Raw genomic sequence first — 54,675 nt, forward strand, 5'->3', positions numbered from 1 at the left:
AGCAGCAGCAGTTGCGTGTTGCGCGCCACGCGCCGCGCGAACGGATCGGGTAGTCCGAGCGCCAGCGTGTGCGGCAGCACCGTGATCGCGTTGGCGCCGGCAAGCCCCGCCGCGAACGTCGCCATGGTGGCGCGCAGCATGTTCACATAGGGGTCGCGCTGCGTCAGCATGCGCCAGGCCGTATCGGCGGCGATGAACAACGGCTTCGGCGTCAGTCCGCATGCCGTCTCGATGCGCGCCCACAAGAGCCGCAGCGCGCGGAATTTTGCCATGGTCAGGAACTGGTCGGCGTCCGCGGCGAGCCGCGCATAGACCATGCCCTGCGCGGCTTCCAGCGGAACGCCGGCGCCTTCGATCGCGCGAAGATAGGCGACGCCACAGGCGAGCACGAAGGCGAGCTCCTGCACTTCCGAGCCGCCGGCATCGTGGATCACGCGTCCGTCGGCGGACGCAAACGGCCCCTTGAAGCCGAGCGCGGCGAGGCCCTTGATGCCGCCGGTGACGGCAGGAGCGATCTCCTCCCAGGTGTAAGGGCTGTGGCCCCACACCGCGCAGGCGGCGAGCGGATCGAGACCGAAGCGGATGTCGCAGGCCGCGGGATCGAGGCCTTTGCTCTTTACATATTCCGCGATATGGATCGCGGCCATCCGCGATTGCGGACCGATTTGAAGCTCGATGCCGATGCCGGCATCGAGATGAATGTCCTTCAAGACCTTTGCGACCGCGTCGGCTGTCGGTTCCAGGCCGAAACCGTGGGCGCCATTGCCTCCGGCGAACACCAGCGCGAGCCCCGTCGCGCCATTCTCCAGATCCTGCAAGGCCTGCGCGTTCGCGGCCGCCGCGTCGGGATGGTCGATCCGCTGCATGATCTGCCACGGCGCGGCCGCAGCCCGTCCGACCACGGGCGCAACGCCCCTGGCGCGCGGATAGAGCGGATCGATCTTCAGGCCGTCATAGGTCTTGCCGACCAGCTTCTCGAACGGCGCGCCCTTGAGCACGCCATCGACCAGCTTGCGCCAGTCTTCGACCGTTGCCTTGGGAAAATCCGCCGCCAGCGGCAGGTCGTCAGTCACGGAGGTCATGCGGCGAAGGGCTCCCGAAAATCTTGTTGTTCGCAGGCGAAATTGCCACGGCGGACCGTCCCTGCAAACGGTTGTTTTTGGTTAACCGGTATCCGGAAGCCGCTCAATGCCTTGCGTCGAGACGCTGGAAAGCCCGTCGCGCACGCGAATGCCTGAGATCACGCGGTCGGGCGCGATCTCGGCCAGCGGCACCAGCACGAAGGCGCGCTCGAACAGACGCGGATGCGGCAAGGTCAGGTCGGGCTTCTGCAGCCTGACATCGTCATAGGCGATCATGTCGAGATCGAGCGTGCGCGGCCCCCAGGGCCGCTCCTTGGTCCGCGTGCGGCCGAATTTCTGCTCGACCTTCTGCAGCACGAACAGCAGCGCGTGCGGATCGAGGCCGGTTTCGATCTCGATGCAGGCATTGATGAAGGGATCCTGCTCCTCATCGCCCCAGGGCGGCGTTGCATAGTCCGAGGAGCGCGCGGTCAGCGCGGCCTGCGCCATGCCGCAGATGTGCGCGATCGCCTTGCCGAACGTCGCGCGGACATCGCCGACATTGCCGCCCAGTGCGATCAGCACGCTCGCCATATCAAGGGTGCCGCGAGCGCGTCAGCATGATGCCGACATCGTCGAAGATCGCAGCGATCGGCGCATGCGGCTTGTGCACGGTGATCTTCACGGCGCGGATGCGCGGGAAGTGCGACAGGATGGCGTCGGCCACCGCGCCGGCGGCGCGTTCCAAGAGCTTGTAATTGGTGTTCTTGAACGCCGCCGTCGTGGTCGCCACGACTTCGGCGTAGGACACCGTATCGGCGAGCCGGTCGGTGCGCGAAGGCTCCGACAGGTCGGTATAGAGCTCGAGATCAATCACGAAACGCTGGCCGACTTCGGTTTCGTGATCCATGACGCCGTGGCGAGCGTGGATCGACAGGCCGGTCACGAAGATCGTATCGGTCATTGCTTGCTCTCGATTGCGTTCGCGACCCGCAGGGCCTGCAAGGTCTCGGCGACGTCATGGGTCCGGATGATCCTGGCGCCGCGCTGCGCGGCGATGAGATGCGCCGCGATCGAGCCGGCGAGCCGCTCTTTCGGTTCCGACGGCGACACCGAGGCGATGAAGCGCTTGCGCGAGGCGCCGACCAGGATCGGCAGGCCGAACATGTCGAATTCGCGCAGCCGCGCCAGCGCGGTCATGCTCTGCTCGGCGGTCTTGCCGAAGCCGATGCCGGGATCGAGCACGATCTTGTCGCGTGCGATGCCGGCCTTGGCGGCGATATCCAGCGAGCGCAGGAAGAACGCCTTCATGTCCGCGATGATGTCGATGGCGGAATCCACGCTCTCGCGGTTGTGCATGACGATGACGGGGACGCCTCTGGCGGCTACCAGCGGCGCCATGCCGGCATCGCGTTGCAGGCCCCAGACGTCGTTGGCGATCGCCGCGCCCTGGTCGAGCGCGAAGGCCACCACCTCCGCCTTCATGCTGTCGATCGAGACCGGCACGCCGAGCGCAACCACGCCCGATAGCACCGGCCTCAGCCGGGCAAGCTCGTCCTCGGCCGTGACGGCCTTGGCGCCCTTGTAGGGCCGGGTGGACTCCGCGCCGATGTCGATGATGTCGACGCCATCGGCGATCATCGCCCGGGCCCGTTCGAGCGCCAGGTCGGGCGCGATGAAATCGCCGCCGTCTGAGAAGGAATCCGGGGTGACGTTGAGCACGCCCATCACCGCCGGGAGTGGCCGTTCCAGCAGTGTCCGCAGCACGTCACGCCCGGCCGAGCCGGCCGGCGGGACGGAAGGGGATGGCAAGGCATTCATGCGCGTGGATGTGCGCGGTCGGGGAGGGGGAGTCAAGACGGGATTGGGGGCGATCCGGTCGCGCCGATCCGTTCCGGGGCCAGTGAGGGAACGATGCTCTTGCCCACGCTCCGTCATTGCGAGCGCAGCGAAGCAATCCAGAATCTTTCCGCGGCGGCAGTCTGGATTGCTTCGCTGCGCTCGCAATGACGTTGTTGAGACAGCCGTCCACTCTTACCCCCGGTGTCGTCCCGGCGAAGGTGTGGCTTCAGCGCTCGTATGCAGTGAGCAGCAGGCCTAATACGTGATCTTCGGCGGCAGCTTCTTGGCCTTGGCGATGATGTCGCCGACCGATTTCTCCGAGGGCAGGATGCGGAGGAGCTTCTTCTTCTCGTTGGCTTCGCGCATGCTCTGGGCGAGTCTTGCCGGATTCCGATAGGCGAGCTCGCGCACGGTGGTGACGCCGGCGGCACGGACCAGGCCGACCTTGGCACGGCCCATCCCGGGAATGCGCATGTAGTCGGAGACGTTGGCCCATTCCAGAAGCTGCTGCTCGCTGATGCCGGTCTTGGCGGACAGCGCCTTGCGGCCCTTCACGGTTGAGGCCGCCTCGAGCAGCGCGTCCGTCGTGCGGATTCCTTGCGCCTTCAACTTGTTGGCGGCAAAGGCCGGCAGGCCCTCAATCTCGGAAATCGGATATGTCATGATGCTCGATATGAAAAGCGTAGCTCAGGCAAATTGGCTGAGGCCCGGCGTCCCTGCGATGATCTTGCCCATCTGATCCGCTCCGATTTTGTCTCGGCCGAAGCGAAAAAGTTCACGGGCAATGGTCTGAATCTCGGACATGCCAAGTCCCAAGCCCATCAGGCGCGTGCCAACCGCCATCAGGCCGCCGCCCATCAGCCGCGACAGTCCGCCACCGCTTTTGGACGCCTCGATCGCCGCTTCCGCGCCGGGAATATGATTGATCAGGGCTTCGACGTTCTCGGAAGGGCCTTCGTTGCGAAGGAAGCCCAGGATAATGCCGACCGTCTTTTCAGCGACAGCACTATCTATGCTGGCGTTCGTCGCCAGCCGCCCGATCAGCTCGTCCATATGGCCTGCCCCTCAGCCGGTTCACATGCCGGAGTATTGTTTTCAAAATGATCTTGAGCCGGTGTGGTGTGAAATACAAGCTATGAACGGAGGCGAACATGCGATTCAGCTTAGAACGCGCGAAAAGTGTTGCAGCGATGCAAGAGCGGAGATGAAATCAGCAGTAAATTACCGCGGTGCGAACGCGCAGTTCCTACTTTCGGCGGATGTCGTGCACTTGTTTTCCGACAATGTCGCATGATCAGGTCGCGTTGAACGGTTTCAATCGGCGCGCGACATGCGTTAAACTACGGAACTGGCATTTGAGTTTCAATACGCGAAATACGGCAGACGGATCAGAGAGAATAATGACCGCACAGGACAGCAAGCTCGGCGACACCGACGACAAGATCTTCGTCGGCAAGGGAGACGAGCAGGCATGGCTGACGCTGGCGCTCGCCAATCGCCACGGCCTCGTCACCGGTGCAACCGGAACCGGCAAGACGGTATCGCTGCAAGTCATGGCAGAGGGATTTGCGCGCGCCGGTGTTCCGGTCTTCGCGGCCGACATCAAGGGCGACCTCTCCGGCATCTCCGAGGTCGGCGTGCCCGCGGACTTCATCGTCAAGCGCGCCACCGAGATGGGGCTGACGTTCCAGCCCGACCAGTTCTCGACGGTGTTCTGGGATGTGTTCGGTGAGCAGGGCCACCCGGTGCGGGCGACCGTCACCGAGATGGGGCCGCTTCTGCTCGCGCGCATGCTCGACCTCAACGACGTGCAGGAGGGCGTGCTCAACGTCGCCTTCCGTGTCGCCGACGACAACGGCCTTGTCCTGATCGACATGAAGGATCTGCGGGCGTTGCTCGATGCCATCGTGCCCGACAGCAGCAAGAAGGGGCCGGACGCCGCCGACGATCCGCTTGCCGACATCCGCAAGGCCGCCCAGGGATTTGGCAACGTCACCAAGGCCACCGTCGGCACCATCCAGCGCCAGCTCCTGGTGCTGGAGAACCAGGGCGCCACCAAGTTCTTCGGCGAGCCGGCGCTGACGCTGAAGGACTTCATGAGGACCGACCGCGACGGCCGCGGCATGGTCAACATCCTCGTCGCCGACAAGCTGCTCCAGAGCCCGCGGCTTTACGCGACATTCCTGTTGTGGATGCTGTCGGAGCTGTTCGAGGAGCTGCCCGAGGCCGGCGACCTGCCGAAGCCGAAGCTGGTGTTCTTCTTCGACGAGGCGCATCTGCTGTTCAACGACGCGCCCAAGGCGCTGATGGACAAGATCGAGCAGGTGGTCCGCCTGATCCGCTCCAAGGGCGTCGGCGTCTACTTCGTGACGCAGAACCCGATCGACGTGCCCGACCGCGTGCTCGGTCAGCTCGGTAACCGGGTGCAGCACGCGCTGCGCGCTTTCACCCCGCGCGACCAGAAGGCGGTCGCTGCCGCGGCCCAGACCTTCCGGCCCAACCCGAAGCTCGACACCGCCAAGGTGATCATGGAGCTCGGCAAGGGCGAAGCGCTGGTGTCCTTCCTCGAAGGCAACGGCACGCCGGCGATGGTTGAGCGGGTGATGATCCGGCCGCCGTCGGCCCGGATCGGATCGATCACGCCGGAAGAGCGCAAGGCGATCATGGATGCGAGCCCGGTGAAGGGCAAATACGACACCGCCGTTGATGAAGAGTCCGCCTACGAGATGATCCAGAAGCGCATCGCCGGCACCGCGGCGACGGCGGATGCTCCGGCGGGCGGAGGCGGCGGCATCCTCGGCCAGATCGGCTCGATCGTCGGCACCATCTTCGGCACCAATGTCAAGCGCGGCCGCCTGTCGGCCGGCCAGGTCATTGCGCGCGACGTGACGCGATCGGTGACCAACCAGGTGATCGGAGGGATGGCCGCCAATCTCGGCAAGTCGGTCGGCGGCCAGCTCGGCGGCTCGATCGGCCGCACCTTGGTCCGCGGCGCGCTCGGCGGCTTGCTGCGTCGGTAGGCAGAAAGCCCGATTGGAGGCAATCCGCGCGCTGGCGCGGCCGCCTCGCCACGGGTACAATTTCAGGTGAGGTGCTCTCCAACCGTTCGTCGGTCTGCTACGTGCTATGTCGACGCTGGACTGGACCCTATTGTGACCTCAACCGACCCGCTAGCCAAACCTGATGCGCCGAGACGCCTGTCGCTGCGCGCGCCGCTGGACCTGCTCTTCCTCTTTTGCTGCTTCATCCTGACCGCGGACGTCCTCGGTCCGGAGATTTTCGGCCACGGCAAGACCAAGGACTATGCGCTTTGGTATTGGGCCGGGCAGCAGGTGCTGCATGGTGGCTCGCTCTATCCGGGCGACTTCCGTTATCCGTTCGAATTCATCTATCCACCCCTGCCGGCGATCCTGCTGGCGATCCCGAGCTGGTTCGGCAAGATCCCGCTCTACATCGTGCTGTCGGTCCTGAATGCGCTGGCGTGGTGGTACACCGGGACACTCTCCAATGTCATGACCGGCTCGGGCCGCAAGCCCGGCCCCTGGTTGGAGGCACTGCCCGCCTTCGTCACCGTGACCTTCGTGTTCGACATGTTCGATCTCGGCCAGCCGAACCTCGTCCTGCTGGCGATGATGCTCTACGGTTTTTGGTGCTTGCAGCATCAGCGCGTCTGGCTCGCGGGCTTGATGTTCGCGCTCGCCACCGCCATCAAGGTGTTTCCGATTGCGGTGCTGCCCTATCTGGTCTGGCGGCGGAAGTGGGCGGCTGCCGTCGCTACGGTCGTCTTCACCGGCATCCTTCTCTATGTTGTGCCGGCGCCCATTCGCGGCTTCGAGCGCAACGCGGCCGAGCTTGCGATCTGGTATCAGGGCATGGTCGGGGCGAGCTCGGAAAAGGGCTTTGGCCAGCGCGACGAGCAGAACTGGTCGTGGGTCAACCAATCCATCATTGCCGTCACGCACCGCCTGGTTCGTCCGATCAACTACAATCAGGAGGATCCCAGCAAGCCGCCGCGCATGATGAATATCATCGACGTCGATTACAGGACGGCGAACTGGATCGTGCTCGCGCTGTCGGCGTTGCTCGGGCTCGGCTTCGTCGCGGTCATGCCGCCGCAACGGCTTCGAACGGCGCGCTCGGATGCCGAGGAGCTCGGCATTCTGTTCTGCCTGATGACGGTGGCATCGCCCCTGGCGCGGCAATACTACTTCATGTGGCTGTTCTTCCCGATGACGGTGCTGATGCATCGCGCCGCCTTCGACGAGCGGGCGAATGTGCGGCTGGGAACCTGGCTTGCCCTCGGCGCGGCCGGATGTCTCATGCTGCTGGCACTGCCGTGGTTTCCCAATGCCTTCCAGGCCTGGGGCAACAACCTCCTCGCCACAGCCATCCTCGCGGGGAGCCTTGCATGGCACATCCGGCATCCGCCGGTTGCGGCTGGCTCCGGCGCCGCGGCAGCGCTAAAACCCAAGATCTCTTGAAACCCAAGACCTCTTGAGAACCCATCTTGAGACTCGAAAGTCAGGAATCCGACCATGGCCAATGCCCAGCTTCAATCCGTGCTCGACCACATCGACAAGGATTTCGACAACAGCCTTGAGCGCCTGTTCTCGCTGTTGCGGATCAAGTCGATCTCGGCGGATCCGGCCTTTGCCAACGACTGCAAGGCCGCGGCCGAGCATCTCGCCAAGGATATCGCGAGCCTGGGTGTCGCCACCGAAGTGAGGCCGACCGCCGGCCATCCCGCCATCGTCGGCAAGACCGGAGCGGGCGGGCGGCCGCATGTGATCTTCTATGGCCATTACGACGTGCAGCCGGTCGATCCGCTGGACCTCTGGCACCGTCCGCCGTTCGAGCCTGCCGTCACCGATCATGCCGATGGCCGCAAGATCATCGTCGCCCGCGGCGCCGAGGACGACAAGGGCCAGGTAATGACCTTCGTCGAGGCCTGCCGCGCCTGGAAGAAGGTGACGGGCTCGCTGCCGATCGACGTCACCTTCCTGATCGAAGGCGAGGAGGAGGTCGGCTCGAAGAATTTCGTGCCTTTCATCGAGGCCAACAAGGACGAGTTCAAAGCCGATTACGTGCTGGTCTGCGACACCGGCATGTGGGACCGCAACACGCCGGCGATCACGACGTCGCTGCGCGGCCTGCTCTATGAAGAGCTGAAGATCACCGCCGCCAATCGCGATTTGCATTCCGGCGTGTTCGGCGGCAGCGCGATGAACCCGATCCGGGTGCTCACGAAAATTCTCGGTGGGCTGTTCGACGACGATAACCGCATCACCATCCCCGGCTTTTATGACGGGGTGAAGGACCTGCCGCCCGATATCCTGGAGCAGTGGAAGAAGCTCAACCTGACGCCGGAGATGTTCCTGAAGCCGATCGGCCTGTCGATCCCGGCCGGCGAGAAGGGCCGGCTCCTGATCGAGCAGGCCTCCTCGCGTCCGACCTGCGACGTCAACGGCATCTGGGGCGGCTATATCGGCGAAGGCTCCAAGACGGTGATCCCGTCGCATGCGTCCGCCAAGGTCTCGTTCCGTCTGGTCGAGGGACAGGACCCCGCAAAGATCCGTAAGGCCTTCCGCGACTACGTGACGGCACGGCTTCCCGGCGACTGCAAGGTCGAGTTCGGCGACCATTCCGCCGCGCCCGCGGTCGCGCTCGACTGGAACATGAAGCCGCTCGCCGCCGCCAGCAAGGCGCTGACCGAGGAATGGGGCAAGGAGACCGTGCTGATGGGCTCGGGCGCCTCGATCCCGATCGTCGCCGACTTCAAGCGCACGCTGGGACTGGACTCGCTGCTGGTCGGCTTCGGCTTGGATGACGACAACATCCACTCGCCGAACGAGAAGTACGACCTCCGCAGCTTCCAGAAGGGCATCCGCTCCTGGGCCCGCATCCTCGCGGCGCTGGCCGAGGTGAAGTAGCACACGGTGCCGTAGGGTGGGCAAAGGCGCGCTCTTCGCGCGCCGTGCCCACCATCTCTCCGCGATTGCGATCGAAGGGGTGGGCACGCTTCGCTTTGCCCACCCTACGAAATCTCTATCTTCGTCATTGCGAACCGAAGCAATCCAGAATCCCGCCGCGGAATCAGTCTGGATTGCTTCGTCGCAAGAGCTCCTCGCAATGACAGCGGGGCCAAATAAAAACGCCGCCCGGAATTGGGCGACGTTTCATTCCAGAACGTGCAGAGGTCGTTGAGAGCTACCTTACACGAAATCCCGAAAATCTCAAGACCGATAGCCCGGCAGCTCGCGGTCGAGCTTGCGCAGCAGGGGCGGCCAGACGAGGTTGGTCGCACGCAGCTCGGCGCGGTCGCGGTTGGCGAGCAGCTCGGTGTTCTTCTCGATCGCAATCTCCTCGACCGGATAGACCGGCGTGCCGAGCGCGCGCGTGCGCACCTGCATCGAGCAGGCGCGCTCGAGGTGATACATGCGCTCGAAGGCCGAGGCGACCGAGCGGCCGACCGTCAGCGTACCGTGGTTGCGCAGGAGCATGTGGTTGTGGTCGCCTAGGTCCTTCTGCAGCCGCGGCCGCTCGTCGTGGTCGAGCGCGATGCCTTCATAGTCGTGATAGGCAAGGTCGTGGGTGACGAGCTGGGCGGTCTGGTTCAGCGGCAGCAGCCCTTCGGCGCTGCTCGACACCGCGGTGCCGTCGAGGGTGTGGAGATGCAGCACGCAGATCGCGTCCTCGCGCACCTCGTGGATCGCCGAATGGATGGTGAAACCGGCCGGGTTGATGCTGTACTCGCTCTCGGAGAGCTGGTTGCCGTGCAGGTCGACCTTGACGAGGCTCGAGGCCGTGATCTCGTCGAACATCAGCCCGTAGGGGTTGATGAGGAAGTGATGCTCGGGGCCGGGCACGCGGGCGGAGATGTGGGTGTCGACCAGATCGTCCCAGCCGTACAGCGAGACGAGGCGATAGCAGGCGGCGAGGTTGACCCGTTGCTGCCACTCGGCCTCCGTCATGTTCGACGGCACTTCCTTCAGGCGCGCTTCTGCTGGTGACATGGCAAATCTCTCCGAACCTCGTTGTTGCGGAGCGAGAGCCTAGTCTCGGGTGAGGTCGGCGGCAAGGCGCTCAAAGCGCGGCAGTTCAGCGTCGCCCGCATGGAGTGCGCGTTTGAGGTTCCGGATTTCAGAACCGTCCGACGCGACGTTTCGTCTACGCGGCCGTCCGATCGGACAATGATCTTACGGTGCCGGGATCGAGAGCAGGCTGGAAATGCTGCTGCCGCGGATGTCGTAGACGCGGGCGAACACCACGTCGTCGCGCTTGATCTCGACCATGACAGGCGCGGTCAGGCCCTTGCAGTAGAACTCGCCGAGCGTCATGGCGAAATCGGCGGCATTGGAGTCCCAGCCGATGGTGAAGTCGGGCCCGAGCGCGACCTGCGCCGGACGCTGCGGACCGCATACCGCGACCTTCCATTTGCGGTTGCGCGGCGGCACTTCCTGGCGCTCGACCAGCTGCTCGCGCAGCTCGTCGGAGGCCTGCTTCAGCGCGAGGCCCCAATAGTCCAGCATGAAGCGGTCGTCGGCGGCGCGCACCGTGCCGGCGATGTGGTTGAAGTGGGTGTATTGATAGGGATGCAGCCGGATCATCTCGGCGAGCGGGAGCGCGAGGCCAAAGCAGAAGGTGGCGAGCACGACCGGCTGCCAGGTGCGGTGGTTGGCGCGCAGGCGCTCCATGGTCCAGGCGAAGGCGACGCCGCCGAGCACTGCCATCGGCGGGATCACGAAGACGAAATGGCGGATGCCGTTGTACAGCGCGGGCCGCTTCACCATCGCGATCGCGAGCGGCAGGGTCGCGGCGAGCGTCAGCATCAGCAGGATGGTCTTGCGGCGGGCCGGAACCTCGCCGCGCGGCAGCAGCGCGAAGGTGCTGACCACGGCGCCGGTCATCAGCACCAGCATCACCTCGGGCAACTGAAGCGCGAACAGCGTCGGCAGATAGGACCAGGGCATGTCGGGGACCGACACGATCGCGCCGTCGAACATCTCCTTCCAGGGCTTCTCGAAGAAGTGCGAGAAGTAGGTCAGCGCCTCGAAGGGATTGCCGGGCTCCATGATCGACCACGGCCAGATCAGGCCCATCACGAGATAGCCGAACACCAGGCCGGGCAGCAGCAGGTAGACGACATGGGCGAAGCGGCGGGCCGCCTCGCGAACGCCTTCGGTGCGCAGTTCCTCCAGGAACAGCGGGATGAAGCCGATCAGGGCGTAGACCAGCGCAAGCCCGCCGAGGATGCGGCAGCCGATCGACAGGCCGGCACCTAAGCCGACGATCAGGATCGTGCGCGGCGAAGGCTGCGGATATTCCTCCGCGAGCCGGACGAGGCCCAGCATCAGGATGATCATGGCGACCGCGAAGGGCGCGTCCTTCGGGTTCATGAACATGTGGCCGTAGAAGATCGGGCAGAGCGCGAGCAGAAGCAGCGCAGCGAGGCCCGCGAGCGGCCCGCCGATGCGGCGGCCGAGCCGCCACGTCACGGCAAGCCCGATCACGCCGACGATCGCGCCGACCAGGCGGCGCGTCTCGAACAGCTCGAGCGGAATGACCTTGTGCAGGAGGGCCGCGACCATGTCGAAGCCGCCGCCATACATATAGAGGTTGGCGAAGGAGAGCGCCGCGGTGTCCTTGAAGCCGGAACCGAACATGCGCAGCAACAGATCGGCATATTCAGCGTGGGTGTAGTCGTCCCAGCCGAGCCCGTAATCGCGGAAGGTCAAGCCTGCAATGACGGCGACCGCGGCCAGCACCAGCATGGCGAGATCGTCGCAAGTCCGTTCGACCGAGCGCCGCAGGGGCGTGTCGATCGCCGAAGTCGTGATGGATGTCATGGCTATTGGTGACCCGGAATCCCCTCTCGGCCCTGCTGGTGCGCGCGGGCCTGCTCCCCGGACTCCGTATAGCGCAGTTCCATTACCAAGTAATTGGGCATTATGGCTAAATTCCTGATGCGACGCAGCAAATCCAGAAACTCAAGAGCACTCTAGCAGTAGCGATCCGTAGCTGAAGGGAATGTGAATAAGTCCCTGATTTCCTTCCCTTTAGGAACGCTGATCGCAATTCGTCGTTGGCGAGCAACACAGGAAGACGGTATCGTGGCGTGTGTCGCGTATGGATGCGCGGCCGGGGGTGAGTTCGATGACGTTGGCATTATTGATCGCGGGGATTGTCGCCGTCCTGGCGGGCCTCCTTGCGATCCTGTTTGGCTTCACCGTCAGGGAGTTCAGCCTCGGCAGTACCCTCATAATCTCGGGCACGATCGGCGTCTGCTCCGGAATGTTACTGGCGGGCCTCCATTTGGTGGTGCTGGAACTGAAGGGCATTGCCCGCCGGCTGGCCGGTGCCGCTGCACCGTCCGAAGTGCGCGTCAGGCCCGTGCTGCCGGGTCTCGCGCTGCCCGGCGCGCCTGCGCCCGAGCCTGCTCCGGCGATGCGCGCCGAGCCGACGGCCCCGCCATCGCCGGCCGCGCCGCCGCCATGGCAAGGCGAGGCACCGACGCGCGAGCGGCCGCGCGTCGAGCCGCCACCGGAGCCGGAACCTCCGGCGCCGCCCGCAGCTCCGGAAGCGCCGCGCCGGCGCAACCTGCTGTTCGCCTCGACCTCGCGAAAGGAACGCGAGCGTGCGGAGGCCAAGGCCACCGAGGGCCCGCCGCCGCATGCCGAGCCCGCGGCGCCTGCCGGCCCGGACACGCCTCCTGCAAGCTTCGACGACGCCTGGCCGAAGCCGGATCGTATGCGCCCGCCGGAACCGCCGGCCGCCTCGCGCCGCCCGCCGCCGCGCTCGCCCTCGACCTTTGTCGAGGCTACCCCGCCGCCTGCACCCGAGCCGGAGTCGGAGCCGGCGGTCGAGCAGGCGCCCGTGACCGTGCTCAAATCCGGTGTCGTCGACGGCATGGCCTATTCGCTCTATTCGGACGGCTCGATCGAAGCGCAGATGCCGGAAGGCATGATGCGCTTTGCCTCGATCGACGAGTTGCGCGCGCATCTTGACCAGCGCTCCTGAGGACTGCCGGGGCCAAGTAAAGCGCCAGCTTTCTTGTCACTTCGCCAGTCATCAGCCCATAGTCGTCAGTCCTGTATTTTGGCCGAACGTATTGTTGACACGGAATACTTCGAAGTCGTCTCTCCCGTGAGACGCAAGGTGGAGAAAGGTCGGGCCCATGTCGGATGCCGGGGCTAAGAATTTCATTGAGCTGACGGCGAGCATCGTCTCGGCCTATCTCGGCAACAACCCGACGCCGGCCGCGGAGATCCCGAACCTGATCAGCCAGGTGCACGGCGCGCTGGTGCGGGTCTCGTCGGGCCGCGTCGAGGCGGCGCCGCTCGAGCCGGCCAAGCCGGCGGTGTCGCTGAAGAAGTCGATCGCGCCGGACTATCTGGTCTGCCTGGAAGACGGCAAGCGCTTCAAGTCGCTGAAGCGCCATCTGCGCACCCAGTACAACATGACGCCCGAGCAGTACCGCGAGAAATGGGGCCTGCCGGCCGACTATCCCATGGTCGCGCCGAACTACGCGGTGGCGCGCTCGCAACTGGCAAAGCAGATGGGTTTGGGACAGCAGCAGCGGAAGCGGAAGTAGAGCCGGCCTCGAATCTCGTAGGGTGGGCAAAGCGAAGCGTGCCCACCATCCGGCTCACAATTGTTGATAGATGGTGGGCACGGCGCAAGTGCGCCTTTGCCCACCCTACGCAGCGCTTCCCACCATGAGGATCTTCAGGTGGCTTCCGCCAGCGCCTCTTTCGCGTCGGTCTTGATGCGCTCGACCATCGAGCGCAGGCCGTTGGAGCGCTGCGGCGTCAGGTGATCGCGAAAGCCGAACTCGTCGAACACCGCGATCGCGTCGGTCGCGAGGATCTGCTGCGGCGTGCGGCCCGAATAGAGCGCGAGCACGATCGCGACCAGGCCGCGCACGATATGAGCGTCACTGTCGCCGCGATATTTCAGGATCGGCGCGCCGCCATCGCGCTCGACCAGCTTCTGGAGCCAGACCTGGCTGACGCAGCCATTCACCTTGTTGGCGGCCGAATGCTCGGCCTCGGGCATCGGTTCCAGGGTGCGGCCAAGCTCGATGACGTACCGGTAGCGGTCGTCCCACTCGTCCAGAATCTCGAAATTGTCCCTGATTTCGTCGATCGTCGTCATGCTGGCCTATCGTTCCCGTTCAGCCCAATATAAGGACGCGAAGCCGTGAAATCGATAGGGTTTGGGGGCTAATTCGCGAGCCCCGGTCCGCGCCATTCCAGCGCGAGGTCGTCCTGGGTCAGGGTGTCGCGCGGCGCCTCGCTCGCAGCGGTGTCGCCTTCGCCGGCCAGTGCTATCGAGCCGGTGTGGTCGGGCGCCTTCTTGTCGCTCTTCTCGTTCTTCTCGTTGGTGATCTGCTCTTTCTTGTCGTTGATGATCTGATAGATCTTCTTCGCGCCGTCCTGGGCGCGCTGGCCGATGATCGACGCGGCCTGTCCGCCGACCTCGCACGCCGCCGGCTGGCGCTTGCAGAACTGGGTCATGTCGGAGACGGCCGCGGTCGCAGCCTGCACCGCGTCGGCGGCGCCGATCTGCGGCAGCTTCTCCGATTCGGGCGTCTTGTCTCGCGGCAGGAGCACCAGCACCAGCCCGAGCCAGAATGTGATGCGGAGCAGAAAGCGCATCTTATCGACCTGTATGTTAGATCCCGCCGCGGCGATTTCCGCAGAGCGCGTCGGACCTAGCAACTCTCGATAAATCGCAAGTGATTGCCTTGAGCTTAATTCGCGGAAATTTTACGCAAAAAACTTCGAAAATGACGGCCTCGTAAATTTTCCATTGATGCCGTGCCCCCCATGATCTTGCGGTCTTCCGTATCTACCAATTCGAAACCATGCCGGCCGGGGTGAAACCCTGTGTTCACCATCCTCGCCGAAGACGTCGTCAAATCGTCTAAAAAGCTCCGCGATGACACGCTGTCCGGCGCCGGGCCGTGCCGCCTTAGCACTCGTTTAAGGTCGCTCTGACACGGTGGCTCAACGACAAGGAGGCGTTCCGGCGCGTCTCTCCGACGAATGAGCCGAAGCGCGAGACCCGTGACAGTTTTGAGTATCATCCGCGATTGTCTCGATGCGCTGCTGCATCCCTCCGCGCGTTACGACGCGCTGACGCGAGCGCGCCATCGTGCCTTCATGGCGCCGCGCCTACTCGGCAGCCTGGCAGCGTTTGCCGCATTCCCGATCTATCTCGCCATGCGTGGCGCGCCGAGCGCGGTCGAGGTCGCGGCCTTTGCCTGGCTGATCGCGCCGATCATGTTGTCCTGGTTCCTGTCGCGCACCGGCCGCTACGAAGGCGCGCATGTGCTGTCGTCGCTGGCGCTCGCCGGCCTGATCATGGCGGTCGCAATCACGACCGGCGGCATCGAATCATTCGCCGCGGTGTGGCTGATCGTCGTTCCCCTCGAGGCTGCGCTGTCGGCCTCGCGCCGCGTCGCCGCCTTTGCCTCGCTGCTCGCGCTCTCCTGCGCGGGGATACTAATTTTCGTCGGCCAGCTCGGCTGGCTGCCGCTGGACGCGCCGGGTGCCGCGGAGCGTAGCCTGCTGATGGCGTTTGGCGTCGCCTCGGCCACCCTCTATGCTGCAGGCCTCGCTTTCGGCGCGGAGTCGCTCGCACGCACCGGCGTTGCGCTGCTGTCGCGTGAGGAGGAGCGTTATCGCCTGCTTGCGCGCAACATGAGCGACGTCATCTCGCGGCATCGGCGCAACGGCGCGGTGCAGTTCATCTCGCCGGCCGCCGAGGCCATGCTCGGAATGCCCGTCGCGCAGCTGCACGGCCACGGCCTGTTCGATCGCGTCCATGTCGCCGACCGGCCGGCCTATCTCACCGCTTTGTCCGATGCCGCGCGCGGTAATGTGCGCAGCGTCGAGTTCCGGCTGCGGCGGGAGCCGACCGGCTCGGAGCGCGGCCAGGTTGACTTCATCTGGGTCGAGATGCGCTGCCGGCCGCTCGACCAGGATCTCGGCCGCCAGGATATTGACCGTGATGTCGCACGCGAGACGGAAGTCGTCGCCGTGATGCGCGACATCACCGATCGCAAGCTCTCCGAGCAGGCGCTCGATCAGGCCCGCAGCGCCGCCGAAGCGGCCGACGCCGCCAAGACGCGCTTCCTCGCCACCATGAGCCACGAGCTGCGCACGCCGCTCAACGCCATCATCGGCTTCTCCGACATGATCGCGCAGGAGCAGGCCCTGATGCTGGGTGCGGCCCAGCGCAAGGAATATGCCCAACTGATCAACGATTCCGGCCAGCATTTGCTGTCGGTCGTCAACGGCATCCTCGACATGTCCAAGATGGAATCGGGCAATTTCGAGATTGCGTCGGAGCCGTTCGCGCCGCGCGCCTCGCTGATGCATTGCTGCAATCTGCTGGCGCTGAAGGCGCGGGAGAACGGCATCGACCTCATCACCGACGCGCCGCAGGACCTGCCTGTCATGACCGGCGATCCCAGAGCCTTCAAGCAGATCGTGCTCAACCTCGTCGCCAACGCCATCAAGTTCACCGAGCGCGGCGGCCAGGTCTCCGTATCAGCCGCGGTGTCGGGGGCGCACCTCACGCTGCGTATCAGCGATACCGGCGTCGGCATCGCGCCCGACGACCTCAAGCGTATCGGTGCGCCGTTCTTCCAGGCCGGCAAGACCTATCAGCGCCGTCACGAAGGCACCGGACTCGGACTTTCGATCGTGAAGAGTCTTGTGGCGTTGCATCTCGGCGATTTGACGGTACAAAGCAGGCTCGGCGAGGGCACCGCCGTCACCGTCAAGCTGCCGCTGGTCTACACGTCGCCGCAAGCCAAACCTGCCGATAGAATGCCGGCCGAGAGCAAGATCGCGACTTTGACGCCGGTGCCGCGCCAGGAACATCACGACCAACATCACGACCAACTTCAGGACCAACCTGCTCTGGTGAAGAAAAGTGCCTAAGAAGTCTGCAAAGGGCGAAGCTGCACCGCGCCGTCGTGGCGCCAAGGCTGCGGCTGTCGACATCGAGACCGAGCGCAACCTCGTGATGCGCGTGCTGCTGCACAGTCCCAAGGATACGCTGGCCGGCCTCGTCGCCGTTACCGCCATCAGCGCGATCGTTGCCAATGCGCTGTTCCTCCAGACCGGAAGGCATCCGGCACCGATGTTCGGCACCGTGATCAATCTTCCCGCGCCGTCGTCCGTGCCGCTGTCGAACCCCTTGCCGCGTCCGCGCCCCGTCGGCGCCGATACCTCGCCGCTCGAGCCGAGAGCGACGGAGTTCCGCGCCGAGCCCAAGTCTGTAGAGCCCAAGTCTGTAGAGCCCCGGCCTGTCGAGCCCAAGCCTGTCGAGAGAGTTGCCGAGAAGGCGCCGGAGAAGCCGGTCGAGGCGACCGCATCGACGCCGCGCTCGGCCGATCCTTTGACCAACCTGGTCAAGCAAACGACGTCGACGCCTTCCTCCATTGCTGTCGCGCGTCCGCCGGCCCCGATCCCGGCGCAGCAGAGCCCGGCCGTACGGCGTATCGCCGGCGTGCAGCGCGCGCTGTCCGAATACGGCTACGGCAATTTGAAGGTCACGGGCGCGATGAGCGGCGAGACCCAGTCCGCGATCCAGAAATTCGAGCGCGAGCACAAGATGCAGGTCACCGGCCAAGTGTCCGATCGCCTGCTGCGCGAGCTCGCCGCCGCGATCGGCCATCCCGTCGAATAGCGACATTTGTCGTCGTCATTGACGCGGATCAATTGGCCGCGCGTGATCCGCAAGGGGATGCCAGCCCTGCGCCGGCGTGATTTGTCCGGGATCAATGACTGTCGGCGGCGTCAGGGAAGATGATCGCTCATCCTCATCAAGGAAGAGAGGTCATCATGTTCAAGGTCTCGATTCTCGTCTGGATCATGCTGGGTACCGTGCTGGCGGGCGTCAGCCTGATCGTGGTGCTGATGGTGCCGAGCCTTGCCGCGGAGGCGATCAAGAACATCCCCTATGCCGCGGCCATCGGGTTTGCGCTTGCGATGCCGCTGTCATATCTCGTCGCACGCCAGATCGGCGGCGGACAGGGGTGCAGGCAAGGCGTAGCGCGCGCGCCGAGACTGGCGGGACGCGTCGTACTGGCCTATCGTCCGACTCATGCGTTTGAAATCCAACATATGGGTCGCGGCTTATTTGCGCCGGTGCCAGAGCGAGGGCGTGTTCGGGGCGGTGCGCCGTCGCGGCGCCGAGGAGGCGGGCGCGGTGTTCGTGAAGGTGTCGCTGCTCGACGGCAATGCGATGCTCTACGTGCCGGCGCCGCAGACCGTCTATGACGACGGCCGGCCCGTCGACCGCTTCTTCGTGCCGGTTGCATCGCAGCCGCTGCCGGAGCCCGCGGTCGAGGAACGGCTGACCAAGGAAATCCGCTTCGATTCGGATGCCTGGATCGTCGAGACCGAAGACCGCGCCGGGCGGCACTTCCTGGAATTGGCGAAGACCTGACTAGTGATCCGACGACCCGCCGGTGCCGGTCCGCACCGTTGGGCTGGAGCCGGGCTGCACGCCGGGCCGCGTCTGGCTTGCGCCCGCACGCGCACGCTGGCGTTCCCCATCGTGCAGCGACGACTGATACTTTGCCCGCGTCACCGCGAGCGCGGAGCCGCGCCAGGCGGCCAGCATCACCAGCGCGGAGCGCTCGCCGAGGCGATCGTAGAGCCGCGACAGCCGGTACACGTTGTTCACGGAGTTGCCGATCTCCGGCTTGAAGAATAAGAGGATGCGCTGGAAGTTCGGGCTCGGCATGTCGAGCGCGCGCGCGGCGACCGCGAGCGCTTCGCCGCCGGGATCGTCGACGATCTCTGCCGCGACGCGCGAGGGCAGGATCAGGCTGTCGCCGAGCTCGTAGGTGAAATTCTCGACGTCGCCCGCGATCGCCGCCATCTCCAGGATCTGGATCGCGCGCTTGGCGCGCACGGTCGGAATCCGCGGCGCGGCCTTCAGCGGCGTCTGCTCCAGATTGTGCAGGATCAGCGCGCGCTGGGACGCATCGGCGTGAAAGAACATGTCGTGGATTTCGGCGGCGTCCGTCGGCTGCATCGCCATGTTCCAGGCCATACGCTGCTCGGCCTCGGTCGGCGCGCGGACCGGGGAGGGCGCGGGCGGGGGCGCCGCGATTTCGCGCGCGAGCGGAACCCTGCGGCCTTCCTGGGCGGCGACCAGCCCGAGCTTCTGCAGGATAGGGACGGGCGTCTGCGGATAGACCGCAAGCCGCGCCTTGACGGCGGCGCGCGTCGCATCGTCGACCTGGTCGATCAGTCGCGTGGCGAGTTCGACGAATTGCCGCTGTTCGTCCTCGCTGTGGACGCGCGTCTGGACATAGAGGTCGGTCAGCACGCGCAGCAGCGTCGGGCGAACATCGACGCCTTCGCGACGGGAGAGGGTCATCAGCCCGTCGAATCCGGGAAACAGCGACTTGGTCATGGAGGCGTACGCAACTCGGAAAAGAGACTTGCGAGTGAGCCTAGCGCAGGTTCTTTTAAAGCCTCGTTAAGGAAAACGAGGCGTGAAGCCGCCCCCGCAATTCAAGGCATTGTCGTGCCGCAACGGGACGGCGCGGCGGGTTCCGTGCGGTTACGGTCCAGAGCACATCTTTACACCCCGTTAACCATGAGCTGATCTTAATGATCCGCATGTTGCAGGGGCGCATTCGGTCGCGCGGCAATTGAAGAGAGCTGACATGGGGACCATCATCGAATTTCCGGCCGGTCGCCGGGTAGGCTCGTCGGGGGACGTCGCACCGCGCGCGGACATGGGGACGATTCTGATCCTTCCCGTGATCCGCATCGAGCGCGAGGCGGACGAAACCAGCGGCGATCGTGGGCCGGAAGCGGGCACAGCGCCGGGGCGCCGTCGTCGTCGCCGCTAGATCCGGCTTTTGCAATGCCGGACACCATCCACAAGATCCGGCCCTTCGTATCGGCCGTCCTGCTCGCGCTGCTCGGCGCCACGCTCGGGGCCTGTAGCGGCGGCGATTTCGGCCGCACCCGCGCCGATATGCGCAGCGACGACATGCATCGCTGGCTCGGCACCGAGGCCACCGGCAGCGTCGGGTTGAGACCGTCGCAATTCCAGCTCACCGACGAGGAGCGCCAGCTTCGCGACCTCGCCTATCCCCTGATCGAGCCGCCGCTGTCGCGCCCCGCATGGAAGAGCGTGTTCGGCGACTACAAGGCCTTGCCGTCACCGTGGCGGCAGAAGGTCGTGTTCGACCGCACCATGTACGGGCGCACGCTGATCGACGAGCCGCACCGCTCGCACTCCTCGCGCTATGCGCAGCTGATCGAGGACGTGCGCAACGACACCACCCGCTTCGAGCCGTTCTTCGCCTCCGCGATCAAGGTCATCGACCTCGACAGGAAGCGCGATGCCAGCATGGCGCGCGTCTCCGGCCTCTCTCCGAGGGAGAGAGACGACGCGGTCGCGCGCATGCAGGAGAACTCGCTGATCATCCAGTGGGTGCAGCAGTGCCTGGAGCAGCGCGTCTCCTCCTATCGCTGGGCGTTGGAGCGCCTGGTGATCCAGGCGCCCGACGGCATGGCCGCCGACGCCGACCGCCTGATCGGCGAGCTCGCGGCCCAGACCGCCAACCCGCCGGTCCAAGCGCAGCCGCCCTACGGCCGCGCGGTCATCTCGAAGGGCTGAGCGTTTTGCGCGCACTGCGCTGGCGCGCAGTCCGATCGGGCTTGCGCTGCTGCTTCTGAAGCTTCCCGACAAGATCCCTCAGCGCATCCGCCAGCGGCACTGATGCGCGGTAGGCGAGGCCGACTTCGCGCTTGACCTTGACCTCGATCTCGCGCACCGCGACGTCTGGATTGCAGCGCGCCACGCCCTCGGGAACGATGGCGATGCCGACGCCGGCGGCGACCAGCGCCATGGCCCAGTCTTCCGATTGCGCGATCGCCGCGGTCTGGCGCCGCTGCGCGGCGCGGCCGAAGAACTGGCTCTGCTCGCAATGGCAGCGGTCGATCATGGCAGCGCCGGCGAGATCGGCGGCACGGAGCTTCTCCTTCAGCGTCAGCGGATGCGACGGCGGCAGCGCGGCGACATAACGCTCGCTCCACAGCGCGACGAAATGCTCGTCAGCGCGCAGCATGGACTTCGAGATGATCCGCGCATCGGCGCGCTCGTCGCTGCCGACGAGGCGCAGCGCGATGTCGCTGCGCGCCGTCAGCGGCTTCAGCAGCGCGATCGTTCGGGGCACGTCGAGCGTGCGCATCAGGCCGAGCGTGACCGTCGTCCTGGTCGCCGGCTTCCTGAACAGGCCGCGCGCGGCGTCCGCCTCGTCGATGATGCGGCGGGCCAGTGCGTGAAACTGCTCGGCCGAGGCGGTGGGCGCGACGCCCTTCTTGTGCCGGATGAAAAGCGTGGTGCCGAGCTCGGCTTCCAGATTGGTGATCGCGGTCGAGATCGATGGCTGCGACACGAAGCAGGCCCGCGCCGCGGCGGTCAGGTTGCGCGCGCGATAGACGGCGGCGAAGTAGCGGAGCTCGCGGATGTCCATAGGATGAGCCTAGAGATATGATCAATATTCAATATTTTACCTATGGATCGGACGATGACAAGAACGCCCTGTTCACAACGGGCGAGGTCCTCCATGAAAATCCATCATCTCAACACCGGGACGATGTGCCCGATGGGCCGCCGCCTGGTAAACGGCACCGGCGGCCTGTTCCAGCGCGCCCGCATGGTCTGCCACTGCCTGCTGGTCGAAACGGGTGACGGGCTTTCCCTGGTCGATACCGGCATCGGGCTTGGCGATATCGCAGCCCCTGACCGGCTCGGACGGCGATGGCTGCGCCAGACCGCGCCAAGGCTCGATCCGTCCGAGACGGCGCTCGAGCAGGTGAAGGCGCTCGGCTATTCGCCCAAAGACGTGCGCCACGTGCTGCTGACGCATCTCGATCGCGATCACGCCGGCGGCGTGCCCGACTTTCCCCATGCCGCGATCCACGTCCATCGCGCCGAATACGACATGGCGGTGCAGAGCAGGCCGGCGCCGCCGCAAGGGCGCTATGTCACCGGGCAGTGGAGCCATGGACCGAGCTGGACGTTCTATGGCGAAGCCGGCGAAGACTGGTTCGGCTTCAAGGGCGTGCGCGCGCTCGGCGACAAGGAGGCGGACATCCTGATGATCCCGCTCGCCGGCCATACGCTCGGCCATTGCGGCATCGCGGTCCGATCAGGCGACACATGGCTGCTGCATGCCGGCGACAGCTATTTCCATCACGGCCAGCTCGCGGCATCCCCGCGCATGCCGCTGGTGCTCGGCTATTTCCAGCGCCGCGCCGACATGGACCGCACGCAGCGGATCGCCAACCAGGCGCGGCTGCGCGCGCTGAAGCTCTCCCACGGCGGCCGCGTGAGGATCGTCAACAGCCACGATCCCGTCGATTACGAGAACTGCCGGTGCGGGACGCACTGAGTGCGCGCCGGACCCGTCAACGCTTCATGCGCGCAGACGTCCGACGCCTTAGGTCCCCCGATGCGCGCGCGTGAGGCGGCCGCCGGCCGCCCTCGCAAGCCCGAACGGCGCGCCGGCTTTTTCCGGCTGGCGTGCTATTTTCGAAAATGACCGGGACGCCAGCCGCCGCGCGTCGGGATCACGGCGATTTCCTATCTTCGTCCTTCCGATGGTAGCCGGCCGATTCCACTTCAGGAGAGATCTTCGCGCGACGACCGCCTTGCAATAATTTTCGTAAACAGTATTATTTTCGAAAATGCAGTTTGGGGAGGCGGGGCGAAATCATGAGGGCGGTGCTGGTGCGTCAGCCGGGTGGGCCGGATGCACTCGAATTGGTCGAGCTCCCGGTGCCCGTGCCGGGCGCCGGGCAGGTGCAGATCCGGGCCGAGGCGTTCGGGGTCGGGCAGCCCGACGCGCTGATCCGGCGCGGCGTCTACAAATGGATGCCGCCGCTGCCGGCCAATCCCGGCAATGATGTCGCGGGCCGCATTTCCGCGCTCGGGCCCGGCGTGGAGGGGCTTGCCGTCGGCCAGAAGGTGCTGCTGAGCGCGCGCGACCTGTCGCAACGTGGCGGCTGCTACGCCGACTACGTGGTTGCCCCCGCGGACGCCGTTCACGCATTGCCCGACCATGTCGATCTGCAAGCCGCCGTGTGCCTGTCGAACTATCAGGTGGCCTACGCACTCCTGCACGAATGCCGCCACCCACGCGCGCCGGCAAGCGTGCTGGTGATCGGCGCGGCCGGCGGCGTCGGCACCGCGCTGGTGCAGCTCGCCAAGCTCGCGCAGATGACCGTGATCGGCACGGTCTCGACCGAAGCGAAGGCGGAGTTCGCGAAGGCGAACGGTGCCGATCACATCATCTTCTACCGCCGCGAGGATGTCGTGGCGCGAACCCGCGAGCTGACCAGCGGCGAGGGCGTCGGCCTCGTGCTCGATCACGTCTGCGGGCCCGAGTTCACCGCCTATCTCGGCGCGCTCGGCAAATGGGGGACGCTGCTCTCCTACAACGCCTTCGCGGGCCTTCCGGAAGAGAACCTGATGGCGGCGATGCGCAATCACCTCGACATCTGTCCCGCCGTGCGCTGCTTCTCCTTCCACATCTACGACCACGATCGCGACGGCCGCCGCGCCCTGATGCGCAGCGTGATCGAGGCTCTGAGCCGTAATGCCATCAAGCCGGCCGTCTCGGCGGTCCTGAAGCTGGACCAGGTCAGGCAGGCCCACACGCTGCTCGAGCAGGGCTCGGCGCTCGGCAAGATCATCATGACGCCATGAAGGGATGGACGGCACGATGACATCACACGCCGAACTTCGCCCGTGCGCCCGTTCGGAGCATGCCGCCATCGCCTGAATGCGCCGGGTTCGCCCGTCAGGCGGCCCGGCCTGGAGAACGCCGCCTTCGCTGCGGCCAACGATAGAACGGTCAAAAAGGGAGAACGCATCCATGCGATGGATGAGACGGCTTGCTGCGGCAACGTTTCTGCTTGGCGGGTTTCTCGCCGCCGGCACAGTGGCACTTGCGGACAATTATCCGTCGCGCCCGATCCGCCTGCTGCACGGATTTGCCGCAGGCGGCGCGGCCGACACGCTGTCGCGCATCATCGCCGACGGGCTCGCGAAGCGGCTCGGGCAGCCGATCATCGTCGAGGCCAAACCGGGCGCCGGCGGCAACCTCGCGGCGGATGCCGTCGCCAAGGCGGCGCCTGACGGCTACACGCTCGGGCTCGTCACAGGCGCCCACGCGATTTCCGCGGCGACCTACAAGAGCCTCGCCTACCAGCCCGCGGACAGTTTCGAGATGATCTCGACGCTGGTCTATTACGCGCTCGTCATTGCTGTGCGCAGTGACTACCCGGCGAAGTCGCTGGGCGAGCTCGTCGCCATGGCGAAGGAGAAGCCCGGCTCGCTCAGCTTCGGTTCGGTCGGTTTCGGCAGCACACATCACCTTGCGGGCGAGCTGCTGAACGCAACGGCCGGCATCGAGATCGTGCATGTGCCGTATCGCGGCGATTCGCAATCCGTCACCGCGCTTCTCGGCGGAGAGGTTCCGGTCATCGTCGGCACGCCGGTCCTGCTCGCGCCGCAAATCCAGAGCGGCGCGATCCGCGGCCTTGCGGTGACCTCGCCGACGCGGACTGCGCTATTGCCTGACGTCCCGACGGTTCAGGAGGCCGGCATCAAGGGATACGACGTGCGCACCTGGGCGGGCCTGCTGGCCCCGAAGGGAACGCCGCCCGCCATCATCGCCGCGCTCAATGCAGCGACGCTCGATGCGCTCAAGGACCCAGACCTCAGGCAACGTCTGGAGACGGCCGTCGGCGGCGAGGTCCGTGGCAGCTCGCCGGCGGAGATGAAGGCGCTGATCGAAACCGAGATCACCAAATGGTCGGGCGTGGTCGAGCGGGCGAAGATCCCGAAGATCTGATCCAGGGGAGGCCGCAGCGCCGCTGCTGCGGCCTCCGTCAGATGCCGTCTTCTCCTATCTGCCGGAGCCGGCCTCCTGGGTTGTCAGCAGACGGTGCTTCACCGTCCGCGCAATCGCCGCAGGTGCCTCGTCGGGAATCGCAAAACAGGAACTCGCGTTGATCTCGCACAGAACGTATGTGTCGGCGCCTGCCGCGTTGCGAGGTCCGTAGAGAAAGTCCGCGTCCCAGATCACCGGCAGCGAGGATTCATCGATGCCGAGCGTGTCCATCATCTGCGGCGTCCATTCGTTCTCCATCGATCTTCGCAGCGCCTGGAACGGTGGAGCATCGGGTCCGTGCATGATGCGCGGGCCGGGTTGCGCCTCCGCTGCATCGGGGCCTTCCGGCGGCGGCGGGATCAAGGCCTTGATCCGTTGCTGGCCAAAGCCCGCGACCTTGGAGCCGCTCATGTAGCAGCGGATCATCCCGTCGGGCAGGCGCGGTTGAAACGCCTGATCGATGATGCAGCCGCCCCAGCCGAAATAGGGTTCGCACCGGGCGATGAAGGCATCGAGCGACATGTCCTCCGGCAGGCTGCCGCGCGTTGCATGGAGCACGCGAACCATGGCGCTCGCCTCTGCAATGGCCTCCACTTTCCAGACGCCCTGGCCTCCATTGCCGCGGTTTTGTTTCAGCACGCGCGGTCCGTCGGTCTGAAGGCGCGACGGAAACTCGGCGCGGAAGCTTGCGGACGTGTCGTAGCGATGCGTGTCGGCGCCCCAGCCCAGGTGGCGTGTTCTGTAGAGGACCTCCTTGACGCCCATCTTCAGGATGACGTCCGGGTGCGCGCTCACCCATGGCCCTCGCGCCGCGACGTCGCGGAGCAGGGGATCGAGGTCAGCGCGTGTCTTGCCTTGATGGATCGGGTCGACCCAGACGAGCACGCCGTCGACCGCAAGCAATTGATCGCGGACGGCGTCGGCAAAGGTTTCGTCGTAGATGACGGGCCGGGCTTCGATGCCGGCGGCGGCGAGTGCCTCGAAGACGCGGACGAAGCGGCTGTTCTGCGGTGTGGCATCCGCCCGCGCGGCGGCATCGCCGCGTGAGAGGATGGCAACGGTGGATCGGAGAGGAAAGTGTTGTTCGGTATCCATGCGCAAGCTCCACGAAGTGCGTGCTGCGCAGAGCTTGGACCGAAGTCTCATGGGGGGTCTGCATTGCCCCCATGCGGACGACCTTACGTGAGATCGGCCTCGGCTTTCAAGACGGTCGCGCGGTTCCACCCGGGGCCTACGCGGTGCTTTCGCGCGACGCGCAGGTTGACAGCTCGGCGTTCCGGGTTTTCTATTTCAGGCAACGGGGATGTGCGATCTCCCCGTGAGGCGTCATGCCCAAGAATCGCGTCCTGATCGTCACCAAGGGCGCAGCATGTCACCCCACACTCCGAATTCATCCGACAGATCGTTTCGGCTCATCGCTCCCGCGCGGCGCGCCGGAGCCTGTCGGCGCGCATACCGACAAGGGCGTCCCGGCGGACCTGCGTCAGGGGCGTGACCTCTCGATCTGCGCCATTTGGAAGGGCAGCGTCGCAAAAGCGGACTTCACCTGGGGCGGGACATGACCGGGAGAACGACCATGCGAACATGGACAATCTTTTTCACCTTCCTGTTTCTGGCGATCGCGGCTGGCGTGCCGACCGCACGCGCGCTGACTCAAGACGAGTTGATCGCCAGGATCCAGGCGGCTGGCTACACGCAGGTCAGCGAGATCAAGTCGACGGCGGAGGGGACGACCGCCAAGGCGGTCAAGAACGGCAAGCCGGTGCGGCTCCTTATCGACGGTGCCGGCCAGATCAAAGAGCAGAACTGAACTCCGGAAACCGGATTTCGCTCGAGGGAGCAGATCAATGCGAAGTGCAATTCTGCCGCTGATGGGCATCGGCGCATGCTTCATCGCGACCGCTCACGCGCAGGATGTCGACTGGCAGAAGGTCGATGATGCGCTGGGCCGAAAGCCGGCCGTCGCCGGCGACGTGCATCGTTATGGCTTTCCCCGCACCGACCTCACGGTGACGCTCGACGGCGTCACCATCAAGCCTTCGCTGGCGCTGGGCGGCTGGGTCGCGTTCAAGCCCGCGCATGGCGCCGTCATGGCAATGGGCGATCTGGTGCTGCTCGAATCGGAAATCAACCCGGTCATGCAGAAGATGATCGAGAGCGGGTTGGAGATTACGGCTGTTCACAACCATCTGCTCGGCGCGGTTCCGGCGACATTCTACATGCATGTGGCCGGGCACGGTGATCCGCTCAAGATCGCGACCGCCATCAAGACCGCGCTTGCCGAGAGCAAGACGCCTATGTCGGCGCCGGCTCCGGCGGTCCCGCCGCCTGCCATTGATCTCGACACGGCCAAGCTCGATCAGATCATCGGCGTCAAGGGGCAGGCCAACGGCGGTGTCTATCAGTTCAACGTTCCCCGCCGCGATCCGATTACCGAGCACGGAATGCAGTTAAGTCCCGTCGGCCCCATGGGCGTTGCGACCGGTGTGAACTTCCAGCCGACCGGCGGCGGCAGGGCGGCCATCACCGGCGACTTCGTGCTGACCGGCGACGAGGTGAATCCCGTGATCATGGCGCTCCGGTCCCATGGCATCTCCGTAACGGCGCTTCATAGCCACATGCTGGACGAGCAGCCGCGTCTCTTCTTCATGCACTTCTGGGCGAACGACGACGCGATCAAGCTCGCCAATGGCGTGCGTGCCGCGCTCGACAAGACGGCGAGTACGAAGAACTGATGTCCGATCTGTCTCGGTCTCTGATCGGGCCGTCGGGGCGAAATGCGTTCTTCGTTCGTGCCTACCTGGCTTCGATCACCTCGCCGTCCTCCTTCACAAACCGGCCGAGGGGATTGTCCAGGAGGTCGACGACGGCTTCGGAGGGCCGGCACAGTCGCGTGCCCTTCGCCGTCACCACGATCGGACGATTGATCAGAATGGGATGTGCCATCATCGCGTCGAGCAGTTCATCGTCCGTCCATTTGGGGTCGGCAAGGCCGAGCTCCTTGTACGGCGTCCCCTTCTCGCGCAGCAATGCGCGGACCGATATTCCCATCGCTGCGATCAGTTGCTTGAGCGTTTCGCGCGATGGTGGGGTCTTGAGGTATTCAATAACGGTGGGCTCGGCACCGCTCTGCCGGATCATCGCGAGCGTGTTGCGCGAGGTTCCGCAATCCGGGTTGTGATAGATCGTGACGCTCATGATCGGGTCTCCGCAACAGCAACCGGGCCGCGCACTTCGGCGCGCCCGAGCAGCCAATTCATCAGCAGCATGCCGGCGATCGCTCCGCAGAGCTCCGCGAGAATGAACCCGGGAAGATCGACGGGCCGAATGCCGGAAAAGGTGTTCGTGAGCGAACGCGCAATTGCGACCGCCGGATTTGCAAACGACGTCGATGCGGTGAACCAATATGCGGCCGTGATGTAGAGGCCGACCAGCCAGGGAACGGCCGCGCGCTGAAAGCGGATGCCGGCGAGGATCGTGACGATCAGTCCGAAAGCGGCGACGGCTTCCGCGAACCACTGCGCTCCGCCGGTCCGGACCTTCATCGACAGGTCGATCACGGGGTGCGCGAACATCAGGTGCGCCGCAATCGTCCCGATCGCGCCACCGACGATCTGAGCGATGACGTATAGCGCGGCTTCATTCGCCGGCAGCTCGCGCTTGCCGGTGAAGACCAGCGTCACTGCCGGATTGAAATGCGCGCCGGAGATCGGACCGAGCACGGTGATCAGGACAACGAGAATGGCCCCGGTCGGCAACGTATTGCAGAGGAGCGCAAGAGCCACGTCCTTGCTCAGCGTCTCGGCCATGATGCCGGACCCGACGACGGTGGCGACGAGAATGCCGGTGCCGAGCGCTTCGGCGACCAGGCGTCGGGAAAGGTCGAACGTGTCCATCAGCCGGCCCTTGGCGCTGGACGTGCTGCGCCCTCGGCGCGGCCGATCTCGCGCAGCTTCGTGCCAAGTGAAAGCCTGTCGATACTTCTCAATGGGAGGTTCACGAAGGTATCGATCCGATTCTTGAGGTAGCGGAACGCTGTGACGAACGCCGCCTGCTTCTCCAGATCGGTGCCCTCGGCTGCGGCGGGATCCTCGATACCCCAGTGCGCGGTCATCGGCTGCCCCGGCCAGATGGGGCAGGCCTCGCCGGCGGCATTGTCACAAACGGTGAAGACGAAATCCATCACCGGCGCATTGGGAGCAGCGAACTCCAGCCAGCTCTTCGAGCGCATCCCGTCGGTGGGATAGTCCATGCTTTCCAGCGTGCGCAGCGCCAGCGGGTGGACCGCGCCTTTCGGGGTGCTTCCGGCGGAGAATGCCTGAAAGCGGCTGGCTCCGTCCTTCCTGAGGATCGACTCGGCGAGGATCGAGCGTGCTGAATTGCCGGTACACAGGAACAGGACATTGTAGATTTGATTAGGCACGGATACGCCCCTTTCGCTTTGGAGAGCAGCAGGCTTGGAGGCTTTCGACGACCGGCTCGCAAACTTCCGGTCGCCCGCCGCAGCAATCCCGAAGCAGGAAAACCGCGACGTCGCGAAACACGGCGAGGTTGGCGCGATAGACGATCGAACGGCTGCGCCGCTCGGAGGTCACGAGGCGCGCGCGCGTCAAGATCGACAGATGGGCCGAAAGCGTGTTGGGCGGCACTTCCAGCTGGCGCGCGAGGTCGCCTGCCGCAAGGCCATCGGGCTCATGTTTGACCAACGTCCGGAAGGCCTCCAGACGGGTCGATTGGGACAGCGCCGCGAGGGCGAGAACGGCTTCTTCGGCTTCCATATATCCAGATTTATGGAATTATTAGATGCTCGTCAATCCGAAATCCGGAGGGCCCGTCAAGCGTCGGAAGGAGCTATTCGGCCGCATTGGCTTGAGGGCATCGATTGGCGCGCATCGCAAATTACCGCATCAAGTGGAAATCATGGCGGGCGGGTGCCAACGGCGGCCACAGAAGCGCGCGAACGATAAGCGGAATACCAACGGCCAGCGGTATCAGCCAGTACATGAAATGGGGCAGGTCCTTCCAAAGCGGAAGCTGCCTTCCGTTGTCTACGTAGAAAGCAACCAGCACCAGTATGTACGACAGGCCCATCCCAGCTATATGCAGCCTGACCCAATACCACCAGCGGCGCCGGAGCGCGGTGCGCCCGATCCAGGCGCAAGTGAATGACAACACACCGAGTACGAACAAGTGATAGTTTTCGGCCCAGCGCATAAGTGACAGTAACGTCGCGGACGCGACGAGCGCCAGCAGGGACCAGAAATAGGTCGTCCCAAGTCTCGAATGACGCCCGCGACGCTTCTCACTCAACATCGCGATTGCGCCGATCGCAACGCACGCAAGGCCCAGGGGAATATGCAGCCCCAGGACCACCGCCAGAAAGAAGGCGTCGGTCGAAGGAATTTCGATGCCAGCCACGATGGTCGTTTCTCCGCCTGTCATGGCGTTGCTCCCATCTTGCAGTTCATCATCGACTCCGCCGACGAGAACGGTCGTTTGACGGCGAATGCTCCGGCGCCGCAGACAATGCAAAGCATGCAGCAACCGATCAGGACGGCCGCATAGCTTCCGGCCCAATCGACGCTTGCCGCGAAAGGCAGCGGGCCGAACGCTGCGCCGGCAATGCCGAAGACGAACGACGCCCCCTGATTGCGCCGAGATGGTCGCGGCCGAAATACTGCGCATAGCCGGCGGCGTTGATGGCTTGCTGCGAACCGTACGCCCCTCCCAGACTCAGCGCGTACAGCACACTGATGGCGACGCCGCTGCTAAACGCCGGAAGAGCCGTCGCCAGCGCAAGCATGAACATCGCGAGCGGAACCAGGTGCCGGGGTTCATAGCGATCCACCAGAAATCCGGTGCCGAGTGTCGCAACGGCTTGAACGCCGGCAAGAAGCGACAGCAGTAGCAGCGCGTCGCTATGCGCAATTCCGGCCGTCCGCAAGATTGAGAAGTGATTGAGCAAGAGCGCGGTGCGATGGCATTGGTGAGAAAGCCTGCCGCGCACAGCAGCCAGAATACGCCGGTACGGAGCGCCTGCTTGCGCGTAAGCGAAGGCTCCTCCCGTAGATCTTGCGTAGTCGGCGGCAGCCCGGCGTCCGTGCTGAGGCCGTATTTCTCCGGCCGATCGCGAAACAGGGCAGCCGCAACCGGCACAATGGTGAGTGCAACAAGTCCGGCGAGGGCGAGATAGGCGCCTCGCCAGCCGTAGAGCGAGATCAGGCTATCGATCAGCTTCGGGAAGGTCATGGAACCGGCCGCGAGTCCGAGACTGGCTGCTGCAGCGGCAATCCCGCGCCGACGTACGAACCATAGATTGACGACCTGCTGACTGACGAGGCTGAGGCCGCCGATCGCAGCGCCGCGCAACAGCGCGAAGCCGATGAGCAACATCATTGCTGTTTGCACAGCCGCCATGAGCGTGCAGGCCAGGGCGAGGCCACCGGCGATGATGGTCGCCGTTAGGCGCGGTCCGCGCCGGTCGATCCAGCGACCGATCACGGGTGCCGGCAGGATTCCCGCAAGCGTTCCCACTGCATAAGCGATTGAGGCTGATGTGCGAGAGATTCCGAGATCGGCGGTGATGGGGTCGAAGAAAACGGAAACGCCTGCCGTTTGGCCGGGCAGCGTCATGAACGAGCCGAATGTGCCCGCGCCCAGTACGATCCAGCCATAATGGAGAGCCGACGTTCGGGGGCTCACCATCCGCATCTGATCAACTCGCCCGGCGTGTCGCCGCCGCCGGCGCGTCACTCGCAAATCCCTCGCAGCAATGCTCGCGCAAGAACGCGATGACTCCGTCCATGCGATCGTATCGAGCGCGGCAGATCACCGTGCGCCCGTTTTTCTCCTGTGCGACGAGGCCAGCGGTGACCAGCCCGCGGAGATGAAAGGCGAGCGTCGAGGCCGGTACGTCGAGGCGGGTCTGGATATCGGTGATGCTAAGGCCGGGCGGCCCGGCTCGAACCAGCAGCCGATATATGTCCAGGCGCGTCAAATTGCCTAGTTCCGCCAGACAGCGCGCAGCGATTTTCCGGTTCATGGGTTCCACGATACCGCAAACCCTAGGGAATTACAACTATAATGCTAGTTTTATGGTCTGATGGAGATCGAGCTCCGAAAGTAACGCGACCTTTGTTGGCGCGTTGGCGCTAAAGGACTAGAATGGGTCTTGTCTTGCGATCGAGGAAAGCCGGCAATGCAAACGCAATCGGTTATTACGTGTCCGGTCTGTCATCACGCGTCAGCCGAGACCATGCCGACTGACGCCTGCCAGTTCTTCTACGATTGCAAGGGGTGCGGGGCCCGGCTCAAGCCCAAGAGCGGCGATTGCTGCGTCTTTTGTTCGTACGGATCGGTCCCTTGTCCGCCGATCCAGCAGAACGGAAAGTGCTGTTGATGCCAGCCTCCGCCGGAGCGGTCTCAACTGTATTTCCAATATTCTAGAAATATAGTTGACCGCGCCGGCGGCTCGGTGCATTGTCTCGTCATGAAGATCGACGACGCAGCAGCACGCCTGGAAGCCCTGGGTAACCGGACACGGCTTCAGATCTATCGGGCCCTGGTCCGGGCCGGACGGTCGGGCATGCCCGTCGGCCGCTTGCAGGACAAGCTGAAGATCCCGGCCTCGACGCTGTCGCATCACATCAAGTCTCTGGTCTCGGTCGGACTCATCAGCCAGGTCCGCGAATCGACGACCCTGGTCTGTCACGCGAACTATGACTTGATGCGGGGCCTGGTCGATTTCCTCGCGGCGGAGTGCTGTGCGGACGAAGCCGGATGCAAGGGCGCCCGGACAGCGGCCTGATTTTTTTCGGCTCTGTTATTCGAAATTTCTAGAATTATAGGATGACAAGATGCGTGATGGGAAGATGGTAGCTATCGTCGGGGCAGGGCCCGTCGGCCTCGCCGCGGCCGCGCATGTGCTCGCACGGGGCATGTCGCCCGTTGTGCTGGAGGCCGGGCCGGAGGCTGGACATGCGATCCGCCAGTGGCAGCACGTGCAGCTGTTCTCGCCGTGGGAGTACAACATCGACAAGGCCGCCGCGCGTCTGCTCGCGCCGACGGGATGGAATTCGCCGGACCCTCAGTCCTATCCGACCGGCGGCGAGTTGCTCGATCGATATCTTACGCCGCTTGCGACGCGAACGCCGCTGCGTGAGGCGATCCGGACCTCCAGCCGCGTCTCGGCGATCAGCCGTGTCGGCTTCGACAAGGCCAGGACCAGAGGACGCGAGCAGGCGCCGTTCGAGATCCGCTACCGGAACGGCCGCGGCCCCGAGGTGCTGCGCGCGGATGCCGTGATCGATACGTCAGGCACATGGTTCTCCCCCAATCCGGCCGGGAGCAACGGTTTGCCGGCGATCGGCGAGCCCGAGTGCGCCGGCCGCGTCGCCTACGGCATGCCGGATGTGCGAGGCGCCGCTCGTTCCAGATATGCCGGGAAGACCGTTGCCGTCCTGGGCGCCGGCCATTCCGCCGTGGGTACGCTGATCGATCTCGTGCATCTCGCGGGCGAGGTGCCGGGTACGCAACCGGTCTGGCTCTTGCGCGGCGCCGATCCCGCCAAGGCTTTCGGCGGCGGCCGCAACGACAAGCTGGCCGCGCGCGGCGAGCTCGGCAGCGCCTTCGCCGCGCTCGTTGCCGCCGGGAAGATCAGGATCGAAACCGAATTCGGCGTCACGCACCTTTCGGACTCCGAGGGCCGGCTCAAGATCGCCGCCGGCGCCTTGAGCGGTGCGCGACACGTGATCGCGGACGAATTGATCGTGTCGACCGGTTTCCGTCCCGACTTTTCGTTCCTGTCCGAGCTGCGCCTGCGGCTCGATCCCGCCATCGAGGCACCGGTCGCGCTGGCGCCGCTGATCGATCCCAACGAGCATAGCTGCGGCACGGTGCGCCCGCACGGCGCCCGCGAGCTCGCGCATGACGAGCCGGGTTTCTACCTGGCCGGCATGAAGTCATATGGCAGGGCCCCGACCTTCCTCATGATGACGGGCTATGAGCAGGTCCGCTCGATCGTGGCCGATATCGCCGGCGACAAGCGCGCCGCGGCGAGAGTCGAGCTTGTGCTGCCCGAGACCGGCGTCTGTACGCGCGGCGGCCTTGAGACCGCTGCCGCCGCGTCGGGATGCTGCGGCGGGCCGGCGAAGGACGTTTCGTCGGCCTGCTGCGCCGCCGACGAAACCGCGAAGACGTCGGGCGCTTCGGGGTGTGGCTGTTCATGAGGCACTCCGCTCCGCACCCGCTCGCCGAAGGACCGGCGCTCGGCACCCTGCCAACCCCGGCGCTGTCTTCCCCGCAATGGAGGGCAAAATTCGAAGCTTGAGCGGCCGGTCTCTGATTGCGGTGATGTGCATCGGCCAGGTCGGCAACCTGCTGCCGCATGTGACGCTGTCCGCGAACCTGGCGCAGCACCTGATGCCGGCGTGGGGACTTTCCGCGGCCGAAGGCGGCCTGATGGCAAGCGGCTATGCGTTCGGCTACATGCTCGCAGTGCCGGTGCTGACGACGCTGACCGACCGGATCGATGCGCGGCTGGTCCTGCTCTGGGGCTCGATCGTCAGCGGGCTCGCCACCGCGGCGTTCGGCATGTTCGCGCAGGGGTTCTGGTCGGGCACGGCGATCTGGTCGCTTGCAGGGCTCGGATTTGCGGGCGCCTACATGCCCGGCCTGAAAGCCCTGACGGACCGGCTTCCCGCGGGCGACACCTCGCGGGCCGTCACGCTGTACACGTCGAGCTTCTCGGTGGGTGTCGGCCTCTCGTTCCTGGTGGCGCAACTGATCGCCGACAGGTGGGGTTGGCGGACGGCTTTCCTCGTGACCGGCTTCGGTCCGGTCGCAATGGTCGGCGCGTGCCTCCTGATCGACCCGCGGCGACCCGTGCCGAAAGCCGGGCGTCTGCTGAACTTCGCCCCCGTCTTCGCCAATCGCGAGGCGCTCGGATACATCCTCGGCTATGGTGCGCACTGCTTCGAGCTCTACGGCATCCGCACCTGGCTGGTGGGGTTCTGGACCTTCGTCGTTGCCCATCAGGGCGCGCCGGCGTGGTTGAGCCCCGTTGTGCTGAGCTTCTGCTTCGCGGTGATCTCGATGCCCGCTAGCATCCTTGGCAACGAGGCGGCGCTGAAATTCGGCCGCCATCGCGCGATCACGATCGTGATGATTGCGTCGGCTTGCGTCGCGCTGGTCATTGGCCTCAACGCGACGGCCCCGGCATGGCTGCTCGCGCTGCTGCTGCTCCTCTATGGCCTGACCGTGCCGGCCGATTCCGGCGCGTTGACCGCGGGCATGTCGGCCGCCGCCGCATCCGAACATCGCGGCGCGACGCTCGCCTTGCACTCGACGGTTGGTTTCGGCCTGTCAGCGGTTGGCGCGTGGGGGACCGGCGCTGCGCTCGACGCGGCCGGCGGCCCGCAGAGCGCGACCGGCTGGCTGCTGGCGTTCATCGTCCTCGCCGCCGGCATCGCGCTGGGGCCGCTCGCGCTGCTGTGGGCGCGGAGCGGCGCCGACGGGGGCCGGAAGCGGACAATCAAACGGGCAGGACTAGAACGTCTCTGATGCCTCGCTCGCGCCGTCATCGTCGGCCTGGAGGATGGTCTCCGACAGCAGCGCAGCGGCTTTCTGCAGCGGAGCGATGAACCGATCCAGCTCGGCGAAGCTCACGCGGGCCACGGGAACGGAGACGCCGAGGCACGCGATCAGTTCGCGATCCGGAGACAGGATGGGAACGGCGCAGCCGACGACCCCTCGCACGTACTCTTCGTTGGTCTTGGCCCAGCCGCGTTTGCGCGTCTCGTCGAGGACTTTCATCAGGCTCTCGACGTCGACGATCGTCGTCTCGGTGTATTTGGTGAGCGCGAGTGCGCGGCACAGATTCTCGCGCGCTCGCTCCGGCAATCGGCTCATGTAGATCTTGCCGGTCGACGTGCAGTGGAGCGGTGCCGCTTCGCCCGGATTGAACTGGAGCCCCTGCGGTTGCGACACGCGGACGCTGTCGACGTAGGCGACGACATTGTCCCGCACGACACCGATCTCGCATTGCTCGCCGATTTCGGCCGCGACTGCGCGGAGCACGGCGTGCCGGCGCGCGGTGCGGAAAGCTGCGCCGATGACCTTGGCCGACAGCGTGACCAGCTGGTTGCCGACCACGTAGCGCTTCGTTCCCAGCGCTTTCTGAAGCAGCCCGCGCTGCTCCAGATTGCCGATGAGGCGATGCGCCGTCGGCAGCGGGAGAGCCAGCGCGTTGGCGATTTCCGCAACCGAGACAGCTCTGACTTGACCGGCGACATGGCCAACGATGGCGAAGGCCCGGTCGAGCGGTCCGTCGGATTTGGTTTGCGGCATCTACTCATCCTTGCGTGACATCCCATATAATTATCATTTTTCGGAATAAATACTATTGAAATATGAAAATTACTCTTGGCCGCACCGGCGGATTGCTCATATCGTTGGCGCCGCCGAAAGGTGATCAGGATTTGTGCAGCGCAGCCAGAGCCCTGCCGGGCGCGCTCATCAGGAGAGTGGGATGTCTCGCCATTACGACGTCGGTGCCGTGCGGAAGGAATTTCCGGCTGTCGAGCGCATCACCTATCTCGACGCCGGCTTCCAGACGCCGCTCGCGCGCCCGGTCAAGGCGGCGATCGATCTCTTCCTCCGCGAGGGCCTTGAGACGGCCGGCCCCAAGAGCGTGTGGCTCGATCGCGTCGAGCAGACCCGCGAGAAGCTGGCGCGGTTTCTCGGCGTAGCGGCCGACGAGATCGCCTTCACCAAGAACACCTCGGAAAGCATGAACATTGCCGCCAACGCGCTGCCCCTGCGCGCCGGCGACAAGGTGCTGATGATCCTTGGCGATCATCCCAACAACGCCTATGCGTTCCTCAATCTGCGGCGCAAGGGCGTGACGGTCGAGTTCGTGCCGATGACGGAGATCGTGAACGCCGACAGCCTTCGTCCGCACATCGACGCGAGCACGCGGGCGATCTCGATGTCGCAGGTGACCTTCCACGCCGGTCATCGTTTTGACGTCGAAAGCATCGGCGCCCTCTGTGACGAGAAGGGGCTCTATTTCGTCGTCGACGTCATGCAGGCGATCGGCGTCGTGCCGATCGATGCGAAAGCCATGCGGGCGACCTTCATCGGGTCGGGCAGCCACAAGGGCTTGCTCGTGCCGCAGGGGCTTGGGCTGCTGTATTGGGACAAATCGAGGATCGAGCTCGAGCCCGCCTATCTCGCCGCCGCCAGCCTTGCGGAGGTCCCGGCCGATCTCATCGCCCGGCCCGACCAACTCGAGCTTGCCCCGAGCGCGCGTCGCTTCGAGCTCGGCAATTTCAATCTTCCGGCGATCCATGCGCTCGGTGCCTCCCTCGACATGATCGAAGCGCTGGGTGTGCAGAACATCCAGAACCATTGTCTCGATCTCGGCGATCATCTCATCGCGGGGCTCGACGCGCTGGACGTTCGTCTCGTCGGTCCCCGCGATCGGCAGCACCGCGCGCCGCACATCTACGTCATCGCGCTTCCTGCGGGCGAATGGCTCGGTCATTTCGAGCAGAATGGCGTCCGCGTGTCGCCGGAGCGCGATGGCATTCGCGTGTCGTTCGGGATGTTCAACACTTTCGCCGATGTCGATCGCCTGATCGACATCATCAAGCGGCGCAGCGTGAAGCCGTCGTCCAGGGCCGCCTAGGCTGTTCTTCAGAGGGGAGATGCACATGACGAGTTTTGCGCGTGTATGGGGCGGCCTAATCGGCCTTGCGGCCGTCGGCACCCTCGCTGGGCCGTCGATCGCGGCCGACAGCCCCACGCTCGCCAAGATCAAATCGAGCGGTGCCATCACCATCGGCCACCGCGAGGCCTCCATTCCGTTCTCGTATCTCGGTCCCGATCAAAAGCCGATCGGCTTTTCACTGGACCTCTGCGCCGGCATCGTCGAGCGCATCAAGGTGGAGCTCAGCCTGCCCAATCTCGCCGTCAACTATACGCCGGTGAACTCGTCCAACCGGATTCCGCTCATCCAAAGCGGCACCGTCGATATCGAGTGTGGCGGCACGGCGAACGACAGGAAGCGGCAGGAGCAGGTCTCGTTCTCCGTCGCCACCTTCGTCAGCCAGCCGCGCTGGCTGGTCAAGGCCGACAGCGGCGTGAAGACGGCCGGCGATCTCAAGGGCAAGACGATCGTCGTGACCCAGGGTTCCAATGCCGTCGGCTTCGCGCAAGGCGTGAATGCCAAGGAGCAGCTCGGCTTCAACATCGTCCAGGCGAAAGACCACGCGGAATCCTTCCTGATGCTCAACACCGGCCGCGCGGCCGCCTTCATGGAGGACGATATCCTGCTCGCCGGCCTCAAGGCCGCGGCTCCGAAGCCGGACGCGCTGATATTTCTCCCCGAGGGTTACGCGAAGATCTATTATGGTCTGATGTTCACGAAGGGCGATGCCGGCTTCAAGGCGCTCGTCGACGACGTCCTGTCGAAGCAGATGGCGTCGGGGCAGTTCGAAAAGACCTACGCGAAGTGGTTCACGCGGGGGATTCCGCCAAAGGGCGAGAATCTTGCCTTTCCGCTGACCGACGAACTGAAGGAACGGATCGCGCATCCCAGCGATGCCGTCGATTAGTCGGAGAACCATATCGCGGAATCTTTCCGCACGCTGATCCTCTCTTGTATCCGGAGCTTCGAGGTTCGCCATGTTCGCGGTGCTCTTTGAACAGACGGCGGATGGCCAGCGCTACATCGACTGGCTTCTGTCGGGCCTCGGCTGGACCCTGGCCCTGGCGTTCTTCGGCTGGTGGATTGCCTTTGCGATCGGGATCGTCGTCGGGATCGGCCGCACCGTGCAGAACCGGGCCATCGCTGCGCTTGCGCGCCTGTATGTGGAGATTTTCCGCAACATCCCCGTCCTGGCGCAGATGTTTCTCTGGTACTTCGTCCTGCCGGAGATTCTTCCCGTCACGCTCGGAAATGCCATCAAGCAGATTCCGCCGCCCTGGGGATCATTCGTCCCCGCACTTCTGTGCCTCGGCCTCTACACCGCGGCCCGGATCGCCGAGCAGGTTCGGGCCGGGATCGATGCCCTGCCGAGAGGGCAGACCGAGGCGGCAAGCGCACTCGGACTCACCGCCTATCTGACCTACCGCCATATCATCGTGCCGCAGGCGCTGCGTTTGATCGTGCCAAGCCTCACCAGCGAGGTGATGGGCATCTACAAGAACACCTCGGTCGCACTGACGATCGGGCTGATGGAGCTCACGGCTCAGGCGCGCCAGATCAGCGAGGCGACGTTCCAGACCTTCACGGCTTTCGGCGCCGCGACCCTGATCTATCTCGCGCTGGCGCTGATCGCCTATCAGGGGATGGCGCTGATCGACAGGGCCGTGCGCATTCCGGGCACAGGGCGTGCGGAGGATGCGATCGAGCCGAGCCTGGCCGACGACGTCGGGCAGGCCGGCTCGTTGCCCTCAGGGATGGAGGTCGTGAAATGAACAGCCTCGATTTCTCGATTGTTCTGCAGGCGTGGCCCTATCTCTGGTCCGGATTGCTGTTTTCGCTGGCGCTGACCGCGGTAGCCTTCGTGGTCGGCATGATCCTGGGCACCTGCCTTGCGCTGTTGCAGCACTTCGAAGTGCCCGTGATCGGGAAGGTCGTGCGCGGCTACATCGCCCTGATCCGCTCGATCCCCCTGATCCTCGTCCTGTTCTGGTTCTTCTTCCTGGTGCCGATCGTGCTCGGCCATCTCAGCGGAAACGGTCGCCCGATTCCGATCGGCGCCACCTGGACCGCCTTCATCACCTTCGGCCTGTTCGAGGCGGCCTATTATTCGGAAATCATCCGCGTCGGATTGCGCGCGGTGAACCGCGGACAGTTCGAGGCGTGCCAGGCGCTCGCACTGTCCACCTTCGAGACCTATCGCAGCGTGATCCTGCCGCAGGTGCTCCGCGTGGCGAGCCCGATCATCCTGAGCCAGACCATCATCCTGTTCCAGGATACCTCGCTGGTCTACGTGCTCTCGCTCACCGACCTGCTCGGCGCGGCCTCGAAGCTTGCGCAGCTCAACGGCCGTCTCGTCGAGATGTATCTCGTGGTCGTCGTGGTCTACCTCGCCATCAGTTCGGCGGCATCGCAAGGCGTCGCGCTGTTGCGCAAGCGCTATGCGATCGCCGGAGCGCGCCGATGAAAAATCCTGGGGAGACGAAGATGGTTCGGGAGATTGCCGCGAACGAGACGAGCCGATCCGCGGCCATCGTCACCGTGGAAAACGTGGTGAAGCGGTTCGGCCGCTTCACGGCCCTGAGTGACGTCAATCTCAGCGTGAGGGCAGGCGAGAAGATCGTTCTTTGCGGACCTTCGGGCTCGGGCAAGTCGACGCTGATCCGTTGCATCAACCACATCGAGAAGCATGACGGCGGCCGCATCGTCGTCGACGGCATCGAGCTGTCGGACCGGATGAGCGACATCAACGACGTCCGCCGCGAGGTCGGCATGGTGTTCCAGAGCTTTAACCTGTTTCCGCATCTCTCAGTCGTCGAGAACTGCATGCTGGCCCCGATCAAGGTGCGCGGTCTGTCGCGCGCGGAGGCGCATGAGCGTGCGATCGGTGTCTTGCGCAAGGTACGCATCCACGACCAGGCGAGCAAATATCCGGGACAGCTCTCCGGCGGCCAGCAGCAGCGCGTTGCCATTGCCCGCGCCCTCTGCATGCAGCCGAAGATCATGCTGTTCGACGAGCCGACCTCCGCACTCGATCCGGAGATGGTCAAGGAGGTGCTCGACACCATGGTAGAGCTCGCGCGCGACGGAATGACCATGGTGTGCGTCACGCACGAGATGGGCTTTGCCCGCGAAGTCGCTGACCGGGTGGTCTTCATGGATCGCGGCTCGATCGTCGAGGAGGCCGATCCTGAAACCTTCTTCAATGCGCCGAGCACGGAGCGCGCGAAGGCGTTCCTCGGCCAGATCATTCATTGATCGGGAGCGACGTCAGGTTTCAGGAAGATGGCGGCACGCGACTGCGAATTCGTATGCTTGCGGGAGCCTGGCATCCAAATCCAACTCTAGGCTCCGACATGAAAACACCCGCGGCGGATTGCTCCGCGCGGGTGTTACGAACTTTCGATCTTCCCATTCTGCCAGTGTTTTGCCCGACAAGTCAAAGGCGGCAAAAATGGTCGCGTGGCCGAGGTCGCGCGGCTGCTGATGGGTCGCTTAAATTAGCTAACAGTTTCAATGCCCCCGCTACTGTGCATGGGGTTGTTTTTTCAGTTCTTGTTTTGAGCGTGCCTTAGCAATCGTGCTCAGCGCCGTCCGCGCGGCGTCTCGGCCTTGGCCGGCACCTCGGTCTGCGGCGCGCAGGTCGCGGCCGCAAGCGTCGCTTGCGCCTGCGGCATCAGGCCGGGCTCGGCGGCCAGGGCCTTCATCACGATCAGGCCGGTGGTAGCAGGGGAATCGATGATCAGGCGGTCGGCCGCGGTGATCTCCTCGTCCTCGGGCAGCTCGTTGTGCTGCGCTTCGGTCATCAGGTCGAGCTCGATCACCTTCTTGCCCGCCGAGCGGTCGTTGATGGCGTAATAGGCGATCTCGTTGCGGGTGTAGAACGACACCGAGGTGTAGGCCTGGCTGACGGGGACGGTGAGCTTGATCGGCCCGCCCGACAGGTCGTAGCGGCAGATCGCCAGCGCAAAGGCCGGGTCCATGAACGGCATCGGCGAGGTGTTGGGATCGGCGAGGGGAAGCTGGGTGACGCCGTTGAGCTTGGTCATCGGCGTCAGCCGCGAATAGGCGTCCTGCGTCGCGATGCGCGGCAGCGCCAGCACGCTGACGAGATGGACGACGAGGCCGAGCACCACGCCGGCAACGATGGTGAAGGCGAGCCGGATCATGAGCAGCCCACCGTCGAGATCGTCGGCATCGGCGCATCGCGCTGGGTGCGCGTCGCAACGCCGACCGGGGTGTCGTAGAGGCGCAGCATCAGGGCGTAGCGCTCGATGCCGCCGGTCGGCAGCCAGTTGCCGGAGCGCGAGCGCGAGGCGATGCGGATCTCGAATGTGCCGTCGGACTGCCGCACGATCTCCTGGCTGGTGAAGCCGTAGCGCTGCAGCGAATTGGCGACGAGATGCCCCTTGCGGTCGTACAGCGTCAGCGTCCAGAACCGCGCCGGCGGCGTCACGCCGGAGACGATCACATCGCAGCGGCCGTCGAGCGCCTTCTTCTTGTCGTCGGCGGTGGCGGTGAAGGCGACCCCGTCGCCGGTGCCGATCGGCAGCTCGCCGTTGCGCACGATGGTGGCGCGCGAATAGGGGTCGACGTCGGCGGTGCCGGTGCGCGGGCGCGCGGTCCAGGGGCCGATGGTCAGCGCGCCGATCTCGGTGCCGCGCGTCGTCGTCATCCAGGTCGCGCCGACGCCCACCACGGTCGCGAGCAGGAGGGCAGTCAATGTGGTCAGGATCAGCCGCACGGGTTTCGATCAGTTCTTACGCGGGGCGGATGCGTTCGCATTCTCTTCCGCATAGTTCTGCGGGAAGGCGAGCGCGCTTGTCGATGAGGCCGGCCTGGCGGGCTTGCCGTCGCTCGCGGCCGACTTGTTCGCGGTCTTGGCCGCTTCATCCAGCAGCTTCTCGACGCGCACCAGGATGTCGGCGCCGCGCTTGGTCAGCACGGGCGGCGGACCGGGCTTGGTCTCCAGCACTTTTGGCGCTGCATTGGCTTGCGCGGCCATCGGCTGCGGCGGCAGCTTCTGGCCCATGCCGATGCCGGGGATTTCCCGGACCTCGACGCCTTGATGCGCCGCGACCATGATGTCGTGCCAGGTCTGCGCCGGCAGCGAGCCGCCGGTCATGCGGTTGGTCGGCGAATAGTCGTCGTTGCCGTACCAGACCGCGCAGGTGAAATTGCCGGTGTAGCCGACGAACCAGGCATCGCGATACGCATTGGTCGTGCCGGTTTTGCCCGCGGTCGGAATGCCGTCGAGCGCGGCGCGGCGCGCCGTGCCTTCGCTGACGACGTGGCTCATCATCCCGGCCATGTCGGCGGCGATGTTCGGCGGAATGGCCTGCTTCGGCTTCGGGCCGTCGCGGTCCCAGCGCCAGACGAGATCACCGGCGCCGGTGCGCACCTCCAGCACCGAATGCGGCGTCACCGACTTGCCGCGATTGGGGAAGGTCGCGTAGGCAACCGCGTGCTCGAGCACGGTGACTTCGTCCGAGCCGATCGGCAGCGAGGGCGTGTCGGGCAGCGGCGCCTTGAGGCCGAAGCGGCGGGCGACCTCGACGATCTTGGCGCGACCGATCTTGGCCGGGTTCGGCGCCTTCGGTTGCTCCTTCTGCCCGATCGCGATCGAGAGCTTGACCGGCACCACGTTGATCGAGCGCGTGATCGCCTGCGTCAGCGTCACCGCGCCGGAATAGGAATGGCCATAGTTCTGCGGACACCAATTGCCGATGCAGACCGGGCCGTCGACCACGATCGAGTTCGGCGTGAAGCCGTTCAGAAGCGCGGTGGTGTAGACGTAGGGCTTGAACGAGGAGCCGGGCTGGCGATAGGCGTCGGTGGCGCGGTTGAACTGGCTGGCGCCGTAGTCGCGGCCGCCGACCATGGCGCGGATGCCGCCGTCGAGATCGGAGACGACGGTCGCGGCCTGGGTCGCGTGATAGTCGCGGCCGAACTGGCGCAGCTGGTTCTCGATGGCGTCTTCCGCGGCCTTCTGCACGTTGGCGTCGATGGCGAGGCGGACCACGAAGACGCGCTCGGTGTAGGACTTCGGGAAGGTGTCGACCAGCTTGCGCATCTCGTCGAAGGCGTAGTCGAGATAGTAGTTCGGCGAAGCCTCGTCGCGGCGGTCGACCGCGAAGGCGGGGTTGCGGCGGGCGCCGAACACCTGGCCCTCGGTCATGAAGCCGGCATCGACGAGGTTGTCGAGCACGACGTTGGCGCGGGCGCGCGCGGCAGGCAGGTTGATGTGGGGGGCGTATTTGGTCGGCGCCTTGAACAGGCCGGCGAGCATCGCAGCCTCCGCCAGCGTCACGTCGCGCGCGGATTTGTTGAAGTAGAAATGCGCCGCGCCGTCGACGCCGAACGTGCCGCCGCCCATATAGGCGCGGTCGAGATAGAGCTTGAGGATCTCGTTCTTGGTCAGGCGCCATTCCAGCCAGACCGCGAGGAAGGCTTCGTTGACCTTGCGCTCGATGGTGCGCTCGTTGCTCAGGAACAGGTTCTTGGCGAGCTGCTGGGTGATCGAGGAGCCGCCCTGGCGGACGCCGCCGGCCTGGGCGTTGGTGACGAGCGCGCGCGCGGTGCCGGCGATGTCGATGCCGAAATGCTCATAGAAGCGGCGGTCCTCGGTCGCCAGCGTCGCCTTGATCAGCACGTCAGGAAAATCTTCCAGCGGGATCGAGTCGTTGTGCTTGATGCCGCGGCTGCCGATCGGGTTGCCGTAGCGGTCGAGGAAGGTCACCGCGAGGTCGGATTTCTTCAGCCAGTCCTCGTCCGCGGTCTCGCGGAAGGCGGGGATGGCGAGCGTGAGCATCACGACGAGGCCGCCGAGCCCGAGGGTCGCGGCTTCCGACAGCGGCTCGATGAACACCCAGCGCTTCCACCGCCCGACATAGAAGCGGTCCATGAAGGTCGAGTAGCGCTCGTAGAGCTCGCGGATGCCCTTGGCCGAGGAGAACAGCGAGGAGTCGATGCGCGCATCGAGATCCAGGAAGAAATTCCGGACCTTCTGCTTCCAATGCGGTGGTATGATCTGGCGCACCTAGAACCCTTGAGGCTCGGTTCGAAACCGTTCAAGCACCCGGCCGGGGCGGCATCGAGACGTCTTGAGGGAATGTTGCGGCAAACCCAAGGCGCCCGGTTCGCGTCCTTTGGGGACTTGCTGTTCCTTCTAGCCGAGCAGGGCCTATAAACCAATGGTCAGGCTCGCGATTTTGAACAACAGGCCTAATTGACCCCGGGTCATTACGGGCCTCCCGGGGGCGTTGCTTGCAGCATCGCAGGCACACGGCCTAGATGGGTTAACCGTAGCTCTTTCGAACTCTTGTTGAGGCGCATGACCGCAGCTCCCAAACGACCTTCAGGCCAGGAAGGATTCTTCTGGAAAACCAAGACGTTGGAAGAGATGTCGGGGGCCGAATGGGAGAGCCTGTGCGACGGCTGCGGCCGCTGCTGCCTGAACAAGCTCGAGGATGAGGACACCGGCGACATCTATTTCACCCATGTCGGCTGCAAGCTGCTCGATGCCGGGACCTGCGGCTGCAAGGACTACCCGAATCGCTCCGACAAGGTTCCGGACTGCGTCCGCCTGACCCCGGCCAATGTCCGCACCCTGAACTGGCTGCCGCCGAGCTGCGGCTACAAGCTCGTCGCCGAGGGGCGCGACCTCTATTGGTGGCATCCGCTGGTATCGGGTGATCCCAACACCGTGCATGAGGCGGGCGTCTCCGTGCGCGGCCGGGTCGAGGGCAGCGAGGAGGAGATCCCGGACGCGGATCTCGAGGACCACATCGTGCAATGGCCGGCCCTGCTGCCGAAACGGGCCCGCCTGAAGCGACGTCCGAAGGACTGATCCGCCGCACGGATCACGTGTTCGGGATGACCCGGCGGCGGGATGCACCCATGCGCCGCGGTGCCTGCCTGGGAAGAACTTTGCTGTCTACATTGGACTGCATAGAACGAATCCTTCGCGGCGTTGCGCCGCCTCACGGCTTCCGATCGAGATGAACAAGTTCGACCGGCAGAGCAGTTCTGCCGACATCCAGGCGTTGCCCGACGACATTGCCGAAGAGCTGTCCCGCCTTCCGAGCGAGGTCATCAGCGTCGATGACGCGCCGTCCATCGCGCCGCCGGTGCCGCTGACCTCCGACGAGGTCCGCACCATCGTGATCAGCCTGATGCTGACGATGTTTCTGGCAGCCCTCGACCAGACCATCGTCGCGACCGCGCTGCCGACCATCGGGCGCCAGTTCAACGACGTCTCCAATCTGTCCTGGGTCATCACGGCCTATCTGCTCGCCTCGACCGCGGTCGCACCGGTGTTCGGCACGCTGAGCGACATCTACGGCCGCCGCGTCATGATCATCATCTCGCTCAGCCTGTTCGTCGCCGGCTCGGTGCTGTGCGCGATCGCGCCGAACATGCCGATGCTGATCCTGGCGCGCGGTCTCCAGGGATTGGGTGGCGGCGGCATCATGCCTGTCGTGCAGACGGTGATCTCCGACGTCGTGAGCCCGCGCGAGCGCGGCCAGTACCAGGCCTATTTCTCCAGCGTCTGGATGGTGGGCGGCATCCTCGGCCCGGTCATCGGAGGCGTGTTCGCCGAGCATCTGCACTGGTCGATGATCTTCTGGATCAATCTGCCGCTCGCCGCCGCGGCGATCGCGATGCTGCTGCCGAAGATGAACAAGATTCCGGTGTTTCACCGCAAGCGCAAGGTCGACTGGCTCGGCGGCGTTCTGCTGATGGCCTCCGCGGTCGTCTTCATGCTGGTGCTGACCTGGGGCGGCACGCGCTATCCGTGGCTCTCGCCGACCGTGCTTGCGATGGTGGGCGGCGCTGTCGCGCTCGCGGTCACCTTCGTCTGGCACGCGCGCCGCGCCGACGAGCCGTTCCTGCCGCTGAAGCTGCTGACGGGATCGGTGGCGCCGTTCGCGCTGACGGCCGGCGGCTGCGGGCTCGGCGCGATCACGGGCCTCACCGTGCAGCTCCCGCTCTATTACGAGTCGGTCTACCATCTCAGCGCCAGCGAGGCGGGGCTTGCGCTGATTCCGCTCGCGGCGGTCTCGACCTGCGGCGCAGCAATCGCCGGCCGCACCATGGCGCGCGCCAAGCACTACAAGCGCGTCGCCATTGTCGGCACGTCCTGGGCCGCGATTTGCGCGCTGGGCCTGACGCTTACCACCTTGCCGCTCTGGGGCCTGCTGACGCTGATGGCCGCGTTTGCGCTCGGGCTCGGCACGACCTTCCCGGTCTGCGTGGTCTCGCTGCAGAATTCGGTCGCGCGTCCGCAGGTCGGCACCATCACCGGCGCGATGAACTTCTTCCGCTCGCTGATGTCCTCGTTCACAGTCGCGGCCTTCGCCGCCATCCTGCTGATCGCGCTCGGCACCGACATTCCGCTCGCGGGCGAGCATCACGCGGCCGGCGGCATCCCCGCGATCCCCGCCGACGACATGCGGCACGCGTTCCGCTACGTCTTCGGCGCCGCCACCGCGCTGATGACCACCGCCTCGCTCTGCCTGATCATGATGGAGGAGCGGCCGCTGGCCGGCCCGACCGTCACGCAGCAGGTGGAGATGGCGGAGTAGCGGCTAGCCGCCGCGATCGGGATCATCGTCGGCATTGCCTGCGCCGGTCCTCCGCGCTTTCGCAGCAAGCTGCTCCCTGAGCTGCGCCAGCGCGTCGGCAGACCAATCACGGACATCGGTGACCGCCACCCAGGCATCGACGTAGTGCTCGGGCGCGTAGACATGGCCGAAGCCCATCGGCGTATTGGTCGCGACCGCCATGTCGAGCGCGAGCTGCAGCATCGTCACGATCGGATACCATCGCAGCTCGGGCGACACGTCGGGTCCGCGCGGTGCGCTCATCCAGGCTGGAGCCTGATAGGCGTCGCGGTAGGCGAAGAAGGTGATCGCGTCGCTGGCATATTGCAGATAGACGACGCGCATCGGACCCCAGGGCGCATCTGCTGGCACCGTAGGTCCGTTCTGGTTCATGAAGCGGACGAAGCGGCTGTCGCGGAACTCAGGTAGCCAGGCCGGCGTACCCGGATTGCGGTTCGTGGTGACCGAGCGCCAGATGCGGCTCTCGAACGGCGCCCCGCTCCACAGCGCGCCGGCAATGGGATCGCCGATCGTCTCGAACAGTTCCGCGGATTTTTCCGAGTTCATGGCGCCGAGGCTGAGCCCGTGCAGATACAGTCTTGGCCGCTTGTCCTTCGGCAAGCCCGTCCAGTAGCCGTAGATCTCCGCGAACAGGGCGCGCGCCGCCTCCGCGCCGTACTCGGGCTGAAACATCAATGACAGCGGGCTGTTGAGATAGGAATATTGCATCGCGACGCTCGCGACGTCGCCATGATGGAGATATTCGACCGTGTCCATCGCGGACGGATCGATCCAGCCGGTGCCGGTCGGTGTAATGACGATCAGAATCTTTCGCTCGAAGCCGTGTTGGCGCTTGAGCTCCTCGAGCGCAAGCTTGGCGCGCGCCTGCGCCGTGTCGCGGCTAGCGAGGCCCACATAGACGCGCACGGGGTCATGCGCGGGCCCTCCCGTAACGGCGCTGATCTCCGCTGCGGTCGGACCCGAGGCAATGAATCTGCGCCCCATGCGCCCGAGCTCCGTCCACTTCACCAGCGACGCAGAACTTCCTGTTTGATCCGGGGCGGCCGGTTGCGGCCGCTCGGGCTCTTGCAAGGCGTCGAGCTCGCGGAAGGAGGAGTCGAGCGCGTTGAACGCCGTGCGGATCAGGACATTGCTGGCGATCGACCAGAACAGCAGGCCTGCGACCAGCACGCCGAGGACGTTGGCGACCTTCCGCGGAATCACGAGCCTCGCGCGCGTAGCGAGGAAGCGGACGACAACCGCGAACAGCCGCCCCAGCACCAGCAGCACTGCGAACGTGATCAGGGCGATGACGCAGACCTTGAGCGGATGGGCGGTCTCCACCGGCGCCATCTTCATCACAGTGCGGATCGAGTTCTGCCATTCGGCGGCGCGCCACAGGAAGATGATGACGATGAGCAGGCAGATTGCTGCGGCCAGCGCATTCGCGATCGATCGCGCCCGCGCCGAAGGCTCGGGCAGTTCGAGATAATGCCACAGCCGGCGCCACAGGATTCCGGCGAAATAGCCGATCGCAAAGCAGCCACCGGCGAGGGCACCTTGCGTGAGATAGCTGCGCGGGATCAGCGTCGGCGTCAGCGCGGCCGCGAAGAACAGCGCGCCCAGCATGAGGCCGATACCTGATAGCGAGAGGAGTTGTCGCCGAATGAACCACGCGAGACTCTTCAAGACATCCTCCGGGGTGATGCTATTTCTTGTTGTTCTCCGCAAAGCTGCTCTTGCGCGGCAGCAGGATCGTGAATTCCGTGAACTTGCCGGGCTCTGTCGTGACGTCGATCGTGCCGCCGTGCTGCTTCACGATGATGTCGTGGCTCATCGACAGCCCGAGACCGGTACCTTCGCCGGCAGGCTTGGTCGTGAAGAACGGATTGAACATCTTCTCCTTCACCTCGTCCGCGATGCCGGTGCCGTTGTCGCGGATGCGGATCTCGATGCTATCGCCGCGATCGCGCGTCGTGGCGATCACCACCGGCTCGTAACCGGCGGCGCCGCTGCCCATCTGGCGCTTGGTCACCGCATAGAAGCCGTTCGAGATCAGGTTCAAAAGCACCCGGGAAATCTCCTGCGGAAACACCTCTGCCGAACCTGCCGCCGGGTCGAGCTCGCTCTTCAGCGTCACGTCGAAGAGCGGCTTCTCGGCACGCGCGCCGTGATAGGCGAGGTTGAGGCTCTCCTCGACCAGCGCGTTGATGTCGCTCAGCCGATGCTCGCCGCCGCCCTCGCGCGAATGCAGCAGCATGTTCTTGACGATGGAATCGGCGCGCCTTCCGTGCTGCACGATCTTCTGCAGGTTGCCCTTGAGCATTCCGGACAGTTCGTCGACCTCCTCGCGGGTCGTGTCGGTGAGCTTTGTGTCCGCAAGCGACCGGTTCAGCTCGTCCATCAGTTCCGCGGAAACTGCCGCGAAATTGTTGACGAAGTTCAGCGGGTTCTTGATCTCGTGCGCGATGCCGGCCGTGAGCTGGCCCAGCGAAGCAAGCTTCTCGGTCTGCACCAGGCGATCCTGCGCGGCGCGCAGGTCGTCGAGCGATTTTGCAAGCTCCCGGGTGCGGGCCTGCACTTGCTCGAACAACCGCACATTGCCGATCGCGATCACGGCCTGGTCGGCAAAGGTCTGCAGCAGAGCGACTTGCTTGTCGGTGAACGGATGCACCTCGTTGCGGCGGAGCACGATCGCGCCGATGCTCTCGTTCTCCTGCAACAGAGGCACGCTCAGAATGCTGCGGTGGCCCATGCGCAGCGCGTGTGCGCGTCCTTCCGGGAACTCATCGCTCTCGCTGAGATCGGCGACATGCACGGGGAGCCGGTCGACGAAGGCACGGCCCGCGGTCCAGTTGCGATTGATCGGCCATTTCTCGAGGTTGATCGGAATCGGCCCATGGTGGGCGCTGAAGCGCAAGCTGTCGCCGTCCTTCCGCGCTACGGCGGCGTCATAGGCATCGCAGAGCTCGCAGGCGCTCTCGACGATCGCTTTCAGAGCCGGTCCGACATCGGTCGGCGAGGACGCGATCACCTTCAGGATGTTGGCGCTGCCGGTCTGGTGTCTCAGCGCCTCGGTCAATTCCTCGGTGCTCTCGCGCAATTCGCGGAGCAACCGGGTATTCTCGATGGCGATCACGGCCTGCGCTGCGAACTGCTGGAGCAGCCTGATCTGCTTGTCGGTGAATCGGCGCTGCTCCTGCCTGAAGATCATCACATTGCCGACGACGCGGTCGTCCTTGATCAGAGGCACGGTCAGCAGGCAGCGCGGCGCCGCCGAGATCGACCAATGCCCGGCGATTGGCGTCGCCGCTTCGATAGGCCGCCGTATCGTCGAGATTGTCGATCTCGACATACGGCTCGCCCAGCAGCAGGCGAGCCGGCGCCGTGCCCGGGCCGTATTCGAGCGGCTGCATGCGCCGGTATTCGTCGTAGGCGGGCGGCAAGCCGTAGGTCGCAGCGCTGTGGAACGACTTGCCGTCAAAAGTGTTGAGCACGCCGAAATTGGCGCCGCAAAGCTGCATCGCCTTGGCGAGCATCGCATCGAAGACCGGAACGAGGTCACCGCCCGAGCTGGAGATGACGCTCAGGACTTCGGCCGTCGCTGTCTGTTGCTCGAGCGCTTCGGTGAGCTCATTCGTGCGCTGCTGCACCTCGTTGAACAGCCGCGCGTTCTCGATCGCGATCACGGCCTGGTCGGCGAAGGTCTGGAGCAGCCTGACATGGTGCTCGCCGAACGCGCCGGTCTCCCGGCGCGTGGCGATGATGACGCCGATCGCCTCGCCCTCGCTCATCAGGGGTGCGAACAGCATGCTGCGGTAGCCGCGGGCGCGCGCGATGTCGCGTGCGGCCGGCTCGAGCTCGGTGTCGGGCAATTGCGCCGCCGCACCATTGGCCACAAGCGGGTAGGGCGGAAACCGTGCGAACGGCACCGGGAACGAGGATTGGAGCACGAGATCGCCGGCCGGATCGGTCGGCGTGAACGCCGCAAGGTGCGCGGCGCCGTCGAGATAGCGCAGCACCGCCGTGGAGAAGCCGCCGATCAGCCGGTTGGCGTTGGCGGCGATGGCGTCGAACACCGGCTGCACGTCCGAGGGCGAGCCGGCCATCACCTTCAAGATGTCGGCGGTCGCGGTCTGGCGCTCCAGCGTTTCCTTCGTCTCGTTGAACAGCCGCGCATTCTCGATCGCGATCACGGCCTGGTCGGCGAAGGTCTGGAGTAGCTGTACGAGATCGGGCGCGAACGCGCCGGGCTCGGCGCGTGTGACACTGATCATGCCGACCGCCGCGCCCCGGTTCATCAGCGGCATGAAGAGGACGCTGCGGAAGCCGCGCAGCCGCGCCAGATTGCGGTTCAGCTCCGGGACGTGCTCGGCCTCGCTGTCGGGAAACTGGATCGTCTCGCCGCCGCGAACGAGGGCAAAGGTCGGAAAATCCTCGATCCGGCGCGGGAACGATGCCTTCAGCCCTTCGTCCGCGTCCGGGCTGGTCGGCGTGAACGCCACGAGGTGCAGCTCGTCGCCGATGAACTGAAGCACGGTGGCGGAGAAGCCGCCGAGCAGGCGCTTCGAGCTGGACGCGATCGCGGCGAACACCGGCCGGGCATCCGAGGGAGATGCCGCAATGGTGCGCAGAATCTCGGCACTGGCGTTTTGCCGATCGTGCAGGCGCGCATTCTCGGCTGCGGCCGACTGCAGTTGCCGTTTGAGCTCGTCGATCCCGGCGACATCGTTGGAAGGGGTGGTCATTCGCAATCCGGCCTGGTGCCGCGACGGGCGCCGCACCGGGCCGGATTATCACATCTCCTGCGGCCGGAGCCAGCGCCCGCGGCCCTGCCGCTCAGACCGGGCTGCCTCACGTGCCCGGCCGCGACACCTCGGTCTCCTTGCTGGTGATGAACTCCAGCAGCACCGGCACGCCTTCCTTCGTCTTCTGGATGCCGCGCTTGATCGCCGGGATGATGTCCTCCGGTCTGGTCACGCGTTCGCCATACCCGCCGAAGGCGCGTGCCATCGCGGCATAGTCGCCGGAAATGTCGGTCGAGCGATATTTCTCGGTCGAGACCGGCATCACCTTCAGCTCGATCGCCATGGAGAAATTGTTGAGCAGGATCGACATGATCGGGATGCGCTCGCGCACCGCCGTCTCGAAATCCATGCCGGTGAAACCGATCGCCGCATCACCCCAGACATTGATGCAGAGCTTGTCGGGCTTTGCGAGCTTGGCGCCCATCGCGAGGCCAAGGCCGTAGCCGAGCTGCGTCGTCTTGCCCCAGCCGAGATAGGAGAGGGGTTCCACGGCCTTCCAGAACGGCGACAGCTGGTCGCGCGGGCTGCCGGCATCGTGCGTGATGATGGTGTTGCTGATGTCGACGGTGTGCTGGAGGTCCCACAGCACGCGATAGGGGCTCAGCGGCGCGTCGTTGCTGGTGAGTTTCGGCATCCACTTTGCCAACCACTCCTTGTGAGAGGCGGCGATCTCCGCCGCGACGGCCGAGGCATCGCGATCCTTCGTGACGGTCTTGCCGATCTCCTCCAGCAGCGCATCGAGCACGAGGCCGGCATCGCCGACGAGGCCGATCCTGGCTTCCACGTCCTTGTTGAGATGGTTCGGATCGAGCGTGGAATGGATGATGGTCTTGCCCTTCGGCATCGCGACGCCAAAACTGGTCTCGGTGAAGGAGCAGCCGATGCCGAAGATGACGTCGGCCTCGCTGAGGAACTTCGGAACCGCGCGCGGCACCGCGAGGCCGCCGGAGCCGAGCGAGAGCGGATGCGTCTCCGGAAACGACGACTTGCCCCCTAAGCTGGTGGTGACGGGAATGGCGAGCCGCTCGGCGAGCCGTTTCAGTTGCGGCCACGCCTGCGCATAGTGCACGCCCTGGCCGGCATAGATCACCGGCCGTTTGGCGTTGACGAGCAGGGCGGCCGCTTCCTTCACATGCACGGGATCGGCGCCGTAGCGGGTGCGCAGCACCGGCGTGTAGTTCAGCGGCTCCGGGACCTCCTCGTTCCACATGTCGGAGGGGATTTCGACGATGACGGGCCCGCCGCGGCCGTTCTTGAGCTTCGTGAAGGCGCGGCGGAAGATGTTGGCGACTTCCGCCGCGAGGATGATCGGCTCCGAGGACTTCGCGAACGGCTTCATCGCCTCGCTGGAATTGAAGTTCGGCTCGACGTGCGCCAGCCGGCGCGGATAGCCCATCGGCAGCACCAGCACGGGCACGGATTCGCCAAAGCACTGCGCGACTCCGCCCATTGCATTTTCCGCGCCCGGCCCATGCTGCATGCAGAACGCGCCGATCGTGCGTCCCGACGTCACCCGCGAGATCGCGTCCGCCATGTGGATGCCGACGCGCTCCTGCCGCACCATCACGGGACGGATCTCGGCCTTCGCCGCATGCTCGATCAGATGGTTGACCGGATAGCCGCAGAGGATCTCGATGCCCTCGCGCCTCATGATTTCCGCAATGGCGGTGCCGAGCTTCATGGCGTCTCTCTCCCTGGCGAGGCCGGTTGCTCCGGCCGATTGAGGGAGAGAGGATCAGGAATTTGGGGAAGGGTAAAGCGCGGGGGTGCGAAGGAGGCGGTAGGTCAGGTATGCAGCGCCGGCGTCCAGCCGCACGGACCCGCAAGGCCATTGCATCAGCGCTTCGGTGCCGCGGCCTCCTACTTGCAGCTTTTGCAGATCGTCAGCTTACGTTTTAACGCCTCATCTTCTTGATCGATCGATTGCTGCGCCGTATCCGGATTGGGCTTGGAACCCTTTGCCGCGCGCGACGTCGTGGCTCGCGTCGTTTGCTCCGGAGTGTCGTTGTCGTCGACGGCGCTAAAGCCGTCATAGTCGGCGGCAGGATTCGGCGGTTGTGGGACGCCGCCAGTCGCTGGTGTCGACGATACCCTGTCGGACGCTGCCGGGGAATTCTTGGCGCTCGCCCGCGGCGGCGATTCCTTGGGTGGAGCAAGCGAAACCGGCGGCGCGACCGAAGTCTGGCCTCTCGCGCTGTCGTACGACCATGCGCCGACAAGCATGAGGCCGAGAGCCAAGAGCGTCACGCTTCTCATTCGCATCCTCTCGGCAGCTCTGGTTCAACGATCGATGGCATGGCCCGCCGAGCCACGACGGCGTGCAGAGTATCAGGACTCACATGGCCGTCAAAGCGCCGTAGCCCAGATGGTGAGCGGCCCAATCCGGGACACGACCGCATCGATTCGCGGGCCCGCGATTGCCTTCCGCGCCATCCGGGCTGCGCCCGACAGGCAAAACACACGATCGCCGGGCGACCGCGATCGTCGGCCTCAGATCAGCGTGCCGGCGTGGAAGCTCGCATGGGCGAGCAACGACTGGATCACGACGTTGTCGCCGGGCCCTCCGTCCAGCACGTCGACGCCGCCGCCGCCGATCAGCACGTCGTCGCCGAGCCCGCCAAGCAGCGTATCGTTGCCGGCGCTGCCGAGGAGCAGGTCGTCGCCGGCGCCGCCGTCGAAAACGAGGTGCGGCCCGCCGGGGCCG

56 protein-coding genes and 2 pseudogenes (2 of these 58 cut by a window edge) are annotated in these 54,675 nt (G+C 65.2%); 27 read left to right on the forward strand and 31 right to left on the reverse strand.

Annotated features, from left to right (window positions below):
• The 6 genes from ACE10W_RS12095 to ACE10W_RS12120 form a co-directional block, all read right to left on the reverse strand.
• A protein-coding gene (locus ACE10W_RS12095; RefSeq protein WP_304551755.1) for a methylmalonyl-CoA mutase family protein crosses the window boundary here: on the reverse strand, nt 1–1,082 show its 5' portion. It extends 790 nt beyond the left edge of the window; the window shows 1,082 of its 1,872 coding nt (coding positions 1–1,082); it begins with the start codon at nt 1,080–1,082; its stop codon lies off the left edge, out of view.
• A gap of 81 nt (nt 1,083–1,163) precedes the next feature.
• The gene (gene folK / locus ACE10W_RS12100; protein WP_304551758.1) at nt 1,164–1,655 is read right to left on the reverse strand and encodes a 2-amino-4-hydroxy-6-hydroxymethyldihydropteridine diphosphokinase; all 492 of its coding nucleotides are present in this window, start codon (nt 1,653–1,655) and stop codon (nt 1,164–1,166) included.
• Nucleotide 1,656: 1 nt separating this feature from the next.
• Entirely contained in the window at nt 1,657–2,025 is a 369-nt protein-coding gene (gene folB / locus ACE10W_RS12105) for a dihydroneopterin aldolase (RefSeq protein ID WP_027544155.1), read from the reverse strand.
• The gene (gene folP, locus ACE10W_RS12110; RefSeq protein ID WP_028172291.1) at nt 2,022–2,882 is read right to left on the reverse strand and encodes a dihydropteroate synthase; all 861 of its coding nucleotides are present in this window, start codon (nt 2,880–2,882) and stop codon (nt 2,022–2,024) included. Before folP ends, folB begins: the two co-directional genes overlap by 4 nt.
• A gap of 276 nt (nt 2,883–3,158) precedes the next feature.
• Nucleotides 3,159–3,566, reverse strand: coding sequence for a DUF4332 domain-containing protein (locus tag ACE10W_RS12115; protein ID WP_011085844.1), 408 nt, complete (start codon nt 3,564–3,566; stop codon nt 3,159–3,161).
• A 24-nt stretch (nt 3,567–3,590) separates the two neighbouring features.
• Nucleotides 3,591–3,956: a hypothetical protein gene (locus ACE10W_RS12120; RefSeq protein ID WP_011085845.1), complete on the reverse strand. Its 366-nt coding sequence runs from the start codon at nt 3,954–3,956 to the stop codon at nt 3,591–3,593.
• Between the two features lie 347 nt (nt 3,957–4,303).
• On the opposite strand from ACE10W_RS12120, the gene ACE10W_RS12125 reads away from it, so the two are divergent.
• The 3 genes from ACE10W_RS12125 to ACE10W_RS12135 all read left to right on the forward strand — a co-directional run bounded on the left by ACE10W_RS12125 (nt 4,304) and on the right by ACE10W_RS12135 (nt 8,833).
• Nucleotides 4,304–5,923: a helicase HerA-like domain-containing protein gene (locus tag ACE10W_RS12125; protein WP_011085846.1), complete on the forward strand. Its 1,620-nt coding sequence runs from the start codon at nt 4,304–4,306 to the stop codon at nt 5,921–5,923.
• Nucleotides 5,924–6,055: 132 nt separating this feature from the next.
• Nucleotides 6,056–7,384, forward strand: a complete 1,329-nt coding sequence (locus ACE10W_RS12130) for a glycosyltransferase family 87 protein (protein WP_304551768.1) — start codon at nt 6,056–6,058, stop codon at nt 7,382–7,384.
• A gap of 54 nt (nt 7,385–7,438) precedes the next feature.
• Nucleotides 7,439–8,833, forward strand: coding sequence for a M20/M25/M40 family metallo-hydrolase (locus tag ACE10W_RS12135; protein WP_011085848.1), 1,395 nt, complete (start codon nt 7,439–7,441; stop codon nt 8,831–8,833).
• A gap of 303 nt (nt 8,834–9,136) precedes the next feature.
• Here ACE10W_RS12135 and ACE10W_RS12140 read toward each other — a convergent pair whose 3' ends face one another.
• Nucleotides 9,137–9,916: a class II aldolase/adducin family protein gene (locus tag ACE10W_RS12140; protein WP_011085849.1), complete on the reverse strand. Its 780-nt coding sequence runs from the start codon at nt 9,914–9,916 to the stop codon at nt 9,137–9,139.
• Nucleotides 9,917–10,099: 183 nt separating this feature from the next.
• Nucleotides 10,100–11,749 (reverse strand): glycosyltransferase family 39 protein, encoded by a 1,650-nt coding sequence (locus ACE10W_RS12145; RefSeq protein ID WP_011085850.1) that lies wholly within the window; start codon nt 11,747–11,749, stop codon nt 10,100–10,102.
• A gap of 307 nt (nt 11,750–12,056) precedes the next feature.
• On the opposite strand from ACE10W_RS12145, the gene ACE10W_RS12150 reads away from it, so the two are divergent.
• Nucleotides 12,057–12,920 (forward strand): DUF308 domain-containing protein, encoded by an 864-nt coding sequence (locus tag ACE10W_RS12150; RefSeq protein ID WP_304551769.1) that lies wholly within the window; start codon nt 12,057–12,059, stop codon nt 12,918–12,920.
• A 157-nt stretch (nt 12,921–13,077) separates the two neighbouring features.
• Nucleotides 13,078–13,494, forward strand: a complete 417-nt coding sequence (locus ACE10W_RS12155) for a MucR family transcriptional regulator (protein ID WP_011085852.1) — start codon at nt 13,078–13,080, stop codon at nt 13,492–13,494.
• Nucleotides 13,495–13,628: 134 nt separating this feature from the next.
• Here ACE10W_RS12155 and ACE10W_RS12160 read toward each other — a convergent pair whose 3' ends face one another.
• Together ACE10W_RS12160 and ACE10W_RS12165 are read right to left on the reverse strand one after the other, a co-directional pair.
• A complete protein-coding gene (locus ACE10W_RS12160) occupies nt 13,629–14,057 on the reverse strand; it encodes a SufE family protein (RefSeq protein ID WP_011085853.1) in 429 nt (142 codons plus the stop codon).
• A 68-nt stretch (nt 14,058–14,125) separates the two neighbouring features.
• Entirely contained in the window at nt 14,126–14,560 is a 435-nt protein-coding gene (locus ACE10W_RS12165) for a DUF5330 domain-containing protein (RefSeq protein ID WP_304551770.1), read from the reverse strand.
• Nucleotides 14,561–14,950: 390 nt separating this feature from the next.
• Between ACE10W_RS12165 and ACE10W_RS12170 the strand changes: the two genes are divergently transcribed.
• The 3 genes from ACE10W_RS12170 (at nt 14,951) to ACE10W_RS12180 (ending at nt 18,368) form a co-directional block, all read left to right on the forward strand.
• Nucleotides 14,951–16,855: an ATP-binding protein gene (locus ACE10W_RS12170; protein WP_304551771.1), complete on the forward strand. Its 1,905-nt coding sequence runs from the start codon at nt 14,951–14,953 to the stop codon at nt 16,853–16,855.
• Nucleotides 16,848–17,606, forward strand: a complete 759-nt coding sequence (locus tag ACE10W_RS12175; RefSeq protein ID WP_304551772.1) for a peptidoglycan-binding domain-containing protein — start codon at nt 16,848–16,850, stop codon at nt 17,604–17,606. The genes ACE10W_RS12170 and ACE10W_RS12175 overlap by 8 nt, the downstream gene beginning before the upstream one ends.
• A 417-nt stretch (nt 17,607–18,023) precedes the next feature.
• Nucleotides 18,024–18,368, forward strand: coding sequence for a DUF1491 family protein (locus ACE10W_RS12180; protein ID WP_011085858.1), 345 nt, complete (start codon nt 18,024–18,026; stop codon nt 18,366–18,368).
• On the opposite strand, the gene ACE10W_RS12185 is transcribed toward ACE10W_RS12180, so the two are convergent.
• Nucleotides 18,369–19,346, reverse strand: a complete 978-nt coding sequence (locus ACE10W_RS12185; RefSeq protein ID WP_304551773.1) for a DUF2336 domain-containing protein — start codon at nt 19,344–19,346, stop codon at nt 18,369–18,371.
• A 256-nt stretch (nt 19,347–19,602) separates the two neighbouring features.
• Here ACE10W_RS12185 and ACE10W_RS12190 point away from each other — a divergent pair, with 256 nt between their 5' ends.
• Together ACE10W_RS12190 and ACE10W_RS12195 are read left to right on the forward strand one after the other, a co-directional pair.
• On the forward strand, nt 19,603–19,791 hold the full coding sequence (locus ACE10W_RS12190; protein ID WP_028172280.1) for a hypothetical protein: 189 nt from the start codon (nt 19,603–19,605) through the stop codon (nt 19,789–19,791).
• A gap of 14 nt (nt 19,792–19,805) precedes the next feature.
• Nucleotides 19,806–20,567: a hypothetical protein gene (locus ACE10W_RS12195; protein WP_028172279.1), complete on the forward strand. Its 762-nt coding sequence runs from the start codon at nt 19,806–19,808 to the stop codon at nt 20,565–20,567.
• On the opposite strand, the gene ACE10W_RS12200 is transcribed toward ACE10W_RS12195, so the two are convergent.
• Nucleotides 20,551–21,426, reverse strand: a complete 876-nt coding sequence (locus ACE10W_RS12200; protein WP_304551774.1) for a LysR family transcriptional regulator — start codon at nt 21,424–21,426, stop codon at nt 20,551–20,553. The genes ACE10W_RS12195 and ACE10W_RS12200 overlap by 17 nt on opposite strands.
• 93 nt (nt 21,427–21,519) lie before the next feature.
• On the opposite strand from ACE10W_RS12200, the gene ACE10W_RS12205 reads away from it, so the two are divergent.
• The 3 genes from ACE10W_RS12205 to ACE10W_RS12215 all read left to right on the forward strand — a co-directional run bounded on the left by ACE10W_RS12205 (nt 21,520) and on the right by ACE10W_RS12215 (nt 24,813).
• Nucleotides 21,520–22,347 carry an MBL fold metallo-hydrolase gene (locus ACE10W_RS12205; RefSeq protein ID WP_304551775.1) on the forward strand — a complete coding sequence of 276 codons (828 nt, stop codon included), beginning with the start codon at nt 21,520–21,522 and terminating at the stop codon, nt 22,345–22,347.
• Between the two features lie 323 nt (nt 22,348–22,670).
• Nucleotides 22,671–23,663: a zinc-dependent alcohol dehydrogenase family protein gene (locus tag ACE10W_RS12210; RefSeq protein WP_304551776.1), complete on the forward strand. Its 993-nt coding sequence runs from the start codon at nt 22,671–22,673 to the stop codon at nt 23,661–23,663.
• A 169-nt stretch (nt 23,664–23,832) separates the two neighbouring features.
• The gene (locus ACE10W_RS12215; protein WP_028172275.1) at nt 23,833–24,813 is read left to right on the forward strand and encodes a tripartite tricarboxylate transporter substrate binding protein; all 981 of its coding nucleotides are present in this window, start codon (nt 23,833–23,835) and stop codon (nt 24,811–24,813) included.
• A gap of 54 nt (nt 24,814–24,867) precedes the next feature.
• On the opposite strand, the gene ACE10W_RS12220 is transcribed toward ACE10W_RS12215, so the two are convergent.
• Nucleotides 24,868–25,947 (reverse strand): Cj0069 family protein, encoded by a 1,080-nt coding sequence (locus ACE10W_RS12220; protein WP_304551777.1) that lies wholly within the window; start codon nt 25,945–25,947, stop codon nt 24,868–24,870.
• Nucleotides 25,948–26,180: 233 nt separating this feature from the next.
• Between ACE10W_RS12220 and ACE10W_RS12225 the strand changes: the two genes are divergently transcribed.
• The 3 genes from ACE10W_RS12225 to ACE10W_RS12235 are packed head-to-tail and all read left to right on the forward strand — an operon-like array spanning nt 26,181 to nt 27,587.
• On the forward strand, nt 26,181–26,414 hold the full coding sequence (locus ACE10W_RS12225; RefSeq protein ID WP_060911186.1) for a hypothetical protein: 234 nt from the start codon (nt 26,181–26,183) through the stop codon (nt 26,412–26,414).
• Nucleotides 26,415–26,428: 14 nt separating this feature from the next.
• The gene (locus tag ACE10W_RS12230; protein ID WP_271555832.1) at nt 26,429–26,662 is read left to right on the forward strand and encodes a hypothetical protein; all 234 of its coding nucleotides are present in this window, start codon (nt 26,429–26,431) and stop codon (nt 26,660–26,662) included.
• A gap of 37 nt (nt 26,663–26,699) precedes the next feature.
• Nucleotides 26,700–27,587: a DUF1259 domain-containing protein gene (locus ACE10W_RS12235; protein WP_304551778.1), complete on the forward strand. Its 888-nt coding sequence runs from the start codon at nt 26,700–26,702 to the stop codon at nt 27,585–27,587.
• Between the two features lie 61 nt (nt 27,588–27,648).
• Here ACE10W_RS12235 and arsC read toward each other — a convergent pair whose 3' ends face one another.
• From arsC to ACE10W_RS12270, 7 genes are all read right to left on the reverse strand, one after another.
• Complete coding sequence (gene arsC, locus ACE10W_RS12240) at nt 27,649–28,050, reverse strand: arsenate reductase (glutaredoxin) (protein WP_060911187.1); 402 nt, start codon at nt 28,048–28,050, stop codon at nt 27,649–27,651.
• Entirely contained in the window at nt 28,047–28,748 is a 702-nt protein-coding gene (locus tag ACE10W_RS12245; protein ID WP_304551779.1) for an MIP/aquaporin family protein, read from the reverse strand. Before ACE10W_RS12245 ends, arsC begins: the two co-directional genes overlap by 4 nt.
• A complete protein-coding gene (locus ACE10W_RS12250) occupies nt 28,748–29,275 on the reverse strand; it encodes an arsenate reductase ArsC (RefSeq protein WP_304551780.1) in 528 nt (175 codons plus the stop codon). Before ACE10W_RS12250 ends, ACE10W_RS12245 begins: the two co-directional genes overlap by 1 nt.
• Nucleotides 29,268–29,630 (reverse strand): helix-turn-helix transcriptional regulator, encoded by a 363-nt coding sequence (locus ACE10W_RS12255; protein WP_304551781.1) that lies wholly within the window; start codon nt 29,628–29,630, stop codon nt 29,268–29,270. Before ACE10W_RS12255 ends, ACE10W_RS12250 begins: the two co-directional genes overlap by 8 nt.
• A 121-nt stretch (nt 29,631–29,751) precedes the next feature.
• A complete protein-coding gene (locus tag ACE10W_RS12260; protein ID WP_060911191.1) occupies nt 29,752–30,294 on the reverse strand; it encodes a hypothetical protein in 543 nt (180 codons plus the stop codon).
• Nucleotides 30,295–30,585: 291 nt separating this feature from the next.
• Nucleotides 30,586–31,563, reverse strand: coding sequence for an MFS transporter (locus ACE10W_RS12265; protein WP_304551782.1), 978 nt, complete (start codon nt 31,561–31,563; stop codon nt 30,586–30,588).
• A gap of 4 nt (nt 31,564–31,567) precedes the next feature.
• On the reverse strand, nt 31,568–31,894 hold the full coding sequence (locus ACE10W_RS12270; protein WP_028172265.1) for a helix-turn-helix transcriptional regulator: 327 nt from the start codon (nt 31,892–31,894) through the stop codon (nt 31,568–31,570).
• Between the two features lie 156 nt (nt 31,895–32,050).
• On the opposite strand from ACE10W_RS12270, the gene ACE10W_RS12275 reads away from it, so the two are divergent.
• The 4 genes from ACE10W_RS12275 to ACE10W_RS12290 all read left to right on the forward strand — a co-directional run bounded on the left by ACE10W_RS12275 (nt 32,051) and on the right by ACE10W_RS12290 (nt 35,412).
• Nucleotides 32,051–32,251, forward strand: a complete 201-nt coding sequence (locus tag ACE10W_RS12275; protein ID WP_074077126.1) for a GDCCVxC domain-containing (seleno)protein — start codon at nt 32,051–32,053, stop codon at nt 32,249–32,251.
• Between the two features lie 90 nt (nt 32,252–32,341).
• Entirely contained in the window at nt 32,342–32,659 is a 318-nt protein-coding gene (locus ACE10W_RS12280; protein WP_304551784.1) for a helix-turn-helix transcriptional regulator, read from the forward strand.
• A 49-nt stretch (nt 32,660–32,708) separates the two neighbouring features.
• Nucleotides 32,709–34,079: an NAD(P)-binding domain-containing protein gene (locus ACE10W_RS12285; protein WP_304551786.1), complete on the forward strand. Its 1,371-nt coding sequence runs from the start codon at nt 32,709–32,711 to the stop codon at nt 34,077–34,079.
• A gap of 124 nt (nt 34,080–34,203) precedes the next feature.
• Nucleotides 34,204–35,412: an MFS transporter gene (locus tag ACE10W_RS12290; protein ID WP_038965724.1), complete on the forward strand. Its 1,209-nt coding sequence runs from the start codon at nt 34,204–34,206 to the stop codon at nt 35,410–35,412.
• On the opposite strand, the gene ACE10W_RS12295 is transcribed toward ACE10W_RS12290, so the two are convergent.
• The gene (locus ACE10W_RS12295) at nt 35,398–36,198 is read right to left on the reverse strand and encodes an IclR family transcriptional regulator (protein ID WP_304551788.1); all 801 of its coding nucleotides are present in this window, start codon (nt 36,196–36,198) and stop codon (nt 35,398–35,400) included. The two genes, ACE10W_RS12290 and ACE10W_RS12295, sit on opposite strands and share 15 nt — an antisense overlap.
• A 181-nt stretch (nt 36,199–36,379) precedes the next feature.
• Here ACE10W_RS12295 and ACE10W_RS12300 point away from each other — a divergent pair, with 181 nt between their 5' ends.
• From ACE10W_RS12300 to ACE10W_RS12320, 5 genes are all read left to right on the forward strand, one after another.
• Nucleotides 36,380–37,540, forward strand: coding sequence for an aminotransferase class V-fold PLP-dependent enzyme (locus ACE10W_RS12300; RefSeq protein ID WP_304551790.1), 1,161 nt, complete (start codon nt 36,380–36,382; stop codon nt 37,538–37,540).
• 19 nt (nt 37,541–37,559) lie between these two features.
• Entirely contained in the window at nt 37,560–38,468 is a 909-nt protein-coding gene (locus tag ACE10W_RS12305) for an amino acid ABC transporter substrate-binding protein (RefSeq protein ID WP_271555848.1), read from the forward strand.
• Nucleotides 38,469–38,538: 70 nt separating this feature from the next.
• Nucleotides 38,539–39,333, forward strand: a complete 795-nt coding sequence (locus ACE10W_RS12310) for an amino acid ABC transporter permease (RefSeq protein ID WP_271555850.1) — start codon at nt 38,539–38,541, stop codon at nt 39,331–39,333.
• Nucleotides 39,330–40,025, forward strand: a complete 696-nt coding sequence (locus ACE10W_RS12315) for an amino acid ABC transporter permease (RefSeq protein WP_304551794.1) — start codon at nt 39,330–39,332, stop codon at nt 40,023–40,025. Before ACE10W_RS12310 ends, ACE10W_RS12315 begins: the two co-directional genes overlap by 4 nt.
• A gap of 20 nt (nt 40,026–40,045) precedes the next feature.
• Entirely contained in the window at nt 40,046–40,816 is a 771-nt protein-coding gene (locus ACE10W_RS12320; protein WP_304551796.1) for an amino acid ABC transporter ATP-binding protein, read from the forward strand.
• 326 nt (nt 40,817–41,142) lie between these two features.
• Here ACE10W_RS12320 and ACE10W_RS12325 read toward each other — a convergent pair whose 3' ends face one another.
• From ACE10W_RS12325 to ACE10W_RS12335, 3 genes are read right to left on the reverse strand one after another with little or no spacing between them, the layout of a single operon-like run.
• Nucleotides 41,143–41,727, reverse strand: a complete 585-nt coding sequence (locus tag ACE10W_RS12325; protein ID WP_011085884.1) for a DUF1254 domain-containing protein — start codon at nt 41,725–41,727, stop codon at nt 41,143–41,145.
• Nucleotides 41,724–42,302, reverse strand: a complete 579-nt coding sequence (locus ACE10W_RS12330) for a DUF1214 domain-containing protein (RefSeq protein WP_011085885.1) — start codon at nt 42,300–42,302, stop codon at nt 41,724–41,726. Before ACE10W_RS12330 ends, ACE10W_RS12325 begins: the two co-directional genes overlap by 4 nt.
• 9 nt (nt 42,303–42,311) lie before the next feature.
• Nucleotides 42,312–44,597 carry a transglycosylase domain-containing protein gene (locus tag ACE10W_RS12335; RefSeq protein WP_011085886.1) on the reverse strand — a complete coding sequence of 762 codons (2,286 nt, stop codon included), beginning with the start codon at nt 44,595–44,597 and terminating at the stop codon, nt 42,312–42,314.
• Between the two features lie 294 nt (nt 44,598–44,891).
• Between ACE10W_RS12335 and ACE10W_RS12340 the strand changes: the two genes are divergently transcribed.
• Both ACE10W_RS12340 and ACE10W_RS12345 read left to right on the forward strand, forming a co-directional pair.
• Nucleotides 44,892–45,407: a YcgN family cysteine cluster protein gene (locus ACE10W_RS12340; protein ID WP_011085887.1), complete on the forward strand. Its 516-nt coding sequence runs from the start codon at nt 44,892–44,894 to the stop codon at nt 45,405–45,407.
• Between the two features lie 151 nt (nt 45,408–45,558).
• On the forward strand, nt 45,559–47,145 hold the full coding sequence (locus ACE10W_RS12345; protein WP_304551799.1) for an MDR family MFS transporter: 1,587 nt from the start codon (nt 45,559–45,561) through the stop codon (nt 47,143–47,145).
• A 3-nt stretch (nt 47,146–47,148) separates the two neighbouring features.
• On the opposite strand, the gene ACE10W_RS12350 is transcribed toward ACE10W_RS12345, so the two are convergent.
• The 7 genes and pseudogenes from ACE10W_RS12350 to ACE10W_RS12380 form a co-directional block, all read right to left on the reverse strand.
• A complete protein-coding gene (locus ACE10W_RS12350) occupies nt 47,149–48,792 on the reverse strand; it encodes an alpha/beta-hydrolase family protein (protein WP_304553739.1) in 1,644 nt (547 codons plus the stop codon).
• Between the two features lie 79 nt (nt 48,793–48,871).
• The gene (locus ACE10W_RS12355; RefSeq protein WP_375762759.1) at nt 48,872–50,245 is read right to left on the reverse strand and encodes a sensor histidine kinase; all 1,374 of its coding nucleotides are present in this window, start codon (nt 50,243–50,245) and stop codon (nt 48,872–48,874) included.
• A 99-nt stretch (nt 50,246–50,344) separates the two neighbouring features.
• Nucleotides 50,345–50,707 (reverse strand): annotated as a pseudogene (locus ACE10W_RS12360) (hypothetical protein); the annotation flags it as partial.
• A 187-nt stretch (nt 50,708–50,894) separates the two neighbouring features.
• Nucleotides 50,895–51,911 (reverse strand): annotated as a pseudogene (locus ACE10W_RS12365) (GAF domain-containing protein); the annotation flags it as partial.
• Nucleotides 51,912–52,017: 106 nt separating this feature from the next.
• The gene (locus ACE10W_RS12370; protein WP_304551801.1) at nt 52,018–53,652 is read right to left on the reverse strand and encodes a thiamine pyrophosphate-requiring protein; all 1,635 of its coding nucleotides are present in this window, start codon (nt 53,650–53,652) and stop codon (nt 52,018–52,020) included.
• Between the two features lie 179 nt (nt 53,653–53,831).
• Nucleotides 53,832–54,227: a hypothetical protein gene (locus ACE10W_RS12375; RefSeq protein ID WP_304551802.1), complete on the reverse strand. Its 396-nt coding sequence runs from the start codon at nt 54,225–54,227 to the stop codon at nt 53,832–53,834.
• A 234-nt stretch (nt 54,228–54,461) separates the two neighbouring features.
• On the reverse strand, nt 54,462–54,675 hold the end of the coding sequence (locus tag ACE10W_RS12380) for a calcium-binding protein (RefSeq protein ID WP_304551803.1). Its footprint extends 2,540 nt past the window's final position; only the last 214 of its 2,754 coding nucleotides appear in the window; the start codon falls outside the window, past its right edge; it ends in the stop codon at nt 54,462–54,464.

This window comes from Bradyrhizobium sp. B025, from assembly GCF_042257955.1.
In the GTDB taxonomy this organism is placed as follows: Bacteria; Pseudomonadota; Alphaproteobacteria; order Rhizobiales; family Xanthobacteraceae; genus Bradyrhizobium; species Bradyrhizobium diazoefficiens.

What these genes read in the sequence shown, in the direction of transcription:
- folK (WP_304551758.1), bottom strand. Translation starts at nt 1,655, where the DNA reads ATGGCGAGCGTGCTGATCGCACTGGGCGGCAATGTCGGCGATGTCCGC.
- folB (WP_027544155.1), bottom strand. Translation starts at nt 2,025, where the DNA reads ATGACCGATACGATCTTCGTGACCGGCCTGTCGATCCACGCTCGCCAC.
- folP (WP_028172291.1), bottom strand. Translation starts at nt 2,882, where the DNA reads ATGAATGCCTTGCCATCCCCTTCCGTCCCGCCGGCCGGCTCGGCCGGG.
- ACE10W_RS12115 (WP_011085844.1), bottom strand. Translation starts at nt 3,566, where the DNA reads ATGACATATCCGATTTCCGAGATTGAGGGCCTGCCGGCCTTTGCCGCC.
- ACE10W_RS12120 (WP_011085845.1), bottom strand. Translation starts at nt 3,956, where the DNA reads ATGGACGAGCTGATCGGGCGGCTGGCGACGAACGCCAGCATAGATAGT.
- ACE10W_RS12125 (WP_011085846.1), top strand. Translation starts at nt 4,304, where the DNA reads ATGACCGCACAGGACAGCAAGCTCGGCGACACCGACGACAAGATCTTC.
- ACE10W_RS12135 (WP_011085848.1), top strand. Translation starts at nt 7,439, where the DNA reads ATGGCCAATGCCCAGCTTCAATCCGTGCTCGACCACATCGACAAGGAT.
- ACE10W_RS12140 (WP_011085849.1), bottom strand. Translation starts at nt 9,916, where the DNA reads ATGTCACCAGCAGAAGCGCGCCTGAAGGAAGTGCCGTCGAACATGACG.
- ACE10W_RS12145 (WP_011085850.1), bottom strand. Translation starts at nt 11,749, where the DNA reads ATGACATCCATCACGACTTCGGCGATCGACACGCCCCTGCGGCGCTCG.
- ACE10W_RS12150 (WP_304551769.1), top strand. Translation starts at nt 12,057, where the DNA reads ATGACGTTGGCATTATTGATCGCGGGGATTGTCGCCGTCCTGGCGGGC.
- ACE10W_RS12155 (WP_011085852.1), top strand. Translation starts at nt 13,078, where the DNA reads ATGTCGGATGCCGGGGCTAAGAATTTCATTGAGCTGACGGCGAGCATC.
- ACE10W_RS12160 (WP_011085853.1), bottom strand. Translation starts at nt 14,057, where the DNA reads ATGACGACGATCGACGAAATCAGGGACAATTTCGAGATTCTGGACGAG.
- ACE10W_RS12165 (WP_304551770.1), bottom strand. Translation starts at nt 14,560, where the DNA reads ATGCGCTTTCTGCTCCGCATCACATTCTGGCTCGGGCTGGTGCTGGTG.
- ACE10W_RS12170 (WP_304551771.1), top strand. Translation starts at nt 14,951, where the DNA reads ATGAGCCGAAGCGCGAGACCCGTGACAGTTTTGAGTATCATCCGCGAT.
- ACE10W_RS12180 (WP_011085858.1), top strand. Translation starts at nt 18,024, where the DNA reads ATGCGTTTGAAATCCAACATATGGGTCGCGGCTTATTTGCGCCGGTGC.
- ACE10W_RS12185 (WP_304551773.1), bottom strand. Translation starts at nt 19,346, where the DNA reads ATGACCAAGTCGCTGTTTCCCGGATTCGACGGGCTGATGACCCTCTCC.
- ACE10W_RS12190 (WP_028172280.1), top strand. Translation starts at nt 19,603, where the DNA reads ATGGGGACCATCATCGAATTTCCGGCCGGTCGCCGGGTAGGCTCGTCG.
- ACE10W_RS12195 (WP_028172279.1), top strand. Translation starts at nt 19,806, where the DNA reads ATGCCGGACACCATCCACAAGATCCGGCCCTTCGTATCGGCCGTCCTG.
- ACE10W_RS12200 (WP_304551774.1), bottom strand. Translation starts at nt 21,426, where the DNA reads ATGGACATCCGCGAGCTCCGCTACTTCGCCGCCGTCTATCGCGCGCGC.
- ACE10W_RS12205 (WP_304551775.1), top strand. Translation starts at nt 21,520, where the DNA reads ATGAAAATCCATCATCTCAACACCGGGACGATGTGCCCGATGGGCCGC.
- ACE10W_RS12210 (WP_304551776.1), top strand. Translation starts at nt 22,671, where the DNA reads ATGAGGGCGGTGCTGGTGCGTCAGCCGGGTGGGCCGGATGCACTCGAA.
- ACE10W_RS12215 (WP_028172275.1), top strand. Translation starts at nt 23,833, where the DNA reads ATGCGATGGATGAGACGGCTTGCTGCGGCAACGTTTCTGCTTGGCGGG.
- ACE10W_RS12220 (WP_304551777.1), bottom strand. Translation starts at nt 25,947, where the DNA reads ATGGATACCGAACAACACTTTCCTCTCCGATCCACCGTTGCCATCCTC.
- ACE10W_RS12225 (WP_060911186.1), top strand. Translation starts at nt 26,181, where the DNA reads ATGCCCAAGAATCGCGTCCTGATCGTCACCAAGGGCGCAGCATGTCAC.
- ACE10W_RS12230 (WP_271555832.1), top strand. Translation starts at nt 26,429, where the DNA reads ATGCGAACATGGACAATCTTTTTCACCTTCCTGTTTCTGGCGATCGCG.
- ACE10W_RS12235 (WP_304551778.1), top strand. Translation starts at nt 26,700, where the DNA reads ATGCGAAGTGCAATTCTGCCGCTGATGGGCATCGGCGCATGCTTCATC.
- arsC (WP_060911187.1), bottom strand. Translation starts at nt 28,050, where the DNA reads ATGAGCGTCACGATCTATCACAACCCGGATTGCGGAACCTCGCGCAAC.
- ACE10W_RS12245 (WP_304551779.1), bottom strand. Translation starts at nt 28,748, where the DNA reads ATGGACACGTTCGACCTTTCCCGACGCCTGGTCGCCGAAGCGCTCGGC.
- ACE10W_RS12255 (WP_304551781.1), bottom strand. Translation starts at nt 29,630, where the DNA reads ATGGAAGCCGAAGAAGCCGTTCTCGCCCTCGCGGCGCTGTCCCAATCG.
- ACE10W_RS12260 (WP_060911191.1), bottom strand. Translation starts at nt 30,294, where the DNA reads ATGACAGGCGGAGAAACGACCATCGTGGCTGGCATCGAAATTCCTTCG.
- ACE10W_RS12265 (WP_304551782.1), bottom strand. Translation starts at nt 31,563, where the DNA reads ATGCGGATGGTGAGCCCCCGAACGTCGGCTCTCCATTATGGCTGGATC.
- ACE10W_RS12270 (WP_028172265.1), bottom strand. Translation starts at nt 31,894, where the DNA reads ATGAACCGGAAAATCGCTGCGCGCTGTCTGGCGGAACTAGGCAATTTG.
- ACE10W_RS12275 (WP_074077126.1), top strand. Translation starts at nt 32,051, where the DNA reads ATGCAAACGCAATCGGTTATTACGTGTCCGGTCTGTCATCACGCGTCA.
- ACE10W_RS12280 (WP_304551784.1), top strand. Translation starts at nt 32,342, where the DNA reads ATGAAGATCGACGACGCAGCAGCACGCCTGGAAGCCCTGGGTAACCGG.
- ACE10W_RS12285 (WP_304551786.1), top strand. Translation starts at nt 32,709, where the DNA reads ATGCGTGATGGGAAGATGGTAGCTATCGTCGGGGCAGGGCCCGTCGGC.
- ACE10W_RS12290 (WP_038965724.1), top strand. Translation starts at nt 34,204, where the DNA reads ATGTGCATCGGCCAGGTCGGCAACCTGCTGCCGCATGTGACGCTGTCC.
- ACE10W_RS12295 (WP_304551788.1), bottom strand. Translation starts at nt 36,198, where the DNA reads ATGCCGCAAACCAAATCCGACGGACCGCTCGACCGGGCCTTCGCCATC.
- ACE10W_RS12300 (WP_304551790.1), top strand. Translation starts at nt 36,380, where the DNA reads ATGTCTCGCCATTACGACGTCGGTGCCGTGCGGAAGGAATTTCCGGCT.
- ACE10W_RS12305 (WP_271555848.1), top strand. Translation starts at nt 37,560, where the DNA reads ATGCACATGACGAGTTTTGCGCGTGTATGGGGCGGCCTAATCGGCCTT.
- ACE10W_RS12310 (WP_271555850.1), top strand. Translation starts at nt 38,539, where the DNA reads ATGTTCGCGGTGCTCTTTGAACAGACGGCGGATGGCCAGCGCTACATC.
- ACE10W_RS12315 (WP_304551794.1), top strand. Translation starts at nt 39,330, where the DNA reads ATGAACAGCCTCGATTTCTCGATTGTTCTGCAGGCGTGGCCCTATCTC.
- ACE10W_RS12320 (WP_304551796.1), top strand. Translation starts at nt 40,046, where the DNA reads ATGGTTCGGGAGATTGCCGCGAACGAGACGAGCCGATCCGCGGCCATC.
- ACE10W_RS12325 (WP_011085884.1), bottom strand. Translation starts at nt 41,727, where the DNA reads ATGATCCGGCTCGCCTTCACCATCGTTGCCGGCGTGGTGCTCGGCCTC.
- ACE10W_RS12340 (WP_011085887.1), top strand. Translation starts at nt 44,892, where the DNA reads ATGACCGCAGCTCCCAAACGACCTTCAGGCCAGGAAGGATTCTTCTGG.
- ACE10W_RS12345 (WP_304551799.1), top strand. Translation starts at nt 45,559, where the DNA reads ATGAACAAGTTCGACCGGCAGAGCAGTTCTGCCGACATCCAGGCGTTG.
- ACE10W_RS12350 (WP_304553739.1), bottom strand. Translation starts at nt 48,792, where the DNA reads ATGCTGGGCGCGCTGTTCTTCGCGGCCGCGCTGACGCCGACGCTGATC.
- ACE10W_RS12370 (WP_304551801.1), bottom strand. Translation starts at nt 53,652, where the DNA reads ATGAAGCTCGGCACCGCCATTGCGGAAATCATGAGGCGCGAGGGCATC.
- ACE10W_RS12375 (WP_304551802.1), bottom strand. Translation starts at nt 54,227, where the DNA reads ATGAGAAGCGTGACGCTCTTGGCTCTCGGCCTCATGCTTGTCGGCGCA.